Genomic DNA, 57,671 nt, shown 5'->3' with positions numbered 1-57,671 from the left:
GTGGAAGCGATTGCCCAGTCGGCCGTGGATGCGAGTCAAAATCTGAAATTACTCCAGTTATCAACCGGTTCTGGTGAAGAAACAAACGTGGCCTTTAATCGCCGGTTTGTCATGAAAGATGGAACCATCAGCACCTGGGCTAACTTTCGAAACAAGAACGTCGTTCGTTCTGCAGGTCCCATCGATCCGGAGCTGGACATTCTGATGTTTCGTTCTCCGGAAGGAAAACCCGTTGGTGCTTTGAGTGTCTATGCCCTGCACCTCGATACGACGGGTGGAGACAAATGCAGCGCCGACTTTCCCGCTTATCTGGAACGCATGTTGAAATCGGAACTGGATCCCAAATTCTTTTCCGCCTTCGGTGCGGGAACCTGCGGCGATATCAACCATGTCAACCCGCGTGCGAAGGAACGCAACCGGCCGGACTTTATCGGCAGTCAGTTAGGCAAAGCATTTCTGACGGCGATGAAAGATTTGCAGCCAGTCAAACCCGATCTGGCCTTTGGACGGTCTGTGCTGCAGATTCCGATGCAGTCCTATTCCCGTGACGATTTAGCAGAAGCACGAGCCACCATTAAACGCATTGAAAACAACGAGAAAATTCCGACGCTGGAAAAAGTCAAAGCGTTTAAAATCATATATCTGGACCTGCTGCAACAGGGTTCTATAGAAACGTTGTTTACCGATCCGCAACGAAAACCTTCCGTGAGTCTTGCTGGAGCGGGGAAAACGATTCCGATTGAAATCCAGGTCTTTCAGATTGGTGAAGACACGGCCATCGTTGGATTGCCGGGCGAGGTCTTTGTGGATCTGGGGCTGACGATCAAACGTCTCTCTCCTTATCGTCAGACGATTGTCATTGAACTCTCCAACAGTAATGATCCGGTTTACATACCAACCCGACTCTCTTATCAGGGAGGTGGCTACGAGCCGATGAATTCGGTTATTCAGCCGGGAGGGGGCGAAGAAATGGTGGCCGAAACCATCCGGTTACTCCGTGAAGTGAAATCCAAATAGTCTGGGACACTCCCTCAAAGGAATCGTATCGTGAAGAAAATCAAAGTCGGGCAGATTGGCGTCGGTCATCCGCATGCAGGCGGAAAAATGCAGGCCTTTCGCAAGTCGGGCGAATACGAAGTCGTGGGGGTGGTTGAACCTGATCCCAAGCTGCGTAAGTATGCAGAATCGACGGGCATTTATCAGGGGCTCCCTTTTCTGACGCAGGAACAACTGCTGAATATCGATGGCTTGCAAGCGGTCGCTGTAGAAACACTGGTGCCCGATCTATTGACCACAGCTGAAACCTGCATCGCCGCGGGTAAGCATATTCACCTGGATAAACCCGCAGGCCTCTCGTTGCCGCACTTCAAACGAATTCTGGATCAGGCTGCCCAAAAACATCTGCTGCTGCAGATGGGGTACATGTATCGCTACAATCCCGGGATGGTGTTGCTCCGCGACTTGCTGAAAAAAGGCTGGCTCGGCGAACCATTTGAGGTACATACGGTGATCAGCAAAAAAATGGATCCCCACAGCCGTGCAAAACTGGAACCACAGCCGGGAGGCATGATGTTTGAGCTGGGTTGCCATGTGATTGATCTGGTGGTCCAGATTCTCGGCAGGCCGGAACAAGTCACGGCGTTCTCACAGCATGCTTCTGACATTGATGACACGTTGCAGGATAACATGCTGGCGGTCTTCAGCTATCCGAAAGCACTGGCGACAGTCAAATCGAGTTGCAATGAAGTCAACGGCTTTGATCGCAGACACATTGTCGTGTGTGGCTCAGAAGGTACCTTTCATCTACAGCCATTCGGCAGGCCGGCTGCCAGTTTAACCCTGTCCAACGCGAAAGGAAAATTCCGCAAAGGACAGCAGGACATCAAGTTTGACGGCTATACGCGCTACATTGACGACGTGGCTGATATGGCGCGGATCATCCGCCGCGAAAAGGACATCGATTTTTCGTACGACCACGACTATCACGTGCAGGAAACGGTCCTCAAAGCAGCAGGCTTACCCGTAACCTAAAACAGAGCGTTCGCTTATTTGTCCTATTCCTGCTTGAGTTGCCCGTAGGCATGTTGCGCTGAGGCGATGAAGGAAACGGTTTCGTCTGTCTGCAGCAGCCGTTGTACTTCGGCTTCATCTTCGAGCGGTATGATAAACAACTCTTCGACATCATCGCTGCTGGCTTGACTCAACAGGCAGATCAAAGCCCAGTCCCCGGTGAGCGCCATTTGCGTTGCCGCCACGAGATCGCCGGGCTGTTTATCGCGCAGTGGCTTGATTGCATCCAGTGGTTCATGGCAGCTGGAAAGAATCTGCATGCCTTCACCGAATTCGGCTTCGATTTGAGTCAGCAGAACAACGCGACCATCCTGCGTGACCAGATTGCGAGCTGTTTCCAGAACTCGGCCTAACTGATTCCACTGGTGTCCCGCCGGACCATTTTCAACGGCAAGCACAACCATTTCTGATTTGTATTCTGGTTCCAGTTTCCAGGACTGATCCAGAAGCTCCTTCGCTTTTCGGAAGGAAGCTTCCAGGCTGCCAAAAATGATTTTGGAAATCTGCAATCCGCCAGCAGGGATGACCTGCAGGCTATACTGCAAGCCCAGCATCCAGCCCACTTCGTCAATGAGCTGACGCAGCGGACGACTTTCTTTGGGAGTGAGCTCTCGGTGTGATTGTCCTCGGCTTTTGACGATGGCTTCCTGTGAAGAAAAGCCGGGATAGATGGAACTGCCTCCGCCGGCATAGCCAATCAGCGGATCAAAGCTCACCAGTTCAATGGGGAGGATGAAATCGGCTTCGAGTAAATGTTTCGAGAGATAAATCCGCTCGCCCCCGGCCGAAGTCCCCAGATAGCCAAGTGCCTCCTGATCCTCGGGATCGTGAATGATCCACTGTGCCTGTTCCTGGAGTTCTGTTGTGATGGCGCCTTTTAATGTTTGATGCAGTTCAGGATCGCCGGATTGCGTTTGCAGAATGGTGACGTCGCCAGCTTCTATGCCACAGTCGGAGAGGAACTCCCAGACGGCATTGATGATTTCGCTGATCGCGGGAACCTGGAAATCAATGGCGATGGTGAGTTTGTCACCCGGAACGACGGCTAAATCAAGTGGGGGAAGTTCCAGAGGATTTTTCAGCACCTGCTCTGTTGCCTGTAATACGTTTGCTAACGGCTCTGGTGCCTGATGGTACCAGATCAGCCGCTCTGGATCGATTTCACAGCGAAATTCCCCGGTAAAGCCGTAGTTCAATTCGATTTTGACAGTTTCCGTAGTCGACACAACAATATCCTGCGGTACTCAATAGCTGCTCACAATAGTCCGTGACGTGTAGAAGTTTTGCTGATTTTGCTACTGATTTGAGTGAAAAGTAATTCAACACTGAAATGTTAGCGGTTTAGAGGTGAATTCTACAGGATATCTGATCACAATATTAGAATATCATTCTAGAAAGCAGTGATGCGCCGGTTTGCATTTAAGACCGCCGTGTTTCCAACGGAAAGAACACCATGAACGAAGACGATCAATTGATGATTCGCATTCAAAGTGGTGAGCTGCGCGCCTTCGATGAACTGGTAGAGAAATATCAGGGCCCTCTGATCGGCTTTTTTTTCCGTAATACGCGGGATTCCCAGCTGTCCGAAGACCTTTCTCAGGAAACGCTGTTACGGGTTTATAATCAATCGTGGGACTATCTGCCTCAGGGGCGCTTCCGGGGCTGGATGTACCGCGTGGCGCGAAATCTGTTGATTGACAATATTCGCCGCCGATCACACGATGCGCTGATCAAGGCTTATACCGGTAAAAAAGCGGATGAAGACGACTCGCTGAATCGACTGGCCAGTGAAGTGGTTTCGCCGGAAGAGAAAGCCAATATCAAAGAACTGGCATTGATTGTAGATGAACTGCTGGGAACAATTCCGGAAGACCAACGTTTAACCTTTACCTTACACCATTATTCTGAACTGACACTGAACGAAGTCGCGGATGTGATGGAGACCAATCTGGCGACCGCCAAAAGCCGCTTACGGCTGGCCCGAGAGAAATTACGAGAAAAATTGAAGCTGCTGGGAGTGACGGGGCCGCAGCGGAATTAATCAATTAATTTAATTATTGAGATCTCAAGAAATAAATGAACCCGACAGTCGCGAATTGCGTTGACTCAGCCAGGGCCTTCGAATTCGCGTTCTTTTCATGAACCATTTACTACAGTACGGAGAAGAGGGGAATGAGCTATTTTAGTCGGCTCACTGACATTGTAACCTGTAATCTGACTCATTTACTTGATAATGCCGCTGATCCTGTCAAAGAGATTGAGCAGATTATTGCGGAGATGAAAGAAGGCCTCGCAGGCGCCAATCGAAGTGTCAAAACAGCAACCGCCAATGAACAGACAATTCAGAAAGAATTGCAGGAGCATCAACAGCAGATTTTTCATTGGAAAGAAGCAGCCAAAAATGCGTTAGCCACAGGGGATGAGGCAGAAGCCAGAAATTCACTCGTTCGCAAACAGGAAATCGAAGATCTGATGGCGGGTCTCGAACAGCAACATCAGGCTGCCGTGGCGACTTGCGAACATTTGACAACCACTTTGCATGCCCTGCAGGCACGATTAGCGGAAGCAAAACGCAAGCAATTGGAATTAACGGAAAAAGCAGGACTGTCAGAAACTTCCTCACAAGCCACCATTGAGACACCCGACGAAGACCCCACACTCGCTCCCTCCCGCTCCGAACAAATTGAATCTGAGTTAGCCGCATTGAAGCGGGAACTGGGGCAATAAGTGTCCTGCCTGTCCTGGTCCGATGCTAAGTGAAATGATCGATTTTGCCCTCTCCCCGAGGACGGTCCAGCCATATTCCGTATAACCTGTTTAATCGGTCTGTTTTAGGGAATCAGTACCGGATAAATCTGAACAAATGGTTCGCTCAAGAATTGTTGCATAAGAACGTTCGATTCGGCAAGAAGGTACTTGCAACAGACCAGTTCTAATTTAGAATAAAAATAGATAAACAAAGGGGTTCTGAAAAACTTCTTGATCCTAAATTCTGGTTCTCACCGGGATTCAAAAAGAAGTGCTGAATGTCGCTGACATTATTAAAAGAACCCGTACGTTCTTCGCAAAGGCGTTCGTCTACTGAGTTTCAGGGTTGATACGACTGAAATTTCACAGGCCAGCGTCCGATGACGATAAACACATCCTCAATTCTCAATTTACATCATTGATGTCGGAGTCGCGCCACAATGGCCAAAAAATATCTCAACCTCGAAGAAGCAGCAGCACAGCTGGGAATGGAAAAAGACGAATTAAACCGCTTGAGAGAAGCGGGTGACATTCGCGGATTTGCAGACCGAGGTGCATGGAAATTTCGCATGGAAGATATCGAGGAATTAGGTCGATCCCGTCAGGCTGATTCCGATCCCGCGATTCCCTTGTTTTCTGAAGAGGAAGACGACGATGATTTGTTCGGTTCCGCGATCCTGGAAGGGGATGAACTGGATGAAAACGCGGAAAGTGTCATCGATGAAGATGAAGTCGGTGAGCAGGCGACTGTGATTCGAGGAAGTGTCCATGACGATGATGATGAGCCTGTTGAACTGAGCAGTTCCGACAGCGATGTGCGTCTCGTCGTTGATGATGGTGATGACCTGACTCTGGATAGCGAACCTGAACTGGTTGCTGTGGGAGAAGATTCCGATAGCGATGTTCGTTTGACCGAAGACTCCAGTATCGATCTTGGTAGTGACAGCGACGTGAAACTGGTCGATGCCGATTCAGAACCTGAATTTGATATGCTTGACCTGGATTCCGGCAGTGACAGCGATGTAAAGCTGGTCGCCGATGATTCCAATATCGCAGGTAGTGAAAGCGACGTGGCTCTGATCGCTGATGAAGACTTTGATCTCGGCAGCGATAGTGATGTTGCTCTGGTTTCTGATGAAGCGAACGACTCTTCCATTCTGGCAGAAGACAGTGGCATCTCGCTGGCATCGGATAGTGGCATTTCACTCGCCGGTCCTCTGGATAGTGGTATTTCACTTGAAGCAGCAGATGAAAGTGGAATTTCCCTGGTAGATGATGATGCGAGCGGTATCTCGTTGGAAGACGACACTGGCAGTGATATTTCCATCACCGCAGATAGCGGGATTTCTCTCGAACCATTTGATGTGGAAGACGTCGATAAGACCGTTCCGATGATGTCTGCTAATAAAGACGCCACTCTGGAAATTCCCGCCTTGGACGATGATGCAGACAGTAGTTTTGATCTGTCCGATTCAAGTGCAGATACCAGTGTGTTAATGCTGAATGAAGACGACGACATGGGAGGCTCTTCTGGTTCGGTCATTCTGGATTCCGACGACGAAGACAGCGAGTCTGCGATGTTCGAGGATGATGATGATTTCGCCAGTGACGATGCCATCTCGGATGTCTTTGATGATGAAGACGAAGATGACTTCGACGATATCTACGACGCAGACGACGATGATTTCGATGACTCGTTCCAGAGTGGCGAAAGTCACGCCGAGTTTGTCGCGCCTGCCTCATTTGGTGGTCGAGGCGCTGCAGCCATGGCAGCACCAGAACCAGAGTGGGGGGCAGGCACCTTCGCGGCGCTGATCGTTTCCACGGGATTGATGCTCGTCTGCTCCATCATGATGTACGACTTGATTCGCACCATGTGGCATTACGACGATCCCTCCAGTGTCAGCTCAATGTTCCTGGATACTTTTGGCGGGTTGTTCTAGGTCCTGGTAAATCTACATTCATAATCATAAGCGCGACATACGCTCTTCTGGATGTGTGTCGCGTTTTTTTGCGCGCGTCTCATTTCATTTGCTGGAATTTACTCTTTTTTTAAGTTCTCATCAGATGGATGGATGGGAATAAGGAATCGTGCAGCCTGCGACTATATAATAAAACCCTCGCGACGTATTACCTTCTTGTTCTCCCCGTTTAATTCTGGTGAAAGATCATGCATTCGAAATCGCTTTGTCTTCTCGTGTTATTGTCTCTGGTCACTGTCGGCCCGCTCAAGGCAGATAACAAACGGCAGCTTCGCTATTCAGGACCCAAGCGGCAGGAATACAAGTTAACAGCTCGCGCCAGTGAAATTGATCCGAAGGCCAAAGAGCATCCGGAGATCGATTTTGTTTTCGAAGCGAAAGGCAAAGTTCAGGATCTGGAACATGCCGTCGTTGATACCCGCGTCAAACCGCGAGGCAAGCTGGTGATCTGGCTGATGGGATATAACAGCCAACTGTTCGATCGCCTTTCCAGCTACGGCCTGCATGCAATTCAGGTGCATTACGCCAACCGCTGGTTCTCCAAGATCTGTCGCGAGCAACCTGTGGGAGAAACGTGCCGGGGTAACGTGAGGCTCGAAGCAGCAACCGGTGAAGATTTCAGCGACCAGGTGGAGATTCCTAAACCGGATGGCATGAAAGAACGCGCACTGCAGTTTGTGAAGTGGCTGGCGAAAAAGAACCCGCAAGGCAAATGGGATTATTATCTGACGCCAGATGGCAAGGACCTTCGCTGGGAAGACGTAATTATGGCAGGCAGTTCGCATGGTTCCACGACTGCGGCCCGATTTGCCAAACATCAGAAGGTCGGTCGCGTCGTCATGTTTTGTGGTCCGCGGGATCAGTTGCAGAACTGGCAGTCACTTCCTTCCGCGACACCCAATAATCGTTACTTCGGTTTTTCACACGTACTGGATGGCGGCTGGACCGCAGATCATTACTGCCGTTCGTGGGAACTGATCGGCCTGCATGAATTTGGCCCAATCGTCAACGTCGATCAAGCAAAGCCTCCCTATGGAAACACACGGCGGTTGATCACCGACTTTGATGTGAAAAAGAATACTCGCCGCGCCCATTCCTCCGTCGTTCCCGGAGGTAATGCCGGCAAAGATGCGAAAGGCAAGTACATTCACGAAGATGTCTGGAAGTATCTCTTCACGCACCCGATCGAAAAGACAGGCAAACCGGTTCCCATGGATCCGGGCTGTAACAAGAATCAACGCGAGAGTTAAACCTTGTATTAAAATAAAGGAAGCTTTCAAACGAAGGGTAATCGTCCCCAGGCCTGTACGACGCGGGGGACTCCTGTCAGGGTTCGTTCGTCGTCGGCGTACTCGTTAAGCTCTCTGACAATCTGAGCGATTTCTTCTGTAGTCGCGAGCTGATCTGCCAGTACTGTGTCGGCGATGTTTTCCATCGTCAGGCCATTGAGCCGTTTCACATCGCCGGTGAGTCCGGTTGGCTGGACAACGGAAACCTGAATCGCTTCCAGGCCGCACTCTTTCATAATCAGCGGCAGCCGTTGCCCCATATTCGGATCACCGCCTCTATTTCGCACGACCGTACAATAGAGATCGTAAAACTTTTGAAAGGCTCGGGATTCAGGGTAAGCAAAGGAGCCACTGAAGTCGATATCTTCCAGAGCGAGAATGCCGCCAGGACGCAGTTGCCGCAAGAACGATTTGACCGCACCGAGCGGATCACTCAGATGAGTCAGCAGAAACCGTGAATAGACAACGTCAAATTCAGGAGCTCTCAGGGCTTCACAGAGATCCGACAAACGAAACTCGATATTTTTAATCGCTGCCTGTTGCGATTCTTCGCGGGCGATTTCGATTTTGGTGGCATCGATATCAGTCCCCACGGCTTTTCCCGCCGGCGCGACACGGCTGGCAAGCTCACGGGTAACATCACCGCCGCCACAACCGACGTCCAGACATGTCTGACCGCCAGTCAGTTCCAGCCGATCGAGCAGCGATCCCGTACTTTCATGCATCACGCGCGCCAAAATTCGTAAACGCTCCCGGCCTTCAATACCGCCTCGAATCACATAGTGCTTCGAATTGTCCATCAATGCCTCCCGACAAGTTCTCGAAAAAAGATTGCCTGCTTTTCACTACGCCTGTAACGCAGAAAATGACTGGTGATAACCAGAGCCATCTAACTTTTTATGGGAGAGTTCGCGAAAGATACCAGTTGATTTCCGAATACCTGGATGGGTTCGCTTTCTGGCTTTCTTACCAGGTCGCGTTTCTTAATTCGAATAGGTCTTTTCAAATGGTGAGAAACCGGGGCTAACGCCCTTCGGCTAATCAGTCATTTCGGCTGGCATAGTCTTAAAACAAGATCAGTCGCACGGCGTTGGCCGCGGTTCGAACCAAACTGGGTTAGGTTGCGGTCTTGGGAATCACATTCAAAACAATCAATTAATGCTACCTGGCAATACAAAAAGGGCGGCTGATCCAAGATCAACCGCCCTCTCGCAGTTTCAATTTTCAGTTGCTGAAAACTCTTCTGGCTTCACTTTGACTAGTTGCTGACACAAGTCTTGGGAGCAGGAGCAGTACATGTCTTTGGCGCGGGGCAACAGACAGTGACTGGTACTTTCCGACATACTTGTCTCGGCACACATCGTGTTTTGGTAACACAAACCGTTCGTGGTACACATTTCGTTCGCGTAACATACCGTGTGCAGCAAACCTGCTGACAGGTAGTGTAAGGAACTTTACGGGTACAGGTTTTTTGCTCATAGCTGCAGGTCGTGTAAGGAACCTTGCGGGTCCGACATTCTGAAACCATGGTGCAAGTGGTGTAAGGAACCTGTTTCGTTACGCATTCTTCTTTCCAGCAGCAAGTGGTGTAAGGTACCTTGCGGGTGCGGCACTCACGGACCATTTTGCAGGTGGTGTAAGGAACCTTCTTGGTTCGGGTTTCGCACTCATAACGAACGCAGGTGTAAGGTACACGTTTGGTAATCGTGCAGGGAACTCGCTCACATACTGTGTAAGGAACCCGTTCGGTTTTGCACTCGCGTTGATAAGTTGTGCAGCAGACTTTTCGGGTGACCGTCTTGGGACACCAGATTCGTCGGCAAATTGTTGTGCCGGGGCACTGTACTTTGACTGTTTTGCAGCAACCTGGCTTGTAGATCGGGCAGCATGAGCTGCAATCGTATTCCCAGGTTCCTGGTTCACAGACACATTTTTCAACAACCGGACCGGGGCAATGCTCGGTGACTGTTTTCCATTCGCCACAGCAGACTTCGACGTCGTGCCAGGTGTGAACGGGCTTGCAGACAGTACGGCATACATCTCGGTAACAGGTCTTGTAATTCGTTTTGTAAATGGTGCAGCAAACGTCACGGTAGTGTGTTTCACAAATCGGGCGTCTGACGTTGTAGCACACATCTCGGTAGCAAGTGTTGTAAACCGGCTTGCAGACTGTGTAGCAGACATCGCGATAGCAGGTGTTGTACACGGGCCGTCTGCGTTTACAGGTTACAGTGCGGTAGCAGGTTTTGTAGACCGGCTTGCAGACTTTGTAGCAGACATCACGGTAGCAGGTTTGGTAAACAGGCTTGCAAACCGTATAGCATTCATCACGGTAGCAGGTCTTGTATACGTTTTTGGTGTATTGCACGGGAACTTTTTCGCAGACCGTATCATACACTGTTTTTTGACAGGTGTAGTTCTGCTTTTCCCATACGGTTTCAACAACAGTTTTGTAGCAGGTACTTGAGCATTCTTTGGCAGCACAGTAATCGCCACAAGAAGTACATGCTTCTGTGGGGCAACAATTATAGCTACCTGCTCCCAGGTATCCTGCCTGGGCTTGCTCCCCAAAGCAGGCCATTATCAGAGCGGCCGCCAGAAGGGGAATCCAGGTTGCGTTTTTCATTGGTCTATTCCTCTACATGATAATTTCAGCAAACAAAATTGAAATCTGGAAACAGTTAGAATCTACTTCGTCACTAAACTTGCCCCTGCTTAACCGATAGGCCTATTTATCCACACCTAATCACTTATCCTCTTCTGGTCGGTTACCACAAACCATTCGATCGATACAATCGATACCTGCTCAGAGACCGTTGTTGGTACAGTACTTGTATTCTGGCTGTGATTTGCGACTTACCGATTCCCTGACCACGTCTTAAACCCAATGCCAGTAATCCACAAAAGCTGCTGGAAGATTAGCGGCTAAGACTCGATGAATGGCTGAGTGCCTGCTATTCTCAAAAGCTGGGATGCCTTTTGAATTTTTTTCTATCATTAAAGTGAGATACTTACATGAAGTTTGCCATTTGTCAGGAATTGTTCGTTGACTGGGACTGGGAAAAACAATGTAACCTGATCGCGGAGATTGGCTATAAAGGGATTGAGCTGGCCCCGTTTGCCTTTGCCGATCGACCTGCGGCGATTTCAGCAGATCAACGCAAATCGCTCAAACAAACGGCCGAAAGCCATGGGCTGGAAATCATTGGCCTGCATTGGCTTCTGGCGAAAACGGAAGGACTACATTTGACCACATCTGATTCTGCCGTTCGTCAGAAGACAGCCGATTATCTGGTTGAACTGGGAGATCTGTGTGCGGATCTGGGCGGCGATTTAATGGTTTTTGGCTCGCCATTCCAACGCAATGTTGAAGAGGGCATGTCGCGGGCGCAGGCTTATGAAAACGCGGCGGAAGTGTTCCGAAACTGTCTGCCTGCGATTGCAGAACGAGGTGTGCGAATCTGCATGGAACCATTAACCACCAAAGAAACCGACTTTGTAAACACCTGTGCGGACGCAATGGAGTTGATCGACAAGGTGGGAGCCGAGAATTTTGTGTTGCACCAGGACGTGAAAGCCATGTTGGGAGCAGAAACAGAATCGATTCCGGAACTCATTCATAAGTATGCCGCCCAGACGGGGCACTTCCATGTGAATGATACCAATCTTCTGGGACCGGGAATGGGGGATACCGAATACCATCCAATCTTCAAAGCGCTGAAGGAAAGTGGTTATCAAGGATGGATTTCAGTCGAAGTTTTTGACTACGAACCGGGCGCGGAACATATCGCGCGCGAAAGTTTTCGTTACATGAAAGAGGTCTGGGAAAGCGTCTAAAACCCTCTAATCAAGCGATGAAGCAAAAAAAAATTCGAAAACGTAAAAAAAAATCTCCCCCCTTTTTTGCATCATTTTAAAAACGAAACGAAGCTTCTTTTACGAGCGATGCAAACAGACAAATTGATTTAGTAAAATTGATAGAGGTCGGTTTAGTGCTACTATAGTAGTGTTAAATCGACCTCTTGTTTTTTAACGAATCGAACAGAGACAACAAATTCATTTTGTTTTCTGCGCACTTTTACTTTTAAACGCAAAGTACGCGAAGCTTTACAGCAAGCTTAAAACGCGCAAATAATGAATAAATGGCTTGCAGAATTTTTGGAAATATTTACGATGATTGCCAATAAATAGATGTAAGTCCTTATTGCGTAATGAGTGTCAATTAAAAAAATCATTTGATTGAAAAATCATTCATTTTCAACGAGGGCGAACATCGGGGTTTGTCAAGGTTGACAAGCTCAATTCTTATTCGTTGTGGCAGACCTTTGCCGACTTATAGCCCGGAGCCAGCGGCAAGGCAGCCCTCGTTTAACTCTCAAAGGAGGATTTGCGGTGGCAAAGAAAAAGGCAAAGAAAAAAGCAGCACCAAAGAAAAAAGCAGTGAAAAAGAAAGCTGCTAAGAAGAAAGCAGCTCCAAAGAAAAAAGCAGTGAAAAAGAAAGCTGCTAAAAAGAAAGCTGCTCCCAAAAAGAAAGCTGCTAAGAAAAAAGCCGCCCCAAAGAAAAAGGCAGCAAAGAAAAAAGCAGTAAAGAAGAAAGCAGCACCAAAGAAAAAAGCTGCTAAGAAAAAAGCCGCTAAAAAGAAGAAATAAGTTCTCTCTTTAGCTGCTGAAATCAACAAGCCATAACGAGTAAGAAGCGATCGTCATTTCGATCGCTTCTTCTATTTCTGCCTCTCGCTAAGTCGAATTCTCTCATTCGAAGTGCCTGTATGGCCTGAGTTTATAACATATACATTAGGGCAGTTTTCTGTGGCTCGTACTGGAACACCAACTTCAATTCAAGCTACAATATGATTCAGTCTCCCTGTCAACTTTCAATTGACTAAAAAGAGTCCCTGCATTGAATCAAACCAGCAAAGACGGAACCGTAAAACCGAAACGGAAGCTTTGGCGAACCCGGTTTAAAATGGCGCGAAAGACCTCTGCGTTTGCGCCGCGGGTTGCAGCTGACGAAGTATGTATTCCAGATCTCTCTGACGACGAATTACAACACTGGGGAGAATACATCCTGCTCTCCGATGCGACGTCGGTTCTGCATCGCGATGGAACCATTACCAGACGCGCGCATAATATAACCAAGCTATACGCAAACGAATTATTGGCGCAATGGGATGAAGTCTATCGCTTTTATGATCGAAACACATCGCTGCATAAAATCCAGACCGCGAAAGTTTATCTTCCCGACGGCAGTGTGAGGAAAGCGAAGAAAGTCGTTCAACCTTATGGGCAGACTTCTCTCAATTTTTATCCACTCCGTCCCGGCGTGACCGTCGAACTTGAGGAACAGCAGGATTTTTTTATTCCCGATCGAATCGCCGCCTGCATGTGGGGACAGGAATATTTACAGTTTGCGATTCCCTGCCGACGACTGAGATTTACCGTTGCGATTGCCGAACCGTTTTCGCTGGATTACAAATTACATCGAACTGACGCAGAACCGCGAACATGGAAACAGGGGAGCTATCAGGTTTATCAGTGGGACCTGCACGACATCCCCGGTTATGAAACCGATGATGGCACTCCTCATCCGCGCGATGTTCTTCCCTGGATCGATATCACCACACTTGCCTCCTGGAAGCCGATCACAAAATTCTACGTCAAGGATCTGGAACCTCCTGCCAGGACACCACCCCAGATTCAAAAACTGGCAGAGGAACTTGCCAGCGATGATCAATCCACAGAGGACAAAATCTATTCGGTTTACAAATACAGTTCTGAAGACGTTCGCTATGGCAGGCACCCCAACGAACTGAACCTTGAGAAAACCCGCGAAATGGGATTGATGCTGGAGGACATGCGCGGGGATTGCAAAGACAAATCTTCGTTGATGGTTTCCATGCTCAGGCATCTGGGAATCGAAGCATCGATTGCCATTTTATTGACACGGATGAATGGCTCTGTCTCATTTTTGCCAGGAGCACGTTTTGACCATGCGATCGTCTGTGTGACTTTGGAAAACGGAGATCGTCTCTGGTTGGATCCAGCCGGGGGCCCCGTCACGTTTAAAGACATCCCTTATAATGATCAGGGGACACAAGCACTGCTCTTGAATTCTGAAGGAGGCGAGCTGACAACGATTCCAGAAGGTGGACCTCAAAGTCAGCAGGTCAGTCGCACTTGTGAAGGTTTTTTATCAGAAGACTGTAGTTACCAATTCACGGCTGAAGTCAGAACGTCCGGCGATACGGCAATGGAGTTGCGATTAAAATATATGTATCGCAATCAAGAGTCGACGGTGCTGACGCTGGAAAAAGAACTGGCGTCCCACTTGACCGGCGCCAGAATTGAATCGCCGCAGTTTATTAATCTGAAAGATATTTCGCGGGATGTCAGTTACAGTTATCAGACGACGCTTGATCAATGGTCGCGACAGATTGATGAAATTATTTTATTTCGCATTCCCTGGCTTGGCTCGATGCAAACGGCGGGCGTGGTCAATGTTCAAAAAAGGACGTCCGCTTTACAAACCCCGAATCCGATTCGCTTCACCGACGAGCACAAAATTAAAATTCCTTCCGGCTATCAAGGTTACGGGTTACCTTACGAGCACAATCTCGAGTGCGCATGGGGCCGCTATCAGGCGACCGTCTATGTGGAGAATTCGCATTTGATCTGCCAGCGCGAAGTCGATCATCGGGGAGGCATCGTCTTCGAAGATCAGTACCCGGAATTCAAAAAATACTGGGAAGCCTGCACCCGCGCGGATGCGCTGGATGTCGTTTTAATGAAAACGCCCTCTTAAACATTTGTATCTACACTCACTTCTCAAGTCTGAGCAGAGTGCCGGTTTCACCAAAACATGGTATAACCTGAACTTACCGCCACGAATTGGTGTCAGGAGAGATAAATAGCCTATTCTCCCCTGGATAACCTGTTAAAATGGAGAGTAGGAGCAGGGACACGAAGCTGGTCCCCTTTTCACTCTCCCCCAATTAAATAGATAAGGTTGAACCTCCTTGGCGGATCCAAAACGAGAAGAACTACAAGTCAAAGCAAAACGAGCCATTCTGGTCTCTGTGATTTCCCCTTCCAGCCATATAGAAAAAGATCAGGCACTTGATGAATTAAAAGGACTCGTCGAAACAGCCGGCGTCAAAGTGGTCGGCACGCTCGTTCAGAATCGAGAGCAGCCTCATCCGGCCACTTGTCTTGGCAAAGGCAAGCTCGAAGAACTCAAGCAGATGGTGAAGCACGTCGATGCCGAACTCATCGTTTTTGATAATAATCTTTCTCCTTCACAGGGTAGGAATATTGAAGAAGAGACCGGGACCGTCATTGTGGATCGCAGTGAACTGATTCTGGATATCTTTGCCACTCACGCCAAAACCTACGAAGCCAAGTTGCAGGTCGAGTTGGCTCAGCTACTTTACTTCCGTCCCCGGTTGAAGCGTCTGTGGACTCACTTGGAACGCATCGAAGGGGGTGTCGGCGCGGGCCGTGGTCCTGGTGAAAAGCAGCTGGAAACCGACCGTCGACTGTTAGACAAACGAGTCGCTGAACTAAAGCGGAAGCTTTCGGAAGTAGAACGCCGCCGTGAGCGGACCGTGTCGCATCGATTTCAGCACTTGACCGTTTCACTTGTGGGATACACAAACGCGGGTAAGAGCACCCTGATGAATGCGCTCACAGGAGCCGACGTCTATATTGCTGACAAATTATTTGCCACGTTGGATACTCGCACCCGACGTTGGGAGCTTCCACATTGGGGAGAAATTTTGCTCAGTGATACAGTCGGGTTCGTTCGAGACCTGCCGCACCATCTGGTCGCTTCGTTCAAATCGACGCTGGAAGAAGCGAGACAGGCAGACCTGTTATTGCACGTGGTCGACTCCAGTAATCCGGAGGTGGAACACCATATCAAAACGGTCAATCAGGTTCTGGATGAAATTGGGATCGACTACAAAAATGCGATCCTGGTCTTTAACAAAACGGACAAGGTTGAAGACAGATCGAAGCTCGATGTGCTGCGTCTCAAATACGAAAACGCAATCAGTGTGAGCGCGGTTTCAGGCGAAGGACTGGACCGTCTGTCTCAAGCGGTGATTGACCGCTTGGCTTCCGGGTATGTGATCATCGAAGTTGAAACGCCCGTCGGAAATGGAAAGTTACTGTCGCAACTGGAAGATCATTCGTTGATCTTGTCCAGGGAATATTCAAGCGATGACTCTCGTGTCACTGTCGAGACGCGTATCGCGCGACGGTTCCTGCCACTTCTAAAATTGAGTGAAGAGACCGAGTTGAGAGTGAAAGGCGAAGAGCAGCCGGTGCCTGAAGATTTTGTACCAGAAGAAACACCCCATGAAGTCTGATTCTGTTTCCTGCTCTGGTTGCTTTCACACTTCCCGAAAATTGTGTATTACAGAAGTAGCGAAATACACATTCTCCAGATTGAGCAAAGTGAGTTGTATTTTCGCAAGGTGACCTCCTGCTTCGGAACCAAATCTGACGGCGGAGACTTGACTCGAAGATGCGAAAAGAGACCATTCGAAATCAACCAGACAGACATTCTGAGATAGACAGACAAAGCATTAGCGCGATGAAGAAACGATGGATTTACGGCGTCATCATATTCCTGAGTATCACATCGATTGGCTTAGCCATTGACTGGTGGTCTGGTCTTCCGGAGGGTGAGCAGGCAACCTATGTCGGTCGTCAAACCTGTTTTGAATGCCATCAGAAAGAAGCCGCACTCTGGAAAAAATCAGATCACGATCTGGCGATGAACCCGGCCACTCCCGAATTCGTACTGGGGGATTTCAACGATACCGAACTGGAGCACTTCGGCATCACGTCCACGATGACCCATCAAGGCGACAAATATTTTGTGACCACGCAAGGACCCGATGGCAAGCGAGACCGGTTTGAAGTCAAGTATGTGATCGGCGTCCATCCGCTACAGCAATATCTGGCGGATCTGGGACGCGGCAAAATTCAGGTCTTACCAGTGACCTGGGACACCGAACAGAAACGCTGGTACTATGCCAGTCCTGACGAACCGTTTGGCCCGGATGATCCGTTGCACTGGACCGGTTCTGCCCAGAACTGGAATCACATGTGTGCCGAATGCCACACCACAGACTGGTCCAAAAATTATGATGTTGCTTCCGACACTCATAACTTTTCGTTTTCTGAAATGCGCGTCAGCTGTGAAGCCTGTCACGGTCCCGGTTCGATTCATGTGAAACTGGCCAACTCAAAGTCCCTGTTCTGGGATCGACACTATGGATATGGTCTGGCCAAACTCAAAGGGAAAGATGCGACCGCGCAACTCGAGAGTTGTGCTCCCTGCCATTCACACCGCAGGCACGTTGCCCCCGGACATACACCCTTGGATCGGTTTCACGACCACTATGCACTCTCTCTACTGGAAGACCATCTGTACCATCCAGACGGGCAGATCAACGAAGAGGTGTATGTCTTCGGATCTTTCACGCAAAGTAAGATGTATCGCAAAGGGGTCCGCTGCACCGATTGCCACGACCCGCATTCCTTAAAACTCAAATTCCCCGGCAACAAACTTTGTACTCAGTGTCACCTCGAAGCCAAGTATGATGTTCCCAGTCACCACCACCATAAAGTGGGCAGCACAGGGGCAGCGTGTGTCGAATGCCACATGCCTTCCAAGACCTACATGGTGGTTGACCCCCGACGGGATCACAGTCTGCGGATTCCACGCCCCGATCTGACAGTCAAACTGGGTACTCCCAATGCCTGTAATCAATGTCACACCAAGGCCGACGAAACTCCAGAATGGGCGGCGAAGGCCGTCGATAAATGGTACGGCACCAAGCGGCGCGATGATCCACACTACGGCGAAATCCTGGCAGCGGGCCGTGCAGGGAAACCGGAAGCCGAGCGGGCCCTCATCAAACTGACACGCGAAAAAGAAGTCGGGCCGATAGTCCGCGCCACCGCGGTTTCGTTATTAGCCACCCGCTACCATACTCCCGAGAGCCGAAAGGTTGTCGAACGGTCTTTGAAGTCCAAAGAAGAACTCGTTCGCCTGGCGGCCCTGCGTGGGTTTGAAGGCTGGACTCCCAGTTCCCGGGAGGAAGCAAATGATATCGGCAAGCTACTCGCCAAAGGACTGACTGATTCCTCGCGGGGGGTGAGAAGCGAAGTCGCGCGAATTCTTTCGTCGCTCCCGATTCTACCGGACACCAAACAGAACCAAAGGTCATTGAAAGACGCGCTGGAAGAATACAAGGCGGGCTTACTGGCGGACGGTGACCAGACCGGCTCCCACATGAGCCTGGGAATTCTATACGCGAATCAGGGGGATCTCAAAAAAGCCGAACAGGAATTCCGGACGGCAATCAAGCTGGCCCCCGCAGTTGCTGGTCCGCGATCGAACCTGGCACAGCTTCTCGAACAGCAGGGACGGACGGAAGAAGCCAGAGAACTGCGCAGCAAAGAAGCTGAGCTTCTGGCCCGCGATGCCAAACTCCTGCCCGAGAATGCACTGCTGCAATACCGCCTGGGTCTGCTCTACTATCTGCTGGGGCGGGAAGACGAAGCAGTGACGACACTCAAGAAAGCCTGCGAGCTGGAACCGCAGTCTGCTGACTTCCGCTTGATGCTGACATTGCTTTATGAAAAACAGCAGAACTGGACGCAGGCCTTGGAGTCGGTCGATACGCTGCTGCAATTGCAGCCAAGTAATCCGACCTTCCGGCATATCAAATTGAACCTGCAACAAAAAGCAAACCCGAAAGGCAAGTGACGCATTTCGGGTTCGCCGCTGAATTGCTTCTGGATTCGTGGATCGTCTCAGGCAGACTTCCGAAGAACTCCGGTGATCCGCTCAAAGGTTTCGTTGGAATCGAAGGGGATCAGAATCTGTCCCGAGTGATCGGTCTTGAGTTTGATCTCGACCTGGGCTCCCAGAATTTCGCGAAGCTGCTGTTGCAGGTCTACCAGGTGGTTGGTCATCTGGGGCGCTTCCGTGGTCTTCTTGGTATTCTCAAAGGGAACGGTGTCTGCTTCCCCTTTCAGGATCTTACGGACCTCCGCCTCGGTCTTGCGAACGGAGAGTGACTCCGACTGGATCTGCTCACACAGAGAGATCTGACGTTGCTCGTCCAGACTCAACAAGGTGCGTGCATGACCGGCAGAAATCTTTTCCGCCTGCAGTGCCTGTTTGACTGGTTCGGCCAGATCGAGCAGACGGATCATATTATTGACGGTCGACCGGTCGAGGCTGAGCCGTTGAGCGAGTTGCTCAATCGTACTGTCAAACTGACTCAGGTAGTTCTTGAAAGCCTGGGCCTTTTCGAGAACATTCAGGTCTTTCCGTTTGAGGTTCTCCTCAATGGCGACTTCACAAACCTGTCGCTCTTCCAGATTCAGCACACGGCAGGGAACGGTTTTCAAGCCAGCTTCACGGGCCGCCTTCAACCGCCGCTCACCGGCGATCAACTGGTAGGCTCCGTCAAATGGACGCACCAGCAACGGTTGCAGAACGCCATGTTGACGAATACTGCCTTCCAGTTCCTTCAGAGAATCTGCTGCGAAATCCTGACGAGGCTGGTAGGGGTTTCGTTCAATCAGGTCGACGTCGATCTGATCCTGTTCGGCTGGCACGAAAACTTCCGCTGATTCTCCGGTCGCACCTTCACCTTGGTTATCTGATTCCGAATCCGCACCACGCCCTAATAGTGCATTCAGGCCGCGTCCCAATCTGCGACGAGGGGCACCTGGGGTTTCTGATTGTTCAGCGGGATTGTCGGTTGGGTTTTGATTTTGATCATCCATAACGTTTTTTTCTCACAATGAAACTGCCTGACAAAATAGAGTATGACACGAGGCGCGGGGATTCTATTTTGATTTGCCATTTGAGGCAAGAGGGTTTTGTGGAGCGCGTTTCATGGAATCACAGGAACAGCATACGACAGGGATGTACTATTATCGTTCTCTCTGTGACTGTAGGAAGGGGACCGAATGGGGTAGGCAATCGAGTCTCCTGAATTGACTTCAATGGGTGTTCCACGTGGAACGCCTACCTTGCCAAACCTGCTTTGTGCGGTACAGCCTCACTGGTTCATGTTCGATTTTCTTTTCCAGGTGAGACTGATTCAATTTGAACGGCAGGTTGGGCCGGCAATCGAGTCTCCTGAATTGACTTCAATGGGTGTTCCACGTGAAACACCTACCTTGCCAAATCTACTTTGCGCGGTACAACCTCACTGGTTCGCTTTCGTTTTTCTTTCCCAGGTGAGACTGGTTCAGTCTGACGAGCAGGCTGGGCGTGTAATCGTATGACTTGACCAATTCAAATCGATCACGGACCGGGTCGAACTTCTTTTGGAATTCCGTATCAGCGGCCGCGTGTGGCCCCGCGATCAGATAGACGGGTACATTCGCAGGACGTGAATCCAGAAAGTGAAAATCAGCCACAGGACCAGTCAGCTGATGTCCTTGTGACTTGAGATTGAAAAACAGTCCCGGCTCGGCGTAGATGTAGAGAATGGAATCCGAGGCGGAAGAGCCACGCTCCGACTTGAGATCAGCGAGCATGTTCCGGGCAATGATGGCCAGACCGTCGCGCGGTTTCCAGGCCGCCACCGTCCAAGGTTTGAAGCTCACAACCAGAATCAGGGTGAATACAACAACCGCGACTCCCGGTAGAACCGCGGCCAGACTCTTCGATGGTTTCGCTGTCTGCGTGTTAGATGAGAACAGAGTCCCAATGCAGCGCTGTTCCAGCCAGCCAGCAAAAGCCGCGGCACCCAACCAGGCCGACATCGTCAACGGAATCGTCAGTCGCGGATACGGATAATAAAGGGGTGTTGCCAATAGCAATCCACAGAACCAGGCTGCCAGCAACCAGGCTGCGAGAGACTGATTCACGGCGGGGGATGGCGATTCAGTTTGCACCCCCTCTTCTCCTCCCTGCACCAGACGGAATGAGCCGCCAGCAAAAAACAGCTGCAGAAATATCCCGGCAACAGCCAGCAGACCAAGTACCGGACTGACCCCGATCAGAGCGGCTCCCAAGAGCGGCAGGGCAGCCAGCACACCTCCCAGAATGGGATTCCACGTGAAACGCGTTTTTCCCGATTCCGATTTCTTGGAGTCAGCTGTCATATTTCTTGATGTGAACCAGCGAACGAACAGCAGGCAGAGGATCAGACTCACCAGACCGATACCCGCAATGTTCGATGTTCCTTCCAGCAGACGATGGTTCTGCAGCTGTCTTGTGAAGGAATCATACCAGCCGGAAAATCCAACCACATACCGACTGTGATTTGCCGCGACCACCGAATAGCCGCCCCACTTTTGAAGTCCGATTAAAACTGGCAACCAGACCAGAAACGCGATGCCTGTGATCACTGCCCAGCGGAGCAGCAATGTTGTCTTGTGACTCAACTGATGTCGGTAAATCAGAAGCCAGGGGATCAGACCGGAGAGTCCGACCGCCAACGGCAGCCAGCCGTTGTATTTGATGGCCCACCCTGCTCCGATGGTGATGCCCGCCAGAACAGGCCACTTCCATCCAGGAGAAACATCGCTCTTCCAGATCAGGTAGACCCCCAGTAAGAGACAGAAGCCGAGCCCCACATCGGTCAACGCAGCCCGGCTATAGATCAGATGCAGATCACTCAAGCTGGCCAGACTGGCAGCCACCAGTCCTGCTGCGGAACCAAACCAGTTTCGCGCCACCCACCAGACCACAGGCACGGTCAATATCCCCAGCAACAGAGAAGGCAGGAACGTACCCCAGGAACCGCTGCCCAGAAAAATCATCGACCATTCAATCAGAAACGGGAACAAAGGTGGCGCGTAATAATAGCGTCCCGGATACTCGGCCCCCTGCTCTATGCCGAACCACAAATTCGAAGCATAGACGCCTTCGTCAAAATGCTCGATGGCGTCGCCGGAGAGGAATAGACATCGCAGCAGGCATCCGATCAAAATGATGGCGACAATCGCGATGAGTTCGTGGCGTGGAATCGTTGTGTTATTTCTGGATGTCGGATTGATTGGAGGCACATTCCGCTTTCATCAAATCATGTTATCGTGAGTACAATCGAAGTTTACAAATTCTACAGGAACCGAACTCAAATGCCTATGATTTCATCTGATTCATCTATTATCATAGGAGCTTAGCATAAATCAGCGCACCAGCTGGAAATCGGTCGTTTGGAATTTGTCTTGGATGACTATAATTTCAGTAGTGATGTTATAGAATTTCTGTCAGGATGACAGTGTTGTCTGAATAATATCCTCATACTTCAACTGGACATTTTGAGAGAGAAAAGAGAGATTTCGAGGATGAGCACCCCTGCAAACCTATATGATGAAGCAGTCCAAATCTACGAGAGCGGAAACGTCGAACAAGCCCTGACGAAACTGAAAGAAGTCCTGGCTCTCGATGAGAACTACGTGCTGGCGCATTCGGCAGCTGCCGTCTACAATCAGAAGCTGGGTCACTTTGACGATGCGATTGCTCATGCAACCAAAGTCACCGAGTTAGAGCCTGATGACAAATTTTCATTTCTGCAGCTCTCTGTCATTTGCCAGCGGTGCGGTCGGATTGCGGAAGCAGAAGATGCACTGGCGAAATCACACTCGATGCGATAGTCCGCAGCAAGGGTAAGACGCGAGCAGCCAGAGACAACGCACTCATTTAAAATTCGAGCCCCCCCAAACAAACCAAGCTCTCATCCGGTTTCCCCGATGAGAGCTTTTTATATGTGGTATCTGGAATTGAGACTATTCTTGAATCACGCGGAACGGAGAATCATCCCCCGCTTCTTCCTGTTGCACGTCATCAGTGGGAATGGGTTCGAACGGATTTTCATCTTCTTCGATGACCACACCTGTTTGTTCTTCAAATGAGATGCGCGCGGGTTCGACCGGCGTCAGCTGTTCTCGAGAAGCCTGAGCCACCTTTGATTTCTGAGGCTGATCAACCTGGCTGATTTTCAACGGTGCTTGCGTGTTGAAGATCCGACCATCCTGTGATTTCATACGAACCACCAGTGTCAGATCTTCATTAGAGGGCTGTCGTTGCCAGGGAAGTTCAAAGCGAAACCCGGAGCCAGCAAAGCCGGAGTACCAGTGCGAGCGGACTTCCTGACTATTAAAGTTCCAGATTCCAACACGACGGTTGGCACCGGTCTGACTTAGATCGACGAGCTCCAGTTCCATGTCAGCAGGCAACTTGACCGTTTCTCCGTCGGCATCGTGGGGGGTGATCAGGGTTGTCCAGAGTTCATCGCCTTGTTGGTTATCGAGGTCGACACCGCCCGTCAACAGGCTGTTGACTTTGACGCCAGTCACCTGGTACAGGGCTTTTGTCTGCTCAGGTAGCAAGGTTCCATTGGATGCTTTGACAAGTTGTTTTTGCATTGCCTCGGTCTGATGACGGGCTGTCTCCAGCGCCTGATGCGATTCTTTCAAATCGCGCTGCAATGCAAAAATATTGTCTTCCTGTTCACGCAAGCGGGCTTCCAGCAAATCGGAATTTCCCCGACCTCCACACCCACAAAGAGTGAGAACCAACAATAACGACATCCATGTCGAAAGAGTTTGCTTCATCAGAAATCAATCATAGCAGAAGAATCCTCTTCTGCCTCCTGCTTATCAAAACTAAGATTTATTCTTTGGTGCCTGGTGCTTCGAGATGCTCCAGAACGTTATCAATCAATCCGTAGGCTTTGGCTTCTTCGGAGTCCATGAAGTTATCGCGGTCGGTATCCTGCTCAATTTTTTCCAGAGTCTGACCTGTATGATGCAGCAGAATCTCGTTCAGCCGCCGCTTCATTTTCAAGACTTCTTTGGCGTGAATTTCCAGGTCGGTTGCAGTCCCCTGCATGCCCGCCAGTGGCTGGTGAATCATGATGCGACTGTTGGGCAGTGCGTTCCGTTTTCCTGGAGCGCCCGCGGTCAATAACAGGGCGCCCATACTGGCAGCCTGTCCGATACAATACGTGGCAACATCACATGAGATGTACTGCATCGTGTCATAAATTGCCATTCCCGCGGTGACAGAACCACCGGGTGAATTGATGTAAAAATGAATATCTGCTTCCGGGTCATCAAACTGCAGAAACAAAAGTTGTGCGACCAGACTTTGTGCCACCTGATCATTGACCTGCGATCCCATCATCACGATGCGATCCTGCAGCAGACGACTATAAATATCCATGGCGCGTTCGTCGCGGCCATTCTTTTCGATCACATAGGGAGTAAGGACCGTCATATAACACTCACTTCAATTGATGATAAATTTGATGGTTGATAATCATTCGACAGTGTCTCTGCCGACTCAGTTGATTACTTCTGTTCTTTGTTCTTATCTTCTTTGTCGCGGTCCAGCACTTCGTCTACCAGACCGTATTCAACGGATTCCGCAGAGGTCAGGAAGCGATCGCGGGACGTGTCCAACGCGATTTGATCAATCGATTGCCCGGTGTGGTCTGCCAGGATTTTATTCAAAACTTCGCGTGTATCCAGGATGTCTTTGGCCTGAATTTCAATGTCGGAAACCTGCCCGCCGACTTCACCGTAAGGCTGGTGAATCATCATTTTGGCGTGTGGCAAAATATAGCGTTTATTCTTCTGACCACCGGCAACCAGAATCGCACCGCCACTGGCGGCCAGACCGACACAATAAGTCGCGACATCGCATTCGATGAATTGCATCGTATCGTAGATCGCCATCGTCGATGTCACGGAACCGCCGGGGGAATTGACGTAGAGATGAATATCCTGGTGACGATTTTCGGACTGCAGATAGAGCAGTTTCATCACGATGAGATTCGCACTGGCGTCATTGATGACACTGTCCAGAAAGATGATCCGGTTGTCCAACAGGAGATCACCAATCCCCATCTGACGCTGCTGGGAATAACTTCTGGCACGCTGGTTCGCCTGAGTTGGCATCTGCCCTGATAAGGGGTCGAACATGATATTATCCTGAGATGTAATGGTTATATTTAGTGACTCATCACGAGGTTAAGTCTGGTTTCAAATTCACTTTTCTTTGAACCACGACTATGGCTGTAAACGGTTTGACAGTCAAGTTGTAGCTCACTGATTTCCTGGTGCCTGAAAGGCGGGAAGAGACCACTTTTCCGGACTCCGTGCCGGGGCGCAAAGCGACTCTCCGATAGATTTGCTAATTTTATAACGTTCCATATCCGATTTACCGGTGATTCGTCAAGAGACGTTATACAGAGTTATGTCTCCTCTCTCTTCGGGAACGGTTTTCTTGGTACTGCAAAAGTAAGCTTAGGATCTCTCCATCGCAGCAAAAAGTGTACAAGAAGACATATCTTATTCGAAGCTACAAAAAAACACCAGAGCCCTTTCGATCTCTGGTGTTACTTTGTGGGAACCATGATTCGTTAGAAAGCACTTCCATCAACGGCCCGCTGGTTGTACCGTTGACCGGCGGGGGTCAACAGCCGTGAATACACGCTGGCATCCATCTGTGGTATGAGAGATTTCCCACTGCCATCACAGAAGATCACATTCACGGCACCGCTGGGGTGATTTGAACTGGGTCGCCAGGCCTGTCCTTTTGCCGCGGTCAGATTCGAACAAATGCGTGAGTCGGTGCCGGTAACCGAATTCTTCAGCTCAAATCCAGAGGGCAGACGAAGTGAAGTGCTTCCACTTTGAAAGACACCTTGCATATCCACGCCGAAGCCCAGATTGCCGGTATCCTGATCTGACCAGGCGCCGGCCTGCAGGTTTTCAGAGAGCATCAGGGTTTGGGTCATGCCGTCAGCTTCCGAAATGAAGTCCAGCGACATGCGTGATTCATACGGACGCCAGAAGACGCCGGATGCGAATTTGACCGGGATATCAGCCGTGGTGGAACGGTCTCCATCCAGGCCCCCATCGACGCTGGCAGGATGATGGGCAAAGTCATTTGCCGAATTATAATGGGCTGTGACATAGCCCACATTCACGACATAAGACAACGCACCCGGATCGGAATTAAACTGGTCATCGGGGCAAGTTAAGATGGGAAACCGGGTTTGATTCAAATCTGTGAGTGCTTGAATTTGCGCTGGCGTGGCACCCTCCTGAGCAGCGAGGCTGGCGGTTGCATCCCAGCGTTGACGGAAACGGACCTGATCCAGGAAAGGCAGGACCGTCGTGCACCAGGAGAGGTCATCCCGGTGTGCATTGGCATTGGTTCCATCAGCGTCTGTGACTTTGTTGGGATCAACCAGTAGTGGCAGCTCGGAGTTGGCACCCGATGAAAAGTTGACAACTGCCAGGCCAACGTTCCGCATGTTATTCAGGCATGTAATTTTGCTTGATCCACAACTGGACCGATAAATTGCCGGCAGAGTCAACGACACCAGAATGCTGATGACGACGATCACCACCAGCAGTTCGAGCAGAGAAAACCCGTTTCGTTTTGGTAGTGTGCGTGGGGTACGTTGTTGCTGCATCTCATTCTCCCTCATGGTAAGAGCGCAAAAAAACACCAGGACCCTGAGGCCCTGGTGTCAGTCAGTTTGAACCGTTTTGAGAAAGACTCAAAACCGTGGTTGCGATCAGCTTCCTTGGATTAGAAGGATGTTCCATCCACAACAGCCTGGCCATAACGCAGACCAGCGGGGGTCAACAGACGGGCATAAACGCCGCCATCCATCTGAGGTGTCAGTGATTTTCCACTGCCATCGCAGAAGATCACATTCACGGCACCACTGGGGTGGTTGGAACTCGGCCGCCAAGCCTGTCCTTTTCCTGCAGTCAGGTTGGAACCAATGCGAGAATCATTGCCAGTCACACTATTCTGCAGATTGAATGTGGGAGAAGCGGTTGATAAGTTCAGAGATCCGGCTGCCATAGGTAATCCTTCCATATCGATACCAAACCCGAGACTTCCTGTACCCTGGTCAGCCCATTCTCCTGCTTGAAGGTTTTCACTTAACATCAGGGTCTGGGTCAGACCATCCGCGGCGGAAATAAAGTCCAGAGACATCCGCGAAGAATAAGGACGCCAGAAGACACCTGTTCCAAATTTGATCGGTGCATTAGCCAAACTAGTGACGGCTCCGTCCAGTGCAGTATCTCCCAGAGGGTGATGTCCAACACCGGTTGTAGGTGTTGTAGCAGCATACCCCACACCAGTAGCATTATAGTTGTCTGTGACATAACCTACATTCACTGCGTAGGACAGTGCCCCTAAGTCGTTGTTGAACTGGTCGTCGGGGCAAGTGAAAACGGGAAAGCGGGTGTTGTTTAAATCTATGAGGGCCTGAATTTGAGCTGGTGTTGCAGCGTCCTGTGAAGCGACATTAGCGACCGTATCCCATCGTTGCCGAAAACCGACTGCATCGAGGAATGGTAAGATGGTCGTACACCAAGAAAGGTTGTCATTCCCGTCATTGGGACGAGTTCCGGCTGGATCGGTTTCAATGTTGGGATCAACCAGGAGTGGCAACTGTGAGTTGGCACCGGATGAAAAGTTGACGACGGCCAATCCGACGTTTCGCATGTTATTCAGACAGGTCAGCTTTCGGGCTGAGGCGCGGGCACTTTGGATCGCTGGCAGAGTCAGCGAAACCAGGATGCCGATGATGGTGATCACCACCAGCAGTTCGATCAGCGTAAAGCCTTTACGCCGTTGCAGCTTTTGTTTGATTCTTAAAGTTTTCATGGTCCTTCTCCTCACTAAAGTACGGTTCAAACAGATTATATATTACTTGTGGTCAAGTATCAAAAACAAACTCAAAAACAGTTTCATTCATCAGGAAACCAGAGGAATCCCGCTAAAATCCCATCTATAGTAATAGACGTTTCAAACATCCATGTCCCACAATCTCCGCTGCACGGCCCGCAACCAGAGTTTACAACTAAGGCAACATGGCTTTCCCCTTTCTCCTGTAACTGATTTAATGATTATGCCTGATTTCTATATTATGCCGATCAGAAAAAACTGTACGCACGATTTCACCTATTGAATATGGAGACGATAACGTATCAATCGTCTCCAGTTTTCAAACTTCTCAGAGGTCCCGTTAAATGCATCTTCGGCCCTTGTTCGATCGATGACAAAGAAACCACGATAATCGGGTTCATTCACTGAACTACCGTTCGAGCGGGCACCAATCTGCACAACGCCATCATTAACCGTCAACCCGGGACCATCGGCATCAAAAAGGGCCACCGATACAAACACAATAAATGTATTACTGCGGGTCGTCGTATTCCCCATTATTTTTGATAAAATTCGATTGCGCGTGAAGTAATCCACTTTAGGCGCTGAAGAAGTGGCTGCATGTTCATTCCAGGAAGCCACTTCAAACAGCCCTCGGGGGTTATTGATTTTAGCGGGGTCCTGCAAATCCAGAGGCAAACTTCGCAAAATACCATTTTCACGCAAAGTGCTGACTGGCCCGTTTGTCGCAAGCGTATCCAGACTTTTGAAAGGACGCGTGCCTGGTAAACCGGGAATAATATACCCTGTCTGTGAAGCCCGTGTTGAATCTTGCACCAAATTTCCGGAAGCATCAATACTCAGCATTTTAAATGCGCCACTCGTCGAGTCTGTCGTGACGCTGTCCCTGGAAAGCAGATATTCCAGCCACCAGTCTCGCGGAGCAACCGTTCTGTCTGAGAGCCTTGGATGATGTGATCTCGTACCGGTTACATCTGTTGTATAATTCGCAATATTCAACGCCGTGCTGGTTGTATTCGCGACGGTTCCCATATCATCAATCAGGGCGGCCAAAACAGACGGGTGCCTGATGGTATTTAAATTCAGTTTCCCAGCGACACGTGGCGCTTCCAATGGATTACCGAGGTGGCGATGCAGGCGTGTAGGAACTTCGATATATTCGAATAAACGATACCAGCGATTGTCGTCATCAGTCGTTGCGGAATCATCCGGACCATCGGGGTCAAGAAATTTTTGTATTCCTGCGACATTGATATCATCAGTATCAATGTCCCCAATTTCCGGATCGGTACCTGCAGCACTGTTTCGAGCCATATAACCACCAACTGTTACCAGTTGTTCTGTCACTTTATCAGGTCCGCATAATGGGATCGACAACAACTCGGCTATGGAGGCAAAGTTCCGATCGAAGTGCGGCTGCCATGTATCAAAGTAAGTCGCGGTGGTACGAGAATTTTTTTGACCGATGGTATTTCGAATATTATTACCGGTACCGATCGTATTTAAGTTATCATTACGTTTATACAATGGTTGTGAGCGTTCCTGGCTCTTCATGGCATTTCGGTCAAGTTGAGCTTGTGCCTCCATGGCGGTATCCATTGTCAGGCTAAATTCACTTTTGGGAACCGCCATCTCATCGACCAGAACCCATGGGTTATCGGGATCCGGAACCGGGACTCCCGCAGAAAGATAAGTATTGCGCCCCAGGTGCGCTTTGCGATACAGTTTTACTTTGATGTCTGACGATGTGGCACTCAACTCAGTCCGGGCGCTATCCAGAAAGCTGCCTGTAGTCCCCGTAAGATCAGTAGAACTGCTATCTAGAACGGTGACGAGCGAGTTGGTGGTTGCCTGATCATTGACAATATCAATTTTGGCTGTGCCAGCAATCGCGACGGATGGAATAATCTGCTCGCCAGCATCATTAAAATCACTATTTCCATTCAGGTCTACGCGAAATTCACTGTAAGGATCGCTGCCATTGGACGTGTCGGCAGCATTTGTGCTTAGCAGTGTGAATAACCCACCAGCGGCGACTTTTCTATTTTTGGGAATGGCATAGGTGCGGACGCTTCCATCTACTTCCAGGCCGATTCTCCATTTTCCCTCTGTCCCAAAAGACACCTCAGCAGGACTGTTATTACGTAACTCGATGGCGGTGAAAAATCGCTCGCGATCAGACCCATCAACTTTATCATCGGGAAACTGCGTCACTGCATGATCGCTCATTTGGTCATCGCACTGGACGAGAATAAATTCACTCAACGTCAATTTCTGCGCTTCGACTCCCCATACTTCAGCACGATCGGTGTCGCTAGTGTTTTGATAAGGATTATCATTGAGCCCCCAACCATCACTCAGATTCGTATCATACTCAAACCGCGTTAGTACATCATCGCGATCCAATGCATCAACCATGTTGACAGCAAACTGCGCCATTTGTTTCATTTCGGCATCGGTATAAAGCGCATTTGACGAGTTATCCTGTGAATAGTCTATGTTTTTGCCCCCTCCCAGAACATAAAGCAGAACATAAATATCTCGGGCCATTCTCTGGCGATCATAGCGTGCCCAGAACTCTTTTTGCTCAGCGTTAGTCGGTGGATAACTTGGCAATGTGCCTGAACCCCAAGACTGGTTGATCTCTGTGGATGTAAGTGCATCGAGTACGCCGTTTTGATTCAGGTCTTCAGTCCCATCTAATATACCATTCTCATTATAATCTTCTCCGGGATGAGGTGTCAGCGGACGGAAGGCGAGCGTTGTTTCTTCATAGACAAGCAGTTCATTGACATTCAACTTTTGCTGGATGAGATTTTGATTAATGCCTCCCAGTGACAGTGACAATAATGCACGCAACTCCGGTCGAAACGGATCAGTGCCTCCAAAGGTCGGAGGAAATGCACTACTTGCTGTTTCCCAATTTCGGAAACCGGGTACTTTTGATTTCCCGAATTGCTTTCGATCCCAGCTGATTGTGGTAAATTTTTTACGAATTTCCTGTGCCTTGCTACTACTCCCAAAGTTATACGGCAGCAATGTTCCCAGACGTGACGTCACCCCGGCATTGGTAATATCGCTGCCGGAAAGGTGCAAAAACGCTAGTTCGTCTGGTCCGAGAATTGTATCGTTGACGCTATCAATTTCGTCTCGATTCACAATAATTTCATCAGCATCGTCAGTCAAAATAGACTCATTCGCGACGGATGAGCTAAAGAGTGAAGCGGGCCAGCGTACAAACGGGCTAGAGTTGGGATTTGCCACTTCCTGATTCGTGTAATGAGGCCATATTCCAGGGCCTCCAAAACCTCCGTTTCGCAAATCCGGCTGCCGGTAATCACCGGCCCCCGAACCTACTTTATTTCCACGGCCCGCGCCATTAAAGCTGATCGGAGAACCATAGCCGGGGACGTTGACCCCCATAGTGCCGGCAAACGTCTGCAGAGTTCCATCTTTATGACTTCCTTCGAAGCGGTCATTATTATCGTCGACTCCTGCTTTTCCAGGACGTGGAAAAGAACTTATTGATATTTGACTGCCTGTGCTTGGCCGTTGTGCATTATAAAGTAGATTTGTTTCCCCCCAAACTCCTGCAGCGAGATCCGTGACGTTTCCAAATGTTCCTGTCGTGTTAGCTGGAAGACCAGAAGAAAAAATAGGGCGACCAAATTTCAGGAAAAAGTATTCCATGTTGGAAAGTTCTGCCCAACTGCTTGGGTAGTCTCCAAAAAAGTTTCTGTGTTGTTCCACCGCATTTAATGGTAAAGTCGTTGGTGGCTGAGCATACAAGGCATATTGAGGATTGATTTCTCCTGGTGAGGAAAGCCCCAGATTAGACCGAGAGAGGAATAAAAATTGATTCGGACCAGATCCTGTTTCATTGTCTCCAAACTTACCACCAGAGCCTGCATAATTCAGGTCGACTTGCTGGGATGTAGGAGAACCACCTCCGGGCTGACGCATGTTGCCAGCCGTATTCAGACCGATCAAACCATCCAAATCATAGACCGTAAATGAGAAGAGGGGAATCACATATGAACCCGGAATCGAGGGATTCTCGATAGGGGGAAAGTCCAGATCCATCCAGATCCCTTCACGAATTCCGTCTCCGTCATTGTCAACATCCAGAAAATATTCGGTATCACCATCACCGGTCCAGATCCCCATTTTTCCCGTTGATGTTACGCCCACACCATCAAGGGGAACACCTGGAAACAGAGCCGGGTCAAATCGTGGCGTTGAGGAAGCGACTCCCGTCTTCGGCACAAAAACATGGTCGGCATGGGGGCGAAATACTCTTTTTGCATAAGTCGAATTCACATACCAATCAGTCACAGGGGCAGCCGACGTTCTTAAGTATTGTGGCCGATGAAAGGAAGGAATGATCACCTGCTTGAAATCATCCGGATTGGCAGGCCAGTTTGGACCTGGTACAAAACCATTATAAGCCAGGAACATATTATTAATATCGGGTGCTGTGTAATTCACATCAATTTCAGGATAACCGGTCCAGCTATTGATCACTGTTTCCTGTGCCGCAGGGGAAAGGTTATAGTTCAGGAGAAAGGCATTGTCGGGTGTTCCATTATAATCCTGGTCAACAGCGGGAGCTGCTGATGAATTTAAAATTAGATTGATGCCTTCGCCTGAATAAGGATGCGCATCGGAAATTTTATCATTGGTATGGTCCATTCCAAACATATTGGGAATCATGGAATGCCGCCGTGACCAAAGCGCGCTGTTATATAATTTTTTATCTTTTCCCGGGCCAATTATTAATTGCTCAAGTGCCCAGTCATAATAGACGTCTGGATTGAAGCCAATATCATCAACATTCAGGGATGCCTCTGCAAAATATTCTGCGCTGGTGCGTTCCTGAGCGGAAAAGGTGTAAAAGACAACGCCCAACAGAGACAGCATGGCCAATAATGCGATCACAATCAGCAATGTCGAACCACGACGAACGGAAACTCTGATTCCCGTTTGATGTTGTATAGGTCTAATCCGTTTCATGAAAACCTCCCATTGTTAAAGACTAGCCGCGGCCTATCCGAATGTCTTAAGAATGCTATCTGTGTTACTAATTCACCTATTTGCGCAACGGGTGAATTAAAGAAATCTGTCGCAATTGTCCAGAAGAGACATCTTTATACTGTATGATAATTTGGATTGCCCTCAGCGGATTTGGCGTTGGGAGTTGTGTTCCGGCAGTCCCCGAATCAACATCCACATTAGTCACATCATAGGGGGAAATTAACGGATAAGGGGCATCAAGGTCGCCTCCCACATCAGCACTGGGATGCCAGGTATCAAAAATATTATTGTATTGTAAATTGCCAGCGTTACCATTTTGGTTTTTGGCTGTAGAAAATGTGTTTGCAGCGGGGCCGCCTATATCAACAAAAATGCCCGCAGCATCATCAAAAACTTTCACATCGAACGAAATCACATTTGATAGAACCAAGTCCTCCGATCTTCTCGGACCATTGCTGTTGAAAGAGACCCCACTAGTGCGATCATTGGGGTCGTTGAAAGCAACCAGCGATCTGTCATCAGGGACGACATAAAACTGTGGTCCTGAAGCGGCATCCATTGGGTTTCCGCCACCACCTACTGAACTATGAGTTAAATCGTGTGGGTAGTTAAAGGTTGAATGAGAAGTTTCCCCTTGCGTAAACCTTCCCATAAAAACGGGAATCGGCGAAACAGGCGGTATGGGCCCTGTTTCTGGTAAGTAGGTTGCAAACTCACGTGAACGGCCTGTCGCATGATTAAAACCAAAACGGGCTAGAGGCATCCCCAAAGGATAATCAGCCGAAAACGGCCCCAACTGGGTATTATCAAGAGATCCGATATCATGAAACCGAGCGTATCTATCCATACCTACAACAAGCCTAAACGCAGAAGAATCGAAGTCTCCCCAAAAGTTATCGGTGCCCGCATATCCCTGTCCATAAAGTGGAGTACCATCATCGGGGCGTATAAAAAATGCTTCGCTACCTGACGTAGAAGAAGCCTCTGGCTGTGAAGTTACTATTTCTGTTAAGCCCAGCGGTTCGCGGAGCAGCATCTGGCGGCGGTAAAGATTGCTGCCTCTTAAGAAATAGCAAACCTCCGCAGCCGACGATTGGGACGTTTGATCGGAAACTAATCTTGCGTCATCTGCATCGGGCTGGTTCGGATTGGCTGATAATCTGTTATTGGGTGCAGCAAGACGATTGCTTAAATCGGTTGCTTTTCCAAAATAGAAAGGTTGATCTGTCAAACTCGGGTTGGCTGTCCGGGACACGGTCAGCTGAAGTAAGTCATCAGTCGTATCATTGGGGTCATTTTCAGAAATGTAAAAGTACCCTCTACGTTCAGATTCTCGGAATAGTTCGCTACGTGGATCATCATTGGCCGGGGGAACAGATCCTGGAGCAAGATCATTATCTCTTCTTGCAAAGGGGAGCAAATACTGAAATGTTCGATTGTCTAAATCTGCTTTCAGGATCGTGGTCAGTAATCTGGCACGCTGATCATTTTCCGAAAGCCCACGTTGCTTCACCGTTGATCCGGAGAGTATTTCAAAGATCTGCGTAAACATCAGCATCATGAGTAAGACAAGCACCACAGAGACAAGCATCTCGACCAACGTAAAACCGCTACGTTTCTCGCGAGTTGACTTTGGTCGTTTCGAATTTGTTTTTTGTGCCGGTGTTTTCATACAAGGTTCTTGTTGAAGAGAGAATTATTTAGACGTGAAGTATCGTAAATTCAACAATCTTAAGGATTATCTGGATCGAGCTTGTTTCCCAAAGAATAGACCTGGACAACATTCGGCATCACAATGACCCCTTCTAAGTGCCCACCACGGGGTGAAGGACGGGTAATCGACTCTAGAATTGGTTGTTCCAGAACAATATCTGCATAATCATCATTGGTACTCTTTTCAAAATTTTGAATGCGATACCAACGCGCGTTTTGATGATCGAAAATGTATCCCCCTTTTTTCAAAAGCGGATTCGTGTAGTTCGCATTAAAATAAAGCCGGAATGAAGTCCGTTTATAATCATCAGAGCCCAGTGCGCCGAATTCTCCATAATCGTCAGTTCCGTTAATCCCATCATCGTTGACACCAGCGACACCAGGTTTGCCATCCGGCCCTGGTAGCCATTCTTCAACAAAGTCTTCGACATCATGCAGCGCTTCAAACTCGGGCGACAGGTTTCGACGGAAGAAAACAACCACGTCAACAGAAGCAACCTGGTTGGGTTCATGTCTGACTGTTAAAAAGTAGGAATAACGTGGGTCTTGGATTTCAATCAGAACTCGTGAGATTTGCTCATAAAGCGGATTCGCAGGCAGCGGATTCGTCCAGGAAATAACGCCGGTAACATCATTAATATTACCTGAAGTCAAAGGGCGTACTTGTGCCTGCTTTCCCGTACTGTCAAATAAAACCAGGCGACCACCGTTCGCGGCTCCATCGATGATAGACTTGAGTCCAACTAAATCAATGTTGCTGCTAGAGAGATCAACCATCACTGAGGTTGGAGTCGGAGTAGGAATAGTGGTATCGAAAACCGGAATTACATCATAAAGCCTAGTCCAGCTATCCTGACTGGAAAAATAACGAAATGCATTTTGACGTGAGACTGCTTTTGCTGTTGCGATTGCTTCTGCTTGTGTCGGTGTAGGTGTTGCTGCCAAAGCTTGTGCTAAAGCGACTGAATAAAAACCAGCGTCATACCGGGGAACTTGCGGGTTTCGATTTCCATTACCGTCATTACCGAAACGGATTTTCAACGTTGTTGCAGCAGTGTTGTTGTCATCTTCGGCCGCATAGTAGCCAAGAGGGTCAACGATATAGAATCCCTGACTGCGATGTTCAAGGTAATTTCCATCAGCGTCCGGGTCGTGTACGAGTGGGCCGGGAAAGGAATCGATCAAGGCTTCGGCGTTGTAGCGTAAGATGGTGCCGTTGGTTAAATTGGTTGCCTGCACTCCATTCAGAATCGAAACCGGAAAGAGTGATGCCAGAGAGATCACGCCAACGCTCATAATCAAAATGGACATGAGCACTTCCATCAGCGTGGAACCCGCACGACCGGGCCGTTGATTGATCAAATGTGGGGTAGAAATCAGAGATAACTTCACTTTGACACCTCTCCTGTTTCTGCATATTTGAATGGATCAAATGCGATACCAGAGACATTGAGCTGGCTTGCGCTGATACTTCCGGTGCGGGTGTACAAAGAGAGAAGAATCGTCGACGTGTTCGGCTCGACTTCCCAAACGACTGAACCGTCTGTTGTGAAAGAGACGCCATCAACCCGCGCTCCTGATGCGAGAAACACGGTAGGGTCAGAACCACTGGTGCCGGCCGTCTTACAAACGTACGTTCGATCGTAGGGAGTATAGCTATAGCTGCCCACTGTGCCACGGGCAGGAATTTGAATGCGGTCCCCTTCCGCATAGTCGGTCCCGCTTAACCAGGTCGAATTAATATTTTCAATCGAGTTAATGGCAAAGTGAATTTTGCCACTGCCGGCTTCTCTTCCAATTACCGAGCCGCGGGGAGAAAACATCAGATCCAACTGGCTGGAGTAAAGACGTACGTCATCGGAACCGGGCCAGCCGAGTTCTGCGGCATCATCGTTTCCATTTGCCCCATCATCGTCAACGCCACTCTTACCGGGTTGACCATCATCACCGGGTGAAAATAAATTCGACCTCCAACTGGCCGGGATAAACGAGCGATCCAAATCAATGGCGGCCCCATTGGGCAACAGAACCGGCTCCTCACCAGGTAGGACCTCTGAGACGAGCTCTAACTGATAGGTACTCGGCCCACTACCGGCAGTAAAAGCGATAACTGCAGGATGAGGGTTAGTACCTGACTCACGGTAAGGGGTCGTTAATCGCAAGACTTCCTCGGATGAATTGATTGTGGAAGCGGCCAAATTAATGGTATACCAAATGCCGCTCCCAGTATCGGGAATCTTAATACGTGCATTTTCGAGGATTTGACCACGGTCATAGAGAAATTTCCAGTCTGTTCCCGTTCCGCGGACTTCAAAGATATCCGGACCATCGGCGGTTCCGTCATCAGGGCTTTCATCGATTCGTTCTAGGTTAATCGTGCCACGAGACCAAGGCTCGGAAGGTGCAATGTAGACCATACTGGTTACAGTCGCACGGTTACTTGAAATCGTGCTTCCCTGACTACCGGTCCGGTCTAATAAAAATCGAACGCCGCGAGGTGCTTTTGCGTATATGGCTCTGTCACGGGCTCCCGCCAGATAGGATTGCACCTGACGAGAAGCGGACCGAGTCACATCAGAGGCCAGCGCAAAGTTGATCGAGGTAATCGTGATGACTGCCAGAATTGCCAAAATGGAAATGACGACCAACAACTCAACCAACGTAAAACCTGACGGAGTCTTGCGTGCTTTTAAACCAATATATTTCAGGGGTAAATTGGAACGGGATAATATTTTCATAATACTAATTTCCTCCCGCTCGTTGATTGTGATTCGTAATATTGTCGAACAGACCATCAAAATTAGCAGCATCAGGATGGCATAAATAACCATTGTTTGTTGCATCGACCGGCTCATACAGGCCTAAGATACTATCCTGCCCTGCTGAGACGATTAAGGGTATGGAATAGGTGTCTCTCGTCGCATACTGGGGCAGTGTATAAGGCGTCGAAGAATCGCTGGCAGCAAAGAGCGGGTTTAAAAGGCCACTCAGATTTTGATTATCCAACTGTATCAGACCCTTGGGATCATCGGGATCAATTGTGAGAGGGTCACGTTGTCCCGTGCCAGAAATGACCTCTGCCGGCAGACTCGAAATAAGGTAGCCTGCGGTTGTGCGATCTACATTGACGCCGTCCGGCTTGATCAGGCGCGTGGGCCAACGGTAAAAGCGGAGAGGCCTTCCCCAACTATCAACAAATTCTTTGAGCCCGTCCCCGTCGGTATCTACCACTTCTGTGGAAAGGAAATTATCTTCACCCAAAGGGGCCGCTCCATAGACGCCATGTTGCGTGAGAAAATAATACAGGTACTCAGCAGAAACACTTCGCCCGCCATCAGAGCCAAGATTACCGGCGGCCCCGCTCGTACCAGCGACGGCATCCATGAGTGAATCAATGGATGCATTCTCATTTCGCACCTGAGGGAAATACTGACGGAACAAATCTTTCGCAACCAGGATTTCAAGGACATCTGTTGAGACAGAACTGGCGCCCGCCCCCAGTCCAATGTTAGTACTATCACTAGTGGAGCGTCTCAATTTTGTTGAGCGAAAAGAAACCAGGCGTTCCAGATCTGTTTGATTACGATTTGCGCCTGAAGCCCTGCGTAACGCATCAATTCGTTGAGTCAGCAAACCATTGATTTTGGTAATCGTCGACATCGTTGCCTTTTCCCGGGCGGTGTTGCCGAGGTTTCTCACGACAAACACAGATGTCGCAATCAAAAACAGCAGGATGCCGACTACCATCATCAATTCCACGATCGTAAAACCGCTTCGCGTTGATTGAACGGATTGATGAATTCTAAGATGTCGCATTGTGAAACCTGACTTCATAAAAACGATACGCTGACTATTTCAGGGAACCACTGACGAAATTGGTGATGTTATCTGCTTCGACAGTTCGGTCATCAGTATATGTCGGAAGCTGAGGACCGGGAAAGTTCTTGTCGGGATCATAATTCCCGCCAGTTCCATACTGGAAATCGGCACCAGGAGAAATAATCTGGTACGACTTCGCTTTAAACGGTACTCCGGGAGTTGAACCATGGGCTGAATTGCCCTCACGATAGACACTTCTAAAACCGAGTGTCGCAGGTAGATCTGCAGTTCGATAACCGCGACCCTCGTAGCTACTGAGATATATATACGGTAGTTGTTGGCCGGGAAATGAATCTATATATTCAAGGGCAGTATCGGAATCGGTATCGACGAAGCGACTGCTGTCAAATTCAAAGTAAGGTCCCTGGCGACTTGTATTGGATGCAGAATAGGCAGCGCTATATCCGGGATCTGCTGAAGTATGACCGGGATTTAGAAATGGCTGAGCAGGATTTTTTGAAAATCCATAAACTCTGTAGGTGCCGTCTGGGGTTTGCTCAAAGACTCCACCTAAGAAGAAGACCAGGCATTCACCCGCATTCAAAGTAATGGTATCAACCACATCGCCGTCCCCGTTGATATCTTTGTTCAATGAAAAATCAAACTGAGGCCACAACTGTCGAATGAAGCCTTTACTACTCTGATCCCAAGTGGCAGTGCCAGACTCGTACAATACAATTCCGCTGGGAGGGTCTATACCAAAATCCTGCTTGAATGCGGTAATCGCCGTTTCAAAATTGGCAATTTCCGCACGCACATTCGCTTGTTGTGCTCGGAGGCGGACCGCACCGATGGCGGGGATGAGCAGGCCTAATAGAATCAGGATGATCACAATTACAATCATGAGTTCGACTAATGTGAACGCACGCCTGTTTTGCTGTGACGCCGTGAGGGTTTGGGGCGACCGACGGTTCATTGTTAACTCCTAACTCTTTTCATATTCAACAGTTTGAGAGAGAAAACCCAGGTTTGATCCCTGAGAGACCAAAATCAGTCGAGAGTTTCCTGATCCATTATTAAGGGCAATTTTTGTGCCTTAAAAACAACAAAACGCATAAGGTATTTATTCAAAACGATTTATTGCCATTATGCTTTACGCAAATCACGATAAAACGTTGGAAATATCTGTATTATTTTGCAACACCCTATCCAAAATACTACGAAAGGTCATTCAAGAGTTTGATCAAAGGCATGAAGAGCGCAATCACGATAAAACCGACGATCAGACCGAGAATGATCACCATTAACGGTTCCAGCAAACTCACCAGCGCATCGACCAGCACCGCGACCTCTTCGTCGTACACGTCGGCAACCTTGTAGAGCATGTTATCGAGCGCACCGGTCTCTTCACCCACGTCCACCATGTTGACGACGATATCATCCACAATCCGCGCCTCGCGGAGCGGAACGGCCATGGTTTCCCCTTCGCGAATGGCGGCATAAATCGTATCGAATGCTTTCTGGAAGACCATATTCCCCGCCGTGTCGCGGGCAATGATAATTGCTTCCAGAATCGGCACCCCGGACGAGATTAATGTCCCCAGCGTCCGGCAGGTTCGTGCCGTCACCGACTTACTGATAATCTTCCCTAATAAGGGTATGCGCAGCGCGATCCAGTCGACAATAAACGCACCCTTCTTATTCTTCTTGACGATTTTGATAAAGATCCAGAGTGCCAGTGGAACTGCAGGGAAGAGATAAAAGTAATTGACCACGATATCACTGATTTTCATCAATAACAGAGTGATGCCCGGAAGTTCCGTACCGAAATCAAGGAAGATCTTTTTGAATTTCGGAATGATCCAGTACATAATGAAACCGACGATCAAACTGGCAACGGTGATAACCGCCACCGGGTAGATCATGGCCCCCTGCACTTTCTTTTTCAGACTTTGAGCACGCTCTTTGAATTCTGCCAGACGTTGCAGAATGACTTCGAGTGCACCACCGGCTTCCCCCGCTTTCACCATGTTGACATACAGGTTGTCAAAGCACTTGGGCTGCTTGGCCATCGCTTCGGAGAGTGTATTTCCGGATTCAATATCTTCAATGACACCATCCAGTGATGCTTTCAGCGGGCCTGGCTTGGCCTGTGATTCGAGAATCCGCAGGCTTCTTAAAATCGGCAAGCCGGCGTCCTGCAACGTGGAAAGCTGTCGCGTGAATGTCGTCAGCTGTTTGGAGCGAACACCGCCGATGGAGAAGCCTCCTTTTTTGGCGCCTCCGCCCTTTTTACCTCCGCCCCCTTTGGTGGCGGCGGCTCCCTTCTTCTGTTTTTTTCCACGACCTTTTTCGGCGATTTTGGTGACGAAAAAGCCCTTCTCTTTGATGAGTGTCTGGGCCTCTTCTTCGGATGGGGCTTCGATGGTATCTTTTACCTCGAGTCCAGTGTTATCCATTGCCTCATATTGATAAACCGGCATGGCGTTACTCCGTCAAAAGTCTTCTAAAAAATGGTTTGTATTTTGCATCGGCCCCGGGGGCAGACATTACTCAATATCTTCCATCACTGTTTCGCGAACAACTTCGTCGATTGTTGTGACGCCGTCAAAAATCAGTTTCAGCCCGGCTTCACGCAGGGTGGTCATTCCCTGGCTGCGGGCCACATTCCGAATATCATCAACGGACGCATCTTCCGTGATCAGATCGCGGATTTCATCGGTGACGTCCATTAATTCATACAGGCCGGTGCGGCCTTTGTAGCCTGAGTTATTACAGGTCGCACAGCCTTTTCCGTAGTAAAAGCTATATTGCCGCGCCTGTTCGATGGGGAGCTGCAATTCCAGCAGCAGTTCATCGCTGGGTTCAAATTCGGTGCGACATTCTTTACAGATGGTACGTACCAGACGTTGCGCCTGGATGGCTTCCACCGTCGCTGTGATCAAGAACTTGGGAATATCCATATCACGCAAACGTGTGATCGCTGAAGGCGCGTCGTTAGTATGCAGCGTGCTGAATACCAGGTGGCCGGTCAGCGCACTTTGGACGGCGATTTCCGCAGTCTCGTAGTCTCGAATTTCCCCGATCAGAATCTGGTCGGGGTCGTGTCGTAAAATGGCACGCAACACCGAGGCGAACGTAACATCGATATCAGGGTTCACAGGAACCTGGATCAGTCCGTCGATGTCGTATTCGATGGGATCTTCGGTCGTGATGATTTTTTCTTCGATGACATTCAGCTCATTCAACGCGGAATAGAGGGTTGTCGTTTTACCACTTCCCGTTGGTCCGGTCACGAGTACAATGCCGTTGGGACGATGGATCATTTCCCGGAAACGGGAGAGCGTTGTTGGATCCATGCCGATCTTGTTCAAGTCCAGCTGCACGACGGTTCGGTCCAGCACCCGCATTACGACGGCTTCACCAAACAGGGTTGGCAGCACACTCACACGCAAGTCGACGGGGTTGCCACCTACGTTCAATTCGATACGACCGTCCTGAGGTAATCGTCGTTCTGCGATATCCAGGTCCGCCATAATTTTAACACGCGAAACAATGGCGTTCGCCAGGTGGCGTGGGGGAGGCACCATTTCGTAGAGCACGCCATCAGCACGCACACGTATTTTGAATTCATCTTCAAATGGTTCGAGGTGGATGTCGCTCGCCTGATCCTTAATGGCCAGCAGAATCACCATATTCAATAATTTTCGGATGGGGGCAGCGTCGGCTACTTCTTCGGAAGATGAGAGGTCGTAAACATTCTTGCCGGTTTCTTCGCCGAGTTCGTCTTCAATGGCACCGATCACATCTTCGATGCTGTCCTGTTGCTCGGAGTAGTGACGTGCAATTGCTTCTTCGACATCTTTCAGGTTTGAAACAGCACCCCTGACGTCGTACCCCAGAAAGTTTCTGAGGTCATCCAGAGCGGAAACATTTTGCGGATCAGCCATAGCGACGGTTAAGACATCGTCTTTCAATGAGACAGGCATGATTTTGTAAATCGATGCCATCGTTTCCGGTACAAGCTCCAGGACTTTCGGCGGAATATTAGTTTCGCCCAGTTCAACAACGGGCATGCCCCATTGCTCAGCCAGGGCTTGCGTGACCTGCTCTTCGGTGACCAGCCCCATTCGAATGGCAACCTGACCGATGACTTCACCGGGACTCTGTTTCTGTTCTTCCAGAATATCCCACAGCTGATCCTCTGAGATATAACCCAGATCGACCATGATTTGACCAAGGCGTCTTGCTGCCATTTATGCCTACCTTTGACTAACTCTAAAATTTCATTCGAAAATGAACGACCTGACTTCGATTCCCTGAATTCCTGTTCCTTGGTGGAAGCGATTTGATGAAGCAGTCACGTTTGTCGTTCCTGTCTCTTTTATTCAAATCACTCGACGCTATCTCTTACTAACCCTGAATTGAGTTAGTCTTCGTAATCTTCAAAATCATCATCGCCGTCTTCATCATCTTCCAGCAATCCTTTCTTCGCCATGGCGATCTTGGCTTTGAGTTCGCCAGGATTATTCGATCGCATGACGACATCTTTTTCCTCACACAGTCCATCGCGCCAGAGGTTGTATAATGCATCGTCCAGCAACTGCATGCCATACTTTCGTCCGGTTTGAATACTGGAGTTGATTCGGTAGGTTTTCGCCTCACGAATCAGGTTTGCAATCGCCGGAGTCACAACCAGCATCTCATAGGCGGCGACCAGCCCTTTGGGTTTTTTGGGCATCAACGCCTGACTGAGAATGCCAATAATGGAGGACGATAACTGGGTCCGAATCTGGTCCTGCTGACTGGTGGGAAACACGTCGATAATTCGGTCTACCGTTCCCTGAGCTCCTGTCGTATGCAGGGTTCCAAACACGATGTGTCCGGTTTCCGCGGCGGTAATGGCGGCAGAAATCGTTTCAAGGTCTCGCATTTCCCCCACCAGAATCACGTCGGGGTCCTGCCGCAGTGCACGTCTCAGGGCTTCCGGGAATGTGGGAACATCAACGCCGATTTCACGCTGGTTAATCGTCGATTTTTTGTGCTCATGATAATACTCAATGGGATCTTCCATCGTGATGATATGGTGATCCATCGTATCATTCATATGATTGATCATACTGGCCAGGCTGGTTGTTTTACCACTACCGGTCGGGCCCGTTACGAGGAACAAGCCTCGGGGGCGTTCCAGTAGATCCGCAATGACGGTCGGCAGCCCCAGTTGTTCGAAAGTCAGAAACTCGTTCGGAATTCGACGCAATACCATACCGATATGGCCGCGTTGTTTGAACACAGAGACGCGGAATCGCGCTTTGTCACCGAAAGCAAATCCAAAGTCGGTCCCCCCGACTTCCTGTAGTTCCTGCTGATTTCGTTCAGGCGTGATACTTTTCATCAACGCGACTGTATCATCAGGTCCCAGACTTTTTGTTTCGAGCCGGACCATATGCCCGCCGACCCGGACAACTGGCGGCTGGCCGGTGGTGATATGTAAGTCACTCACCTTTTCTTTTACGACCGTCTCCAGCAATTTGTCAATCTGAACCGTTGCCATCCAAAGTACTTTCTGAAAACTCTTTGATTGAAAAGTGAGCGATCACCGCTGAATCACTGGTGATAGAGCCAGTCACGAAACTGTTGATCGTTGTTCGATTTGAGTGATCTCTCTTCTAAAACGATTATCGGCTCGTGTTTTTCTGTGAACAACTCGAGTGAATTAAGAACAAAGTGAAACGAGAATCAATTCAACAATATTAGATAAGATAATTAAGAAATGTATCAATGAAATTGGTCGCAAATTTAACGACTGCAAACCAATTATCCGGTAAACGAACTCAAAATTCAATAAAAGCCCTGAATTAGATCAAATTGTTCTGATGAACGCAGCGGAAGCGTCTGACGGGAATCAAGCCCTCTGCTCCTGCTGAATGTCTCCAATTGAGCCCGTTTTTGTGTTCCTCATCCCTGTCTTACTGGCCCTCTAATCCTTTGGCTAATTTCAAGGCTTCCGAGAGAGTTGTGATCCCCTCGAGTGCTTTATCGGTTGCATCTTCTGCCAGCGATTTCATACCGAACAAACGTGCCTGTCTTCTAATATTTTGAGCGGCTTCACTGCGAAAAGTCATTTCACGTATAGCCGAATTCATCATCATCAGCTCAAACACCGCCTTACGCCCTTTGTAACCAGTGTGTGAACAAGTGTTGCATCCTTTGCCGCGATTATGGATCGCGCTCTCCAGTTGGCTGGCTGTGAGTCCCAGGTACTCCAACTCGCCAGGATCTGGCGTATAACTCTCAACACATTTTCCACAAACAACCCGCACCAGACGCTGTGCCATCACGGCCATAACGCTGGATGCGACGAGGAACGGTTGTACCCCCATGTCGATCAGGCGTGTAATAGATCCGGGCGCATCGTTCGTATGTAGCGTACTGAATACCAAGTGTCCTGTCAAAGATGCTTGGATTGCCATCTCAGCAGTTTCTTTATCGCGAATTTCTCCCACGAGGATCACATTGGGTGCCTGTCGCAACATCGCACGAATAATACGGGAGAAATCCAAGCCGATGTGGTGCTTTACTTCGACCTGATTGATGCCGGGAAGATAATACTCGACGGGATCTTCAGCGGTAATAATCTTTCGGTCCGGCCGGTTCAGCTCACCCAGAGCACTGTACAAAGTGGTAGTCTTACCACTTCCTGTCGGGCCAGTCACTAGAAAGATTCCGTTGGGTCTTCGAATAATTGTCTGGAAGCGGCGATAGTTTTCTTCCGAGAATCCCAGGTTTCGAATCCCCACTTTGATATTATCCCGGTCTAGAATACGCATGACGACCGCCTGGCCATGGTTGGTTGGGAGAATACTCACACGCAAGTCGAAGTCTTTCCCTCCAAATGAGGTCTTGATACGACCATCCTGAGGGCGGCGTTTTTCGGCGATATCCATCGAAGCCATAATTTTGAAACGTGAGACCAGCGCCATCAATAAACGCCGCGGGGGGCTGTCGCGTTCAATTAACACACCGTCAATTCGATAACGAATTCGGATTCGGTCTTCAAACGGTTCGACGTGGATATCGCTGGCCCGCATATTCACGGCTTCGCTGATGATCAGGTTGGCCAGTCGAATTACCGGGGCGCTCTCATCTTCTTCAGCAACCGTACTGGTTGTCGCCAATTCTGTGGCTGTAATGTCAATCTGCGTTTCGGTGAACTCTTTCAACATCGTATCGACCGACTCGGTTTCACTCTGGCCGTAATGCCGGTTGATCGCAGCCTGAATCGATTCAATGGGCGCCATGACCACATCGATATCTCGATTGATAATAAACCGCAATTTGTCCAGAACCTCATATTTCATAGGGTCATGCAGGGCAATCTGCAGAGAGTCGCCTTTCATTCCCACGGGAATGACCGTGTTTTCACGTGCCATCGATTCGGGAACCAGCTCAATCACAGATTGGGGAATCTCAAGCGAATCGAGTTCGACGAAATCATATCCGTACATGGAGGCCTGGGCCTGGGCGATGACTTCAGCTCCGACATAACCTAGCTTGACCAGTGCTTCACCAGGAGAAATTCCCATAGAATTGGCCATACTTGAGGCTTCATCGATCTGGGCGGGGCCCAGGAACCCATCATCTACTAACTGTTGCATCCAATCGTCGGCCATTCAATTTCTCCACGGAATAGAAATCAGTTCTCACCTGAAAGTATCCTTTTTTCCCATATCAAAGGGGGGGATTCAATGCTCAGGTTCAAACTGGTTTATGAAAAATCTATGAACTGAAGGCAGTTTTCCGCCTGTCAGTCAGCTCATCCTGCAACTGAAATTATTCACCATCCCTCCGCAACAGAGTTGACTGATCTCTGGTTTTTTAATGATCCATTGGGAATAAGGACTTAAGATGTGTCGTGCAAGAATTGCCTATTTTTAATTTTGAGGTAGATTCGGTAGAGTGTCAAGGATGTAAATCGCTATACAAAAAATACTTGTGATAGTTTTCTGATTCCGGCTTGCCAGTCAGCGATTTGGTTTGACTCTCTCCGTTCGCGTTTGAAATCAGGGACTGTTTCAAAAATGAAACGAATCCGCCAATTCATGCATGGCTGAAATGGCTGTTTCAATTTGCGACATGGTTGTAAAAGGCCCGGGACTGAGCCGTAACGTTCCCCCGAAATCCAACGATTGAATCGCGCGATGAATGCGTGGGGCACAATGCAGGCCGGCTCGGGTCTGAATGCCAAAATTTTCGTCCAGAATTGATGCAAGTACCTGGGGTTCCACCATTTGATTTATCAGGCTGATTACACCAACACGGCCTTCCAACTGTGAAGGCCCGGGCAGGTCGAAGCCAGGGAGATCTCGCAGACCTTCGATCAGTCGTGCGGTTGATTCCTGCTCGTGCTCACGGATAGTGGAGATGCCTCGTTCCTGCAGATATTCCAGCGAGGCTTTCAATCCAATCAGGCCGGGGGCATTATGATTGCCGGATTCAAACTTGTCGGGCAGAGTCTCTGGTTGTGTCTCTTCCTCGCTTCGGGTTCCGGTCCCCCCTTGCCTGAAGCTGTTGACCTGCTCTGCCAGTTCTGCACGGAGATAAATCAATCCCGTGCCTAACGGCCCGAGCAAACCCTTGTGTCCGGGGCAGGCTAGAAAATCCACGGGCATTTGAGAGACATTGATGGGCAGGTGACCGGCTGTTTGCGCTGCGTCGACCAGAAACAAAACGCCCGCATTGCGTGCGATCTCGCCGACATCATTGACTGGTTGAATACTGCCTGTGACATTGGATGCATGATTGAGAATGATCAGCCGCGTGTTGTCTCGAATCGCTTCACGAAATGCGGCCGCTTCCACCACTCCACTTTCGTTTGCCGGAATGAACGTCGATTCCAGTCCCCAGCGTTCCTTCAGGGTTTGCAGCGGTCTGAGAACTGAATTGTGTTCTACATCGGAGGTCACCACATGATCGCCGGGCTTCAGTACGCCGTGAATAATCGTATTCAGGCTATCCGTTCCATTAAAGGTAAAAGCGATTTCTTCCGGTCGTGCCGCCCCCAGGAGCTCAGCTGCCAACTTGCGACACAGATCGATGTCGGATTGCAGTGCAATCGATTTGTGATACGCACCCCGGCCGATGGGCGCGCCTACATGACGGTTATAATGATCAATGGCGGTATAGACGGATTCTGGCTTGGGGAAACTGGTGGCCGCGTTATCCAGATAAATCAATGGCTGCTCATTCATTTCAAACTAACCAGACTCGAAGTGCGTCAGCCACCAATGGAGTACATCGGGCGGTCCGGCTGAATGAAACGCGCGGTATTGATTTCGTGTCCTTCTTTTTTGGCAGCGATGCTCTCGCGTACTGCTTTCAGGATCTGCTCATCAGGGGTATCGGCGCGGAACAGTGCGCGAATATCGGTCTCATCCAGACTGAATAAGCAGTTGCGAAGTTTGCCGTCTGCGGTCAAACGAAACCGATTGCAGCTCATACAGAAGGGGGCACTGATTGAAGAGATGAATCCAATTCGACCGACGCCATCTTCGAAGACAAAATTGGACGCCGGTGCGCTTTTATCAGCCTGTTTCTCTGGAATGAGTGGCATGATCCCCTGCGCGAGAATTTCCTGGATCTCGTGGGCAAACAACACTTTTTCGCGTTCCCATTGATTGTCTGCATCAAGGGGCATGAATTCGATAAAGCGAATTTCGGCTCCTGTTTCGCGTGCCAGGCGCCCGAAGGGAATGATCTCCTCTTCGGTCAGATTGCGAATGGAAACGGCATTGATTTTCACAGGATCAAAGCCGGCGGCATGCGCTGACTTTATTCCTTCCCGCACTTTTTCATAATCATCGCGGCGGGTGATCTCTTTGAATTTTTCTGCGTTTAACGCATCGAGACTGATATTAATGCGTCGCAGGCCGGCGTCGTATAGCTGCTGTGCGTATTGCGGCAGCAGGATGCCATTGGTGGTGATGCCGATATCCTGGATGCCGGGAATTTCCGCCAGCATCTTCACCAGCTCGGGAACATCTTTTCTGACCAGTGGCTCGCCGCCGGTCAAACGGATTTTGTTCACGCCCAGGGGTACGACCAGACGGACAAAGCGAACGATTTCTTCAAACGACATGATCTTGCTGCGGTGCACAAACTGCACGTCTTCCGAGGGCATACAATAAAAGCAGCGAATGTTACAACGATCGGTAACGCTGATTCGCAGATTATTATGCACGCGTCCGAATGAATCGATTAGCTGATTCTGGTTTTCCATCAATGCCTCTCAGTAAACGCTGTCTTGACGTCTCTCCGTCTGAACGACTTCCGTTTGATTAAATTATAGACAGGATGCAGGAACAGACCGGTCTTTATTTTGCCTCGATTTTTGGATGTTCCCACTCGGTTGTTCCATCGGACCAGTTTTCTTTTTTCCAGATGGGGACAATTTCTTTCAAACGGTCAATGAGAAACCGTCCTGCTTCAAATGCTTCTTTTCGATGCGGTGAACTGACAGCGATGGCCACGCTGATTTCTCCCAGTTCGAGACGCCCGACTCGGTGCTCAATTGCGACTGCGTGAATGGCCCATTGATCGCGCGCCTCAGTAATTAGTTGCTGCATCGTTTGCTGTGCCATTTCGGGATAGGCTTCGTAGTCTAACGCAACCGTCTGGCGGCCGGCGGTCATTTCACGAACCGTTCCCATAAACAGGACCACGGCACCACACTGGTTAGAGCGAACCCGCTCGGTGAGCGCTGTGTAATCAATGGGTTGTTCTGTTATTGAAATATAGTCTGGCTTCATCGTACGAAATCGATTTGTTGACTGATCTAAAAATAGGGTACTAGCCGCCGCTGACCGGGGGAAAACAAGCGACCTCCTGTTGTGCATTCAGAGGCTGGTCTTCTCCGGCATAGGCATTATCAACGGCGATCAATAATTGACTGCTCAATGGTTGTAACTGTGGAAACTGCTCTGCCATCGCCTGCCGCAATTGTGCGACGGTCGCCCCCTGTTTCACGGACACCGAGATCAGTTCGCTCTCAGCCAGTTCTTTGGCGCGGGCGAATAATTTGATCTGAATCTGTTGAATGGTCATGAGACTACCAGTTTTTTCTTTTGGGGCTGCAGCGACCGTTCGAGTTCCGGCATCAGTCCATAGGAAAGTGCCAGCAGCTTGATCGGGTGAACGGTTGGAATCCGGGTTTCCTGCTCCATTTGCATTTTGCAACTGCTGCATTCCGTTGCCCCCGCACGCACATGCGTTGTTTTCATATGATCGATCAGCTCCCGACCGATCTGCTTCGATGTTTCAAAGGTTTCCCGGGCAAGCCCGTACGTCCCAGCCATGCCTGAACAACCTTTTTCAATTGTATTCACCCGCAGCTCAGGAATCAAAGCGAGAAGCTCCTTTAGTGCGGACCGGGACGATAATGCCTTGATATGGCAAGGTGTATGGTAGTCCAACTCCAGATCCAGGGGGGCAAGATCAGAGCGTAATTTCTGTGATTCGTGTAGTTGCAACAAGAATTCCCCTGCTTCTCTGACCTGTGATGAAACGACTTCACTGTCTTCCCCCTGCACCAGCATGGGATATTCCTGCTTGAGACAAATGGCGGCAGCCGGTTCAAGACAGAGTATCTGATGTCCTTCTCTAGCAAATTCGCTGAGAATTTTCAGATTCTCTTCTGCGACACTCCGTGCTGCGATTAAGTCACCCGCAGAAACCATTGCCATGCCCGATGTCAGCTGATTGGGGGGAACAAAAACGGGAATCTGATTGTGCTGCAAAATATTCAGGAATGCATGGGCTAGTTCCGGATCGTGATAGTTGGCGTAATAATCGACGAAAACGATGACAAGATTGGGATCACTGCCGGGGCGAGGCCGTTTCGTGAGTTTCCGGGGAATGGATCGTAAAAAGGAACGTCGTGAAAACAGAGGCAGCTTTCGATTGCGATGGATGCCCATCATTTTTTCCATGACCCAGCGTGCCGAGGAATTATTAATCGCCCAGTTGGCCGCCATGGAGAGCGTACTCCCGAGCGCACCAAACGAATGGGCGCGGGATAAGATCCAGTCGGTATGATCCAACCCCTTGGTTGAGACATAAGCGGCTTTGGCTTCAATCGCCATCTGGGGAATATTGACCGTCGAAGGGCAGTCCAGCTGACATTGTTTGCAGTTGAAGCAGGTGTCGGCCAGTTTTTTGGTTTCTTCAGACGACAGCTCATTGGGGTGAATCGCACCGGACAGCAGACCGCGAAACAGGTTTGCTTTCGCGCGCGGGCTCGCTTCTTCGTTTGGTTCAATCCGAAACACGGGGCACATCCGCGAACTGGGGTCTTGCCGGCGACAGGAGCCACAGCCATTACAGCGGGCGGCTTCGGTTTGCAGTTCCTGAGGCGTCCAGTTGAGTTGCAGATCAATCAGTTCGGGAAATTTTTCGGGGACCGGCCGGAGATGTCTGATCGTGACGTGGGGATCGTCATTAATAATCTTTCCGGGATTCAGCAGATTATGTGGGTCGAAGATATCTTTGACTTGGCGGAACACGCGATAGAGATCACCGTACTGCGAGCGAATGAATGCGGTTCGTGCCAGGCCGTCTCCGTGTTCCCCGCTGATGGTGCCGTTGACTGAGAAGACCGTCTGATATAGATCCCGGGCGATGCTCTCCAGAATGGGTGCATTCTGATCTGTCAACGCAGGCAAAAAAGGCCGCAGGTGCATTTGCCCTGACGCTGCATGTGCATAGAGGGTCGCGGTGACCTGATGCCGTTGAAACACTTTCTGGGCTTTCTGAGAAAATTCATACAAGCACTCCGGTGGGATGGCGATATCTTCCACAAATGGTTGTGGCCGAGATTCACCGGGCAAGCGGCTCAGCGAGGGTACTACTTTTTGTGGCAGTGACCAGAGGAAATCGACTTCATCCGCCTGGTGTGTTTCCATCGCGACCACCACACGGGAATTGATGTTCTTCACAGCCAGGGTGACATTGTGCAAACGTTTTTGGACCTGCGAATCGCTGAAGCCGACCTGTTCCACCAGAATCGCTGCTTCCGCTGCAGGTGAGATCAGAGAGGCAAAGCGAGGGTCTGCTTCTCGGGCCAAAGAGAGTAGTCGACGATCGAGCAAATCACAGGCGGAAGGCTGTTCGTGAATAATCGTCTGGACGGCTTTAATAGCGGAGGCCAGATCGCCAAACAGCAGCAGCACCACGCCACGATGGGCGGGCAATGGAGAGACGTGCAGGACGGCTGAAGAAAACAGTGCGAGCGTGCCCTCAGAACCAACCAGCAAGCGGGCCAGATTCAAATGATGTCGCGACTTGATGCCTTTCAAAAAGTAACCACTGCAATTGGGAATGCGGGACTGTTGTTTTTCCTGAATCAACTGTGCGTGATCGGAGAGTAGTTTGGAGAGCTTACTGAGTACGGTTCGTTTGACCTGATCGCTGCGGTTATCGGGAGATAGCTCTCCTAAGAGTGAGGTCGCGGGACTTGCAGGCAATGGTTGACTGAGAATCGACAGACTTTCGTTTCCTACCTCAAAGCAGGTCCCGTCTGCCATCACGATTTCGATCTGGTTCACATGATCGCGGGTCGAGCCGACACGAATGGCGCGTGAACCAGCCGCATCGATGGCGAGCATGCTGCCCAGCGTGGTGACTTCGGTATTGGAAGGGTCTGGTGGAAAGTAGAGACCGCGTGACTTTAGATAACGATTCAGCCGGGCATGCACCACTCCGGGTTGAACCCTTACCTGATTGTCTTCCATCAATTCGAAGTTGGTCAGATACCGCGAACAATCGACAACAATTCCACTGCCGATGGCATCGCCTACCAGACCGGTGCCCGCACCCCGGGGAATGAGGGGCACATTCATTTCTGTCGCGTACCGGGCAATCGCGATCAAATCGTTTCGTTCACGGGGATATGCGACGCATAAGGGAGGTACCTGATACAGACTGGCATCACTGGCATAAATCGACAACGCCACCGGATCGCATCGCACATCACCTGCAATCAGGCTCGAAAGATCTTCTGCGATTCGTTGCTGTTGACGGTCCAAAGTTACTGGCTCTCAGGCTGAAATTCGTGCATGCGATTTTGTGAGGCTTGGGTTCATCGCTATTGTACGCGATTGAAGTGCAGGGTTTGAACAGTCAATCCACTGAATCAGACTTCTGAGGCGTAATTCAGGAACTTCTATGAAAGAACCCGTATAATTCGAGCATTCCTTAATCTTACCGAAAACTGCCTGTTCGCAGCGGCTTCACCAGATGGACATCAGACTATGGTTGTCCTGCCGATGATTTTCCGAACCCGGACGTATCACGCGTCTGTTTTGACAGCCATTCACACGCGGGCTGGGGTAAGCCTTCATGGCCTCCTTCAAAAATGGTTACCCGTGCCTTCCCGGAATTGCGTCGTAAATGAATGTCACGACCGTAGGTTTCATCGGTGACTTCATCGCTCGGCTGTGGCATTTTCAATTTACCGTGATCCCAGAGCTGTTGCATTTCCTTTTTGGAAACGGGCGTGGTCTGGTTCTTCTCGGCCAGTGCGTTGAAGGCATTCAACGTATGTGCGAACGGAACAGACCCCGTTTTTCCATCGGTCACACCCGCATTGAGGTCGAGCGGCAGATCCGTTGCATTCGCGATCCAAAACAGGGGAGAACGGTCGCGGTATTCCGCATCCACTTTCCTAGAGGCGCCCGGTTTCTCTGTCAGTGATTTGAGAATCATACGTGCGTAGTTCTGCGGTTTGCCGTCTTTGACGTGAAAGTGATACCAGGCTGCCAGATCACTGATGCCGACCCAGGCTGACGCTGCCGAAAAACGATCGGGATGATGTCCGGCCATCAGCATCGTCATGTGTCCGCCGCCCGATGACCCTGCCAGATAAATGCGGCTCTGATCGACGTCATAATGTTTGATGACATACTCAATCGCATCCAGAATATCCTGACGGGCCAATTTCGAACCACAGGCTTCGGGTTGTTGATTCACCCCGCGAAAATTCGGGTGCAGATAAATCCAGCCCCGTTGTTGCGCTTCTTTCAACCACTTGGCGTTGTTCTGCTTATAGTTTCCACTCCAGGAATGCAGAAATACAAACAGCGGCGTGGGAGTCGTCTTTGCCGATTGGGGAGCCCAGATCAGGGATGGCTGCAGGCTGCCATCCAGAGTACTTTTGACTTCGATCGGCATCAGAGGAGTCTGTTTTGCCTGCGGTGGTTTTGTTCCCTTTGCTTTTTCAGCAGAGATCAAATGAATCTGACCGGCGCAACACAGTACCAGAACCAAAACGCTCAAACCCCATTTCTTCCACATGAATTCAGACTCCTCAGATTGTTGATGCATCGCGGTGATTATTGTTCTTCTGCTGTTTCCGATTTCTGATCGGCGTATTCAATTCGGCCCCAGAGGTTCCCGCCTACTTTACCATGCTGCCAGGTTCCCGCATAGCGACCTTCAAAGAACATCACACGCGAAGTAAACGCGTTTCCCAATCCGGGAATGGTCAAGTTGGTCAGAGAAATCACAGGAGTATCGCCGGCCCAAAAGACATTCAAGGGCATGGGCACGTTGACGTCGTTCTGGCCGTACTTGATGCGGGCGGTAATCAGCCATTGGTCGCCTTCCAGTTTTTTGACGGAAGCGATTTCATATCGTTCCTCGCGAGGCGGTTTGCCATTGGTCTTCCCGTCAACGGTGAAGTGCCCCACCAGCGTTGCGCCGCTCATCTGCTTTTCAAATTTCTTTTCCAGCATTTCCTGCTGTTTCGCTGCATCATCGCCTGGGGCGGCTGTCGCGGCTCCCAGTGAGAGAAATAAAACGCAGACCGCCATTGAACTTTTCATTAGAAAACTCATCTTTTATGCCTCATAAATTGGTTGTGAATTTTCAGAGCGAACGGAATTCGCTACGATACCTTCATCCTACACTATTTCAGTTTACAGGTGAATCATACGGTAGAATAATGACAAATTCCGATCATCCCTCTCAGCCCGCTGGCTCACACTTGGGAGCTCTGCCCGCACCGGGGACTCCCCCTGATCATAGCATCTTAACTCCCGCTTTTAAAAAGCTTTGCGATGTGATTGCCCGCCTGCGTTCGCCTGAAGGCTGCCCCTGGGACCGGGAACAGACACTGGAATCAATCAAGCCGTATACTCTGGAAGAGACCTACGAACTGCTGGAGGCCATCGATTCCGGCGATGATCAGCATATTATCGAAGAGCTGGGCGACTTATTGCTGCAGATTGTTCTCGATTCTCAAATCGCCGCCGACGAAGGCCGCTTCGATTTAACGCACGTGGTTGATCGTCTGACGCAAAAAATGATCGAACGGCATCCGCATGTCTTTGGGGACGTGAACGCGGAAACTCCCGCCGAGGTGCGCAAGAACTGGGATCAAATCAAGGAGCAGGAAAAGCAAAGGCGTTCCATCTTTGATGGCCTGCCAACAGCGTTGCCTGCTTTGGCCCGTGCGGCACGCGTGGCTGAGAAAGCAGCCAAGGTGGGCTATGACTTTCCGCATCGCGATATGCTGTTTGATAAGTTGCGCGAGGAGATTCAGGAACTGGCAGACGAAATTTATCCTGGGGGTAAGATCCCCGATACGCCGGCCACGGTGGAGGCCGATGTCATTGCGGATACGGAACTCAACGATCCGGAACTGCGCTTACGTGTCGAAGGTGAATTGGGTGACATTCTGTTTGTGGTCGCCAACATCGCCCGGCGCTGGAAAATCAATCCGGAAGAAGCGCTGCGGAAAAGTAATCGGAAGTTTCAAAAACGCGTCGAGAAGATCGAACAGGAACTGGAGCGTGCCGGTCGTTCGATCCAGGAAGCGTCCTTACAGGAAATGGAAGAGATCTATCAGTCCGTCAAGCAGCAGGAACGACAGAACTCTTCGCAGCCCTGATGGGTTTGCTGCTAAAACGGTAAGTCGGTGCCCAGATCTTCTTCGAGGGCGAGTTCATATACCTTAACGGCCATCGCGACATCTTCCACTGCCAGGCCGACGGATTTGAATAAGGTGACCTGATCATCGGTGGCGCGGCCTGTTTGACGTTCGGCGACGATCTCGCACAGGTTATGCATCAGCCGCCAGTCCGTGATGCCTTCTTCGACAGGCTGGATGAAATCTCCGGCTTCATTTTTACACTGGTCGATATCATCACAGACAATCACATCCGCGCGTTTGATGGTGGTGCGGTCGATTTCGCGTCGTGTACGGTGGTTCGAGCCGATCACATTCAGATGGGTGCCTTCATCGAGTACGCGACCATCAAAGAGCGGAGCTTTACTGGTAGTGGCGCAGATCACGATGTCTTTTTCGGCCGCGGTTTCATCAGGAGAATGCGAGGCGGAGACTTCAACGTCACAAAGTTCGGTCATTTCTTCGGCGAAACGGCTGCACTTCTCATGATCGCGTGAATAGACAGAGACAAATTCGATCTTCCGTGTCAAGCAGACCGCCTGTAATTGCGTGCGTGCTTGCAGGCCGGCTCCAAACAGTCCCACAACTTTGGAATCGGGGCGGGCCATGTATTCTGTAGCGACGGCACTGGCGGCGCCCGTACGGAGTTGGCCCAGGAAATCGCCTTCGATTAACGCGCGCATCTCGCCGCTTTCCTGATCGTAAATGGCGACATGGAACTGCGCACCCTCTTTGGTTGTTGTATACGCTTTCCAGCCAACATAGTGCAAATATTCGTTGGCGGCTGACATGGTATGCAGCATGATACCTGGAGCCCGCACGCGTTGCCGGGGAACATTGATGGCGCGACCGGAGGCAAGTTCTTTGAAGACTTTATGTGTAATGAGGATGGATTTCTCCATATCCATCACAGAACGAACATCATCCTCAGTAATATATAAAGCCGCCATAAACGGTTACCTTTTTCCTCAGTGAATCAGGACTGTTGCAAAATAAAGAATAGACAGACAAAGAATTTAGACTCAGATCAAACATCAAAAGATGTTTCGGTCCTCTTTCTACACGCTAACGAGAAACCAGTTGATATACAATACCAGTATCAATCTGATAGTAACCGACGGCTAATGCAACGTGCGAAGCGACTGTGTTGGACTCTTCGACGTGCCATTCGAGCTTGGTAATCAGTTCGTCCTGCAGGCGGCGCGCGATTTCCAGCAAGAGTGATTGTCCGTAACCTTTGGAACGTTCATCCTCTTTGACGAAGACATCTGTCAGTCCGATCACCCGTTCTTCCCATTTGGGGATATATAAATCCAGGCCGATGACGGTCGCAGATGCAATCGCGCCTTCACCCGTTTTGGGGACGAGCTGGAAATGCAGCGTTTCCAGTCTTCCCAGCCGGGTTAGCCACCACCAGTTGGGAGCCTGAAAATCATCGGAAATCGTCAACTGCATTTTACGTCGAATATTGACCAAATGAAATTTGATCGGCGGTTTCGGGCCGAGCAGATCACGTTGGTAAATCCGGATTGATCTGGTAGCATCATAGCCGATCGATTCAAAAAACGGAGCCGCCAGCGGGTCGGACAGCAGGAAGCCAGAGGGGCGAGTCCCTCCATAAAGGCCAACCAGATATGGGGAGAGCAACCCCGATGGGCCAGCGGTGATATTCACGGCACCTTTAGACTTGAGATATTCTTCAGCCCGCAGAACGAGTTCACGGCCGATGCCGCGTCTGCGAAAATTGGGATGAACAATGACAGCGCAGACGACGCCTTGGGAGTAATCGAGTGCCGATTCCTCTTCGTTGGGGCCGAATCCTGCCAGCACAAAGCCGACGGCTTCATCATTCTCTACCGCAACGATCAATCCGTTGGGATCGAAATAGGGTTGTGAGAAGATCAAAACTTCAAAGGCATCGATGCTGAGACATTCCGCGGCTCCTCTTCCCAGTCCTGCAGCATGCCATAATTTCAACAGCTGCGGTGGATCAGTATTATGAAACGCGCGAAACTCAGTCACAAAGTACTCTCACAAAATGTGAACGGGACTTAGAATCTGTTTTTGAAAGTAATCATAAAGAAAGCCCCCTTAAATTCGTAAGAGGGCTTTCCGTGTTCTTACTTGACTTTTTTGACAGCATCAATGATCGCAGCAGCCGTCAGACCGTATTTGTCCAGCAATCCCTGAGGATCGCCACTTTCGGCAAAACAATCGCCGACATTGACATAGGCCATGGGGACTGGCGTGGTTTGAGAAACGACCATCGAAACAGCCGAACCCAATCCGCCGTGAGCCAGATGTTCTTCTGCAACAACGATCGCACCGGTCTCTTTGGCTGC

Annotated in this window: 43 protein-coding genes (2 of these 43 cut by a window edge); 13 read left to right on the top strand and 30 right to left on the bottom strand. The window is 49.8% G+C overall.

Annotation, left to right across the window (positions count from 1 at the left end; all coding sequences use genetic code 11):
* Window positions 1–1,017, top strand: the 3' portion of a protein-coding gene (locus tag Pan241w_RS25135) for a neutral/alkaline non-lysosomal ceramidase N-terminal domain-containing protein (RefSeq protein ID WP_145221257.1). It extends 441 nt beyond the left edge of the window; the window shows 1,017 of its 1,458 coding nt (coding positions 442–1,458); its start codon lies beyond the left edge, outside the window; the stop codon is at window positions 1,015–1,017.
* Between the two features lie 30 nt (window positions 1,018–1,047).
* Complete coding sequence (locus Pan241w_RS25130; RefSeq protein WP_145221254.1) at window positions 1,048–2,031, top strand: Gfo/Idh/MocA family protein; 984 nt, start codon at window positions 1,048–1,050, stop codon at window positions 2,029–2,031.
* A 23-nt stretch (window positions 2,032–2,054) separates the two neighbouring features.
* Here Pan241w_RS25130 and Pan241w_RS25125 read toward each other — a convergent pair whose 3' ends face one another.
* A complete protein-coding gene (locus Pan241w_RS25125; protein WP_198000141.1) occupies window positions 2,055–3,296 on the bottom strand; it encodes a lactate racemase domain-containing protein in 1,242 nt (413 codons plus the stop codon).
* Window positions 3,297–3,523: 227 nt separating this feature from the next.
* Here Pan241w_RS25125 and Pan241w_RS25120 point away from each other — a divergent pair, with 227 nt between their 5' ends.
* The 4 genes from Pan241w_RS25120 (at window position 3,524) to Pan241w_RS25105 (ending at window position 8,050) form a co-directional block, all read left to right on the top strand.
* Window positions 3,524–4,111 carry an RNA polymerase sigma factor gene (locus Pan241w_RS25120; protein WP_145221248.1) on the top strand — a complete coding sequence of 196 codons (588 nt, stop codon included), beginning with the start codon at window positions 3,524–3,526 and terminating at the stop codon, window positions 4,109–4,111.
* Between the two features lie 131 nt (window positions 4,112–4,242).
* The gene (locus Pan241w_RS25115) at window positions 4,243–4,797 is read left to right on the top strand and encodes a PspA/IM30 family protein (protein WP_145221245.1); all 555 of its coding nucleotides are present in this window, start codon (window positions 4,243–4,245) and stop codon (window positions 4,795–4,797) included.
* Between the two features lie 461 nt (window positions 4,798–5,258).
* Window positions 5,259–6,761 (top strand): helix-turn-helix domain-containing protein, encoded by a 1,503-nt coding sequence (locus Pan241w_RS25110; RefSeq protein WP_145221242.1) that lies wholly within the window; start codon window positions 5,259–5,261, stop codon window positions 6,759–6,761.
* Window positions 6,762–6,988: 227 nt separating this feature from the next.
* Entirely contained in the window at window positions 6,989–8,050 is a 1,062-nt protein-coding gene (locus tag Pan241w_RS25105) for a BPSS1187 family protein (protein WP_145221238.1), read from the top strand.
* Between the two features lie 26 nt (window positions 8,051–8,076).
* Here Pan241w_RS25105 and Pan241w_RS25100 read toward each other — a convergent pair whose 3' ends face one another.
* Both Pan241w_RS25100 and Pan241w_RS25095 read right to left on the bottom strand, forming a co-directional pair.
* Window positions 8,077–8,889: a class I SAM-dependent methyltransferase gene (locus Pan241w_RS25100; RefSeq protein ID WP_145221234.1), complete on the bottom strand. Its 813-nt coding sequence runs from the start codon at window positions 8,887–8,889 to the stop codon at window positions 8,077–8,079.
* Between the two features lie 458 nt (window positions 8,890–9,347).
* A complete protein-coding gene (locus tag Pan241w_RS25095) occupies window positions 9,348–10,715 on the bottom strand; it encodes a hypothetical protein (RefSeq protein ID WP_145221231.1) in 1,368 nt (455 codons plus the stop codon).
* 389 nt (window positions 10,716–11,104) lie between these two features.
* On the opposite strand from Pan241w_RS25095, the gene Pan241w_RS25090 reads away from it, so the two are divergent.
* The 5 genes from Pan241w_RS25090 to Pan241w_RS25070 all read left to right on the top strand — a co-directional run bounded on the left by Pan241w_RS25090 (window position 11,105) and on the right by Pan241w_RS25070 (window position 18,872).
* Window positions 11,105–11,926, top strand: coding sequence for a sugar phosphate isomerase/epimerase family protein (locus Pan241w_RS25090; RefSeq protein ID WP_145221228.1), 822 nt, complete (start codon window positions 11,105–11,107; stop codon window positions 11,924–11,926).
* Between the two features lie 555 nt (window positions 11,927–12,481).
* On the top strand, window positions 12,482–12,739 hold the full coding sequence (locus Pan241w_RS25085; protein WP_198000577.1) for a hypothetical protein: 258 nt from the start codon (window positions 12,482–12,484) through the stop codon (window positions 12,737–12,739).
* Between the two features lie 250 nt (window positions 12,740–12,989).
* The gene (locus tag Pan241w_RS25080; protein ID WP_145221225.1) at window positions 12,990–14,891 is read left to right on the top strand and encodes a transglutaminase domain-containing protein; all 1,902 of its coding nucleotides are present in this window, start codon (window positions 12,990–12,992) and stop codon (window positions 14,889–14,891) included.
* Window positions 14,892–15,105: 214 nt separating this feature from the next.
* Window positions 15,106–16,458 (top strand): GTPase HflX, encoded by a 1,353-nt coding sequence (gene hflX / locus Pan241w_RS25075; protein WP_145221222.1) that lies wholly within the window; start codon window positions 15,106–15,108, stop codon window positions 16,456–16,458.
* Window positions 16,459–16,685: 227 nt separating this feature from the next.
* Entirely contained in the window at window positions 16,686–18,872 is a 2,187-nt protein-coding gene (locus Pan241w_RS25070; protein ID WP_198000140.1) for a tetratricopeptide repeat protein, read from the top strand.
* 47 nt (window positions 18,873–18,919) lie between these two features.
* Here Pan241w_RS25070 and Pan241w_RS25065 read toward each other — a convergent pair whose 3' ends face one another.
* Window positions 18,920–19,903: a ParB/RepB/Spo0J family partition protein gene (locus Pan241w_RS25065; protein ID WP_145221217.1), complete on the bottom strand. Its 984-nt coding sequence runs from the start codon at window positions 19,901–19,903 to the stop codon at window positions 18,920–18,922.
* Window positions 19,904–20,311: 408 nt separating this feature from the next.
* Window positions 20,312–22,141: an ArnT family glycosyltransferase gene (locus Pan241w_RS25060; RefSeq protein WP_145221214.1), complete on the bottom strand. Its 1,830-nt coding sequence runs from the start codon at window positions 22,139–22,141 to the stop codon at window positions 20,312–20,314.
* Window positions 22,142–22,423: 282 nt separating this feature from the next.
* On the opposite strand from Pan241w_RS25060, the gene Pan241w_RS25055 reads away from it, so the two are divergent.
* Entirely contained in the window at window positions 22,424–22,732 is a 309-nt protein-coding gene (locus tag Pan241w_RS25055; protein WP_198000139.1) for a hypothetical protein, read from the top strand.
* A 132-nt stretch (window positions 22,733–22,864) separates the two neighbouring features.
* Here Pan241w_RS25055 and Pan241w_RS25050 read toward each other — a convergent pair whose 3' ends face one another.
* The 22 genes from Pan241w_RS25050 to Pan241w_RS24945 form a co-directional block, all read right to left on the bottom strand.
* Entirely contained in the window at window positions 22,865–23,692 is an 828-nt protein-coding gene (locus tag Pan241w_RS25050) for a hypothetical protein (protein WP_145221211.1), read from the bottom strand.
* A 58-nt stretch (window positions 23,693–23,750) separates the two neighbouring features.
* Window positions 23,751–24,356, bottom strand: a complete 606-nt coding sequence (gene clpP, locus Pan241w_RS25045) for an ATP-dependent Clp endopeptidase proteolytic subunit ClpP (RefSeq protein ID WP_145221208.1) — start codon at window positions 24,354–24,356, stop codon at window positions 23,751–23,753.
* Window positions 24,357–24,430: 74 nt separating this feature from the next.
* Complete coding sequence (locus tag Pan241w_RS25040) at window positions 24,431–25,063, bottom strand: ClpP family protease (protein ID WP_145221205.1); 633 nt, start codon at window positions 25,061–25,063, stop codon at window positions 24,431–24,433.
* Window positions 25,064–25,503: 440 nt separating this feature from the next.
* Window positions 25,504–26,565: a DUF1559 family PulG-like putative transporter gene (locus Pan241w_RS25035; protein ID WP_232107270.1), complete on the bottom strand. Its 1,062-nt coding sequence runs from the start codon at window positions 26,563–26,565 to the stop codon at window positions 25,504–25,506.
* Window positions 26,566–26,684: 119 nt separating this feature from the next.
* Window positions 26,685–27,779, bottom strand: a complete 1,095-nt coding sequence (locus Pan241w_RS25030; protein WP_145221199.1) for a DUF1559 family PulG-like putative transporter — start codon at window positions 27,777–27,779, stop codon at window positions 26,685–26,687.
* Between the two features lie 297 nt (window positions 27,780–28,076).
* Window positions 28,077–32,813 (bottom strand): hypothetical protein, encoded by a 4,737-nt coding sequence (locus Pan241w_RS25025; RefSeq protein WP_145221196.1) that lies wholly within the window; start codon window positions 32,811–32,813, stop codon window positions 28,077–28,079.
* Window positions 32,814–32,889: 76 nt separating this feature from the next.
* Window positions 32,890–34,506: a prepilin-type N-terminal cleavage/methylation domain-containing protein gene (locus Pan241w_RS25020; protein WP_145221191.1), complete on the bottom strand. Its 1,617-nt coding sequence runs from the start codon at window positions 34,504–34,506 to the stop codon at window positions 32,890–32,892.
* Window positions 34,507–34,565: 59 nt separating this feature from the next.
* Window positions 34,566–35,939 carry a PilV family protein gene (locus Pan241w_RS25015; RefSeq protein ID WP_145221188.1) on the bottom strand — a complete coding sequence of 458 codons (1,374 nt, stop codon included), beginning with the start codon at window positions 35,937–35,939 and terminating at the stop codon, window positions 34,566–34,568.
* Complete coding sequence (locus tag Pan241w_RS25010) at window positions 35,936–37,285, bottom strand: pilus assembly FimT family protein (RefSeq protein WP_198000138.1); 1,350 nt, start codon at window positions 37,283–37,285, stop codon at window positions 35,936–35,938. Before Pan241w_RS25010 ends, Pan241w_RS25015 begins: the two co-directional genes overlap by 4 nt.
* A 4-nt stretch (window positions 37,286–37,289) precedes the next feature.
* Entirely contained in the window at window positions 37,290–38,363 is a 1,074-nt protein-coding gene (locus tag Pan241w_RS25005; protein ID WP_145221181.1) for a type II secretion system protein, read from the bottom strand.
* Window positions 38,364–38,397: 34 nt separating this feature from the next.
* Window positions 38,398–39,342, bottom strand: coding sequence for a prepilin-type N-terminal cleavage/methylation domain-containing protein (locus Pan241w_RS25000; RefSeq protein WP_145221177.1), 945 nt, complete (start codon window positions 39,340–39,342; stop codon window positions 38,398–38,400).
* Window positions 39,343–39,583: 241 nt separating this feature from the next.
* Window positions 39,584–40,849: a type II secretion system F family protein gene (locus Pan241w_RS24995; RefSeq protein ID WP_145221174.1), complete on the bottom strand. Its 1,266-nt coding sequence runs from the start codon at window positions 40,847–40,849 to the stop codon at window positions 39,584–39,586.
* A 66-nt stretch (window positions 40,850–40,915) separates the two neighbouring features.
* Entirely contained in the window at window positions 40,916–42,622 is a 1,707-nt protein-coding gene (locus Pan241w_RS24990) for a GspE/PulE family protein (RefSeq protein ID WP_145221172.1), read from the bottom strand.
* Between the two features lie 173 nt (window positions 42,623–42,795).
* Window positions 42,796–43,920: a type IV pilus twitching motility protein PilT gene (locus tag Pan241w_RS24985; protein ID WP_145221169.1), complete on the bottom strand. Its 1,125-nt coding sequence runs from the start codon at window positions 43,918–43,920 to the stop codon at window positions 42,796–42,798.
* 415 nt (window positions 43,921–44,335) lie between these two features.
* Window positions 44,336–46,039 (bottom strand): GspE/PulE family protein, encoded by a 1,704-nt coding sequence (locus Pan241w_RS24980; RefSeq protein ID WP_145221166.1) that lies wholly within the window; start codon window positions 46,037–46,039, stop codon window positions 44,336–44,338.
* 402 nt (window positions 46,040–46,441) lie between these two features.
* Entirely contained in the window at window positions 46,442–47,617 is a 1,176-nt protein-coding gene (locus Pan241w_RS24975; RefSeq protein ID WP_145221164.1) for an aminotransferase class V-fold PLP-dependent enzyme, read from the bottom strand.
* Between the two features lie 26 nt (window positions 47,618–47,643).
* Entirely contained in the window at window positions 47,644–48,645 is a 1,002-nt protein-coding gene (gene moaA / locus Pan241w_RS24970) for a GTP 3',8-cyclase MoaA (protein WP_145221161.1), read from the bottom strand.
* Between the two features lie 94 nt (window positions 48,646–48,739).
* Entirely contained in the window at window positions 48,740–49,174 is a 435-nt protein-coding gene (locus tag Pan241w_RS24965) for a molybdenum cofactor biosynthesis protein MoaE (RefSeq protein ID WP_145221159.1), read from the bottom strand.
* Between the two features lie 40 nt (window positions 49,175–49,214).
* Window positions 49,215–49,469 (bottom strand): MoaD/ThiS family protein, encoded by a 255-nt coding sequence (locus tag Pan241w_RS24960; protein ID WP_145221156.1) that lies wholly within the window; start codon window positions 49,467–49,469, stop codon window positions 49,215–49,217.
* Window positions 49,466–52,447, bottom strand: coding sequence for an anaerobic glycerol-3-phosphate dehydrogenase subunit C (locus Pan241w_RS24955; RefSeq protein WP_145221153.1), 2,982 nt, complete (start codon window positions 52,445–52,447; stop codon window positions 49,466–49,468). Before Pan241w_RS24955 ends, Pan241w_RS24960 begins: the two co-directional genes overlap by 4 nt.
* 223 nt (window positions 52,448–52,670) lie before the next feature.
* Entirely contained in the window at window positions 52,671–53,714 is a 1,044-nt protein-coding gene (locus Pan241w_RS24950) for an alpha/beta hydrolase family protein (protein ID WP_232107269.1), read from the bottom strand.
* A gap of 38 nt (window positions 53,715–53,752) precedes the next feature.
* Complete coding sequence (locus tag Pan241w_RS24945) at window positions 53,753–54,244, bottom strand: hypothetical protein (RefSeq protein WP_198000137.1); 492 nt, start codon at window positions 54,242–54,244, stop codon at window positions 53,753–53,755.
* A 119-nt stretch (window positions 54,245–54,363) separates the two neighbouring features.
* Here Pan241w_RS24945 and mazG point away from each other — a divergent pair, with 119 nt between their 5' ends.
* Entirely contained in the window at window positions 54,364–55,311 is a 948-nt protein-coding gene (gene mazG, locus Pan241w_RS24940) for a nucleoside triphosphate pyrophosphohydrolase (RefSeq protein ID WP_145221150.1), read from the top strand.
* 11 nt (window positions 55,312–55,322) lie between these two features.
* Here the strand turns inward: mazG and Pan241w_RS24935 are convergent, their stop codons facing one another.
* The 3 genes from Pan241w_RS24935 to Pan241w_RS24925 all read right to left on the bottom strand — a co-directional run.
* Window positions 55,323–56,279, bottom strand: a complete 957-nt coding sequence (locus Pan241w_RS24935) for an ornithine cyclodeaminase family protein (RefSeq protein WP_145221147.1) — start codon at window positions 56,277–56,279, stop codon at window positions 55,323–55,325.
* 115 nt (window positions 56,280–56,394) lie between these two features.
* On the bottom strand, window positions 56,395–57,351 hold the full coding sequence (locus tag Pan241w_RS24930; RefSeq protein WP_145221144.1) for a GNAT family N-acetyltransferase: 957 nt from the start codon (window positions 57,349–57,351) through the stop codon (window positions 56,395–56,397).
* A 98-nt stretch (window positions 57,352–57,449) separates the two neighbouring features.
* Window positions 57,450–57,671, bottom strand: partial view of a transketolase family protein gene (locus Pan241w_RS24925; protein WP_145221141.1) — the end only. Its footprint extends 732 nt past the window's final position; 222 of the gene's 954 nt are visible here — the last part of the coding sequence; the start codon falls outside the window, past its right edge; its stop codon occupies window positions 57,450–57,452.

It is taken from the genome of Gimesia alba (assembly GCF_007744675.1).
GTDB lineage: Bacteria > Planctomycetota > Planctomycetia > Planctomycetales > Planctomycetaceae > Gimesia > Gimesia alba.
This window is presented reverse-complemented; position numbering and strand designations above follow the sequence as displayed.

Coding starts and splice junctions, on each gene's coding strand:
- Pan241w_RS24950 (WP_232107269.1), bottom strand. CDS start 53,714: ATGTGGAAGAAATGGGGTTTGAGCGTTTTGGTTCTGGTACTGTGTTGC.
- Pan241w_RS24965 (WP_145221159.1), bottom strand. CDS start 49,174: ATGAAGCCAGACTATATTTCAATAACAGAACAACCCATTGATTACACA.
- Pan241w_RS25095 (WP_145221231.1), bottom strand. CDS start 10,715: ATGAAAAACGCAACCTGGATTCCCCTTCTGGCGGCCGCTCTGATAATG.
- Pan241w_RS24980 (WP_145221166.1), bottom strand. CDS start 46,039: ATGGCCGACGATTGGATGCAACAGTTAGTAGATGATGGGTTCCTGGGC.
- clpP (WP_145221208.1), bottom strand. CDS start 24,356: ATGACGGTCCTTACTCCCTATGTGATCGAAAAGAATGGCCGCGACGAA.
- Pan241w_RS25070 (WP_198000140.1), top strand. CDS start 16,686: ATGAAGAAACGATGGATTTACGGCGTCATCATATTCCTGAGTATCACA.
- Pan241w_RS25030 (WP_145221199.1), bottom strand. CDS start 27,779: ATGAAAACTTTAAGAATCAAACAAAAGCTGCAACGGCGTAAAGGCTTT.
- Pan241w_RS24995 (WP_145221174.1), bottom strand. CDS start 40,849: ATGCCGGTTTATCAATATGAGGCAATGGATAACACTGGACTCGAGGTA.
- Pan241w_RS25090 (WP_145221228.1), top strand. CDS start 11,105: ATGAAGTTTGCCATTTGTCAGGAATTGTTCGTTGACTGGGACTGGGAA.
- Pan241w_RS25110 (WP_145221242.1), top strand. CDS start 5,259: ATGGCCAAAAAATATCTCAACCTCGAAGAAGCAGCAGCACAGCTGGGA.
- Pan241w_RS24945 (WP_198000137.1), bottom strand. CDS start 54,244: ATGAAAAGTTCAATGGCGGTCTGCGTTTTATTTCTCTCACTGGGAGCC.
- Pan241w_RS25055 (WP_198000139.1), top strand. CDS start 22,424: ATGAGCACCCCTGCAAACCTATATGATGAAGCAGTCCAAATCTACGAG.
- Pan241w_RS25000 (WP_145221177.1), bottom strand. CDS start 39,342: ATGAACCGTCGGTCGCCCCAAACCCTCACGGCGTCACAGCAAAACAGG.
- Pan241w_RS25040 (WP_145221205.1), bottom strand. CDS start 25,063: ATGTTCGACCCCTTATCAGGGCAGATGCCAACTCAGGCGAACCAGCGT.
- Pan241w_RS25115 (WP_145221245.1), top strand. CDS start 4,243: ATGAGCTATTTTAGTCGGCTCACTGACATTGTAACCTGTAATCTGACT.
- Pan241w_RS24975 (WP_145221164.1), bottom strand. CDS start 47,617: ATGAATGAGCAGCCATTGATTTATCTGGATAACGCGGCCACCAGTTTC.
- Pan241w_RS25100 (WP_145221234.1), bottom strand. CDS start 8,889: ATGGACAATTCGAAGCACTATGTGATTCGAGGCGGTATTGAAGGCCGG.
- Pan241w_RS24985 (WP_145221169.1), bottom strand. CDS start 43,920: ATGGCAACGGTTCAGATTGACAAATTGCTGGAGACGGTCGTAAAAGAA.
- Pan241w_RS25005 (WP_145221181.1), bottom strand. CDS start 38,363: ATGCGACATCTTAGAATTCATCAATCCGTTCAATCAACGCGAAGCGGT.
- Pan241w_RS24935 (WP_145221147.1), bottom strand. CDS start 56,279: ATGGCGGCTTTATATATTACTGAGGATGATGTTCGTTCTGTGATGGAT.
- moaA (WP_145221161.1), bottom strand. CDS start 48,645: ATGGAAAACCAGAATCAGCTAATCGATTCATTCGGACGCGTGCATAAT.
- Pan241w_RS25035 (WP_232107270.1), bottom strand. CDS start 26,565: ATGCAGCAACAACGTACCCCACGCACACTACCAAAACGAAACGGGTTT.
- Pan241w_RS25105 (WP_145221238.1), top strand. CDS start 6,989: ATGCATTCGAAATCGCTTTGTCTTCTCGTGTTATTGTCTCTGGTCACT.
- Pan241w_RS25050 (WP_145221211.1), bottom strand. CDS start 23,692: ATGAAGCAAACTCTTTCGACATGGATGTCGTTATTGTTGGTTCTCACT.
- Pan241w_RS25020 (WP_145221191.1), bottom strand. CDS start 34,506: ATGAAAACACCGGCACAAAAAACAAATTCGAAACGACCAAAGTCAACT.
- Pan241w_RS25120 (WP_145221248.1), top strand. CDS start 3,524: ATGAACGAAGACGATCAATTGATGATTCGCATTCAAAGTGGTGAGCTG.
- Pan241w_RS25025 (WP_145221196.1), bottom strand. CDS start 32,813: ATGAAACGGATTAGACCTATACAACATCAAACGGGAATCAGAGTTTCC.
- Pan241w_RS25065 (WP_145221217.1), bottom strand. CDS start 19,903: ATGGATGATCAAAATCAAAACCCAACCGACAATCCCGCTGAACAATCA.
- mazG (WP_145221150.1), top strand. CDS start 54,364: ATGACAAATTCCGATCATCCCTCTCAGCCCGCTGGCTCACACTTGGGA.
- Pan241w_RS24960 (WP_145221156.1), bottom strand. CDS start 49,469: ATGACCATTCAACAGATTCAGATCAAATTATTCGCCCGCGCCAAAGAA.
- Pan241w_RS24990 (WP_145221172.1), bottom strand. CDS start 42,622: ATGGCAGCAAGACGCCTTGGTCAAATCATGGTCGATCTGGGTTATATC.
- Pan241w_RS25010 (WP_198000138.1), bottom strand. CDS start 37,285: ATGAAAATATTATCCCGTTCCAATTTACCCCTGAAATATATTGGTTTA.